Source organism: Plantibacter sp. lyk4-40-MEA-4, assembly GCF_030209415.1.
Classification (GTDB): Bacteria; Actinomycetota; Actinomycetes; order Actinomycetales; family Microbacteriaceae; genus Plantibacter; species Plantibacter flavus_A.
The window spans coordinates 574,600-631,378 of sequence record NZ_JARVSA010000005.1; the positions used below are offsets into that span (position 1 = coordinate 574,600).

53 protein-coding genes and 2 riboswitches (2 of these 55 running past the window's edge) are annotated in these 56,779 nt (G+C 69.1%); of the genes, 29 read left to right on the forward strand and 24 right to left on the reverse strand.

Going from position 1 to position 56,779, the window contains the following annotated elements; translation table 11 throughout:
* Window positions 1-548 carry the 3' portion of an O-methyltransferase gene (locus QRN44_RS12635; protein ID WP_064296167.1) on the forward strand. It extends 85 nt beyond the left edge of the window, so the window shows 548 of its 633 coding nt (coding positions 86-633); its start codon lies beyond the left edge, outside the window; the stop codon is at window positions 546-548.
* Between the two features lie 92 nt (window positions 549-640).
* Here QRN44_RS12635 and QRN44_RS12640 read toward each other — a convergent pair whose 3' ends face one another.
* From QRN44_RS12640 to dapE, 3 genes are all read right to left on the reverse strand, one after another.
* On the reverse strand, window positions 641-814 hold the full coding sequence (locus tag QRN44_RS12640; protein WP_079002123.1) for a DUF3117 domain-containing protein: 174 nt from the start codon (window positions 812-814) through the stop codon (window positions 641-643).
* A 103-nt stretch (window positions 815-917) separates the two neighbouring features.
* Window positions 918-2,141, reverse strand: a complete 1,224-nt coding sequence (locus tag QRN44_RS12645) for a hypothetical protein (RefSeq protein ID WP_285039287.1) — start codon at window positions 2,139-2,141, stop codon at window positions 918-920.
* On the reverse strand, window positions 2,131-3,228 hold the full coding sequence (gene dapE, locus QRN44_RS12650) for a succinyl-diaminopimelate desuccinylase (RefSeq protein WP_175116117.1): 1,098 nt from the start codon (window positions 3,226-3,228) through the stop codon (window positions 2,131-2,133). The genes QRN44_RS12645 and dapE overlap by 11 nt, the downstream gene beginning before the upstream one ends.
* Before the next feature lie 51 nt (window positions 3,229-3,279).
* On the opposite strand from dapE, the gene dapD reads away from it, so the two are divergent.
* A complete protein-coding gene (gene dapD, locus QRN44_RS12655; protein WP_175116118.1) occupies window positions 3,280-4,257 on the forward strand; it encodes a 2,3,4,5-tetrahydropyridine-2,6-dicarboxylate N-succinyltransferase in 978 nt (325 codons plus the stop codon).
* An 82-nt stretch (window positions 4,258-4,339) separates the two neighbouring features.
* Here the strand turns inward: dapD and QRN44_RS12660 are convergent, their stop codons facing one another.
* From QRN44_RS12660 to QRN44_RS12675, 4 genes are all read right to left on the reverse strand, one after another.
* On the reverse strand, window positions 4,340-5,599 hold the full coding sequence (locus QRN44_RS12660; protein ID WP_064296340.1) for a citrate synthase: 1,260 nt from the start codon (window positions 5,597-5,599) through the stop codon (window positions 4,340-4,342).
* Window positions 5,600-5,778: 179 nt separating this feature from the next.
* Window positions 5,779-6,900, reverse strand: coding sequence for a succinyldiaminopimelate transaminase (gene dapC / locus QRN44_RS12665; RefSeq protein ID WP_071261033.1), 1,122 nt, complete (start codon window positions 6,898-6,900; stop codon window positions 5,779-5,781).
* Between the two features lie 4 nt (window positions 6,901-6,904).
* Window positions 6,905-7,228, reverse strand: a complete 324-nt coding sequence (gene fdxA, locus QRN44_RS12670; protein ID WP_056007281.1) for a ferredoxin — start codon at window positions 7,226-7,228, stop codon at window positions 6,905-6,907.
* Between the two features lie 39 nt (window positions 7,229-7,267).
* Entirely contained in the window at window positions 7,268-7,801 is a 534-nt protein-coding gene (locus QRN44_RS12675; protein ID WP_082916169.1) for a hypothetical protein, read from the reverse strand.
* Window positions 7,802-8,004: 203 nt separating this feature from the next.
* Between QRN44_RS12675 and efeU the strand changes: the two genes are divergently transcribed.
* The 3 genes from efeU (at window position 8,005) to efeB (ending at window position 11,597) form a co-directional block, all read left to right on the forward strand.
* Window positions 8,005-8,853: an iron uptake transporter permease EfeU gene (efeU, locus tag QRN44_RS12680; protein WP_079002111.1), complete on the forward strand. Its 849-nt coding sequence runs from the start codon at window positions 8,005-8,007 to the stop codon at window positions 8,851-8,853.
* Between the two features lie 54 nt (window positions 8,854-8,907).
* Window positions 8,908-10,119 carry an iron uptake system protein EfeO gene (gene efeO, locus QRN44_RS12685; protein ID WP_285039289.1) on the forward strand — a complete coding sequence of 404 codons (1,212 nt, stop codon included), beginning with the start codon at window positions 8,908-8,910 and terminating at the stop codon, window positions 10,117-10,119.
* Window positions 10,120-10,232: 113 nt separating this feature from the next.
* Window positions 10,233-11,597, forward strand: a complete 1,365-nt coding sequence (efeB, locus tag QRN44_RS12690; protein WP_285039290.1) for an iron uptake transporter deferrochelatase/peroxidase subunit — start codon at window positions 10,233-10,235, stop codon at window positions 11,595-11,597.
* 229 nt (window positions 11,598-11,826) lie between these two features.
* Here efeB and QRN44_RS12695 read toward each other — a convergent pair whose 3' ends face one another.
* The 3 genes from QRN44_RS12695 to QRN44_RS12705 all read right to left on the reverse strand — a co-directional run bounded on the left by QRN44_RS12695 (window position 11,827) and on the right by QRN44_RS12705 (window position 16,121).
* Window positions 11,827-12,258 (reverse strand): hypothetical protein, encoded by a 432-nt coding sequence (locus tag QRN44_RS12695; RefSeq protein ID WP_285039291.1) that lies wholly within the window; start codon window positions 12,256-12,258, stop codon window positions 11,827-11,829.
* Window positions 12,259-12,328: 70 nt separating this feature from the next.
* Complete coding sequence (typA, locus tag QRN44_RS12700) at window positions 12,329-14,236, reverse strand: translational GTPase TypA (protein WP_064296411.1); 1,908 nt, start codon at window positions 14,234-14,236, stop codon at window positions 12,329-12,331.
* 160 nt (window positions 14,237-14,396) lie between these two features.
* Complete coding sequence (locus tag QRN44_RS12705; RefSeq protein WP_158596550.1) at window positions 14,397-16,121, reverse strand: ABC transporter family substrate-binding protein; 1,725 nt, start codon at window positions 16,119-16,121, stop codon at window positions 14,397-14,399.
* A 297-nt stretch (window positions 16,122-16,418) separates the two neighbouring features.
* Here QRN44_RS12705 and QRN44_RS12710 point away from each other — a divergent pair, with 297 nt between their 5' ends.
* Genes QRN44_RS12710 through QRN44_RS12725 form a run of 4 tightly spaced genes read left to right on the forward strand, consistent with a single transcriptional unit; the run spans window position 16,419 to window position 21,094 of the window.
* A complete protein-coding gene (locus QRN44_RS12710; protein ID WP_064296413.1) occupies window positions 16,419-17,402 on the forward strand; it encodes an ABC transporter permease in 984 nt (327 codons plus the stop codon).
* Window positions 17,403-17,406: 4 nt separating this feature from the next.
* Entirely contained in the window at window positions 17,407-18,330 is a 924-nt protein-coding gene (locus QRN44_RS12715; protein ID WP_121289996.1) for an ABC transporter permease, read from the forward strand.
* Window positions 18,323-20,428, forward strand: a complete 2,106-nt coding sequence (locus QRN44_RS12720) for an ABC transporter ATP-binding protein (RefSeq protein WP_285039292.1) — start codon at window positions 18,323-18,325, stop codon at window positions 20,426-20,428. Before QRN44_RS12715 ends, QRN44_RS12720 begins: the two co-directional genes overlap by 8 nt.
* A gap of 48 nt (window positions 20,429-20,476) precedes the next feature.
* Window positions 20,477-21,094, forward strand: a complete 618-nt coding sequence (locus QRN44_RS12725; RefSeq protein WP_285039293.1) for a hypothetical protein — start codon at window positions 20,477-20,479, stop codon at window positions 21,092-21,094.
* 80 nt (window positions 21,095-21,174) lie between these two features.
* Here the strand turns inward: QRN44_RS12725 and QRN44_RS12730 are convergent, their stop codons facing one another.
* The 4 genes from QRN44_RS12730 to QRN44_RS12745 all read right to left on the reverse strand — a co-directional run bounded on the left by QRN44_RS12730 (window position 21,175) and on the right by QRN44_RS12745 (window position 26,502).
* Window positions 21,175-22,926, reverse strand: a complete 1,752-nt coding sequence (locus QRN44_RS12730; protein WP_285039294.1) for a dipeptide ABC transporter ATP-binding protein — start codon at window positions 22,924-22,926, stop codon at window positions 21,175-21,177.
* Window positions 22,923-23,861: an ABC transporter permease gene (locus QRN44_RS12735; protein ID WP_285039295.1), complete on the reverse strand. Its 939-nt coding sequence runs from the start codon at window positions 23,859-23,861 to the stop codon at window positions 22,923-22,925. Before QRN44_RS12735 ends, QRN44_RS12730 begins: the two co-directional genes overlap by 4 nt.
* Before the next feature lie 13 nt (window positions 23,862-23,874).
* Window positions 23,875-24,807: an ABC transporter permease gene (locus QRN44_RS12740; protein ID WP_285039296.1), complete on the reverse strand. Its 933-nt coding sequence runs from the start codon at window positions 24,805-24,807 to the stop codon at window positions 23,875-23,877.
* 75 nt (window positions 24,808-24,882) lie between these two features.
* A complete protein-coding gene (locus QRN44_RS12745) occupies window positions 24,883-26,502 on the reverse strand; it encodes a peptide ABC transporter substrate-binding protein (RefSeq protein WP_285039297.1) in 1,620 nt (539 codons plus the stop codon).
* A 336-nt stretch (window positions 26,503-26,838) separates the two neighbouring features.
* Between QRN44_RS12745 and QRN44_RS12750 the strand changes: the two genes are divergently transcribed.
* The gene (locus QRN44_RS12750; protein WP_285039298.1) at window positions 26,839-27,651 is read left to right on the forward strand and encodes a CPBP family intramembrane glutamic endopeptidase; all 813 of its coding nucleotides are present in this window, start codon (window positions 26,839-26,841) and stop codon (window positions 27,649-27,651) included.
* Between the two features lie 75 nt (window positions 27,652-27,726).
* Here QRN44_RS12750 and gcvP read toward each other — a convergent pair whose 3' ends face one another.
* From gcvP to gcvT, 3 genes are read right to left on the reverse strand one after another with little or no spacing between them, the layout of a single operon-like run.
* Window positions 27,727-30,648, reverse strand: a complete 2,922-nt coding sequence (gcvP, locus tag QRN44_RS12755) for an aminomethyl-transferring glycine dehydrogenase (RefSeq protein ID WP_285039299.1) — start codon at window positions 30,646-30,648, stop codon at window positions 27,727-27,729.
* Complete coding sequence (gene gcvH, locus QRN44_RS12760; RefSeq protein ID WP_064296422.1) at window positions 30,648-31,022, reverse strand: glycine cleavage system protein GcvH; 375 nt, start codon at window positions 31,020-31,022, stop codon at window positions 30,648-30,650. The genes gcvP and gcvH overlap by 1 nt, the downstream gene beginning before the upstream one ends.
* A 3-nt stretch (window positions 31,023-31,025) precedes the next feature.
* Window positions 31,026-32,150 (reverse strand): glycine cleavage system aminomethyltransferase GcvT, encoded by a 1,125-nt coding sequence (gene gcvT, locus QRN44_RS12765; RefSeq protein WP_285039300.1) that lies wholly within the window; start codon window positions 32,148-32,150, stop codon window positions 31,026-31,028.
* A gap of 56 nt (window positions 32,151-32,206) precedes the next feature.
* Window positions 32,207-32,310, reverse strand: a riboswitch (glycine riboswitch).
* Between the two features lies 1 nt (window position 32,311).
* Window positions 32,312-32,397: riboswitch (glycine riboswitch) on the reverse strand.
* Between the two features lie 149 nt (window positions 32,398-32,546).
* On the opposite strand from gcvT, the gene QRN44_RS12770 reads away from it, so the two are divergent.
* The 7 genes from QRN44_RS12770 (at window position 32,547) to QRN44_RS12800 (ending at window position 38,894) form a co-directional block, all read left to right on the forward strand.
* Entirely contained in the window at window positions 32,547-33,332 is a 786-nt protein-coding gene (locus QRN44_RS12770; protein ID WP_079002083.1) for an NUDIX hydrolase, read from the forward strand.
* A complete protein-coding gene (gene nadA / locus QRN44_RS12775; protein ID WP_285039301.1) occupies window positions 33,329-34,636 on the forward strand; it encodes a quinolinate synthase NadA in 1,308 nt (435 codons plus the stop codon). Before QRN44_RS12770 ends, nadA begins: the two co-directional genes overlap by 4 nt.
* A 1-nt stretch (window position 34,637) precedes the next feature.
* Window positions 34,638-36,263: an L-aspartate oxidase gene (nadB, locus tag QRN44_RS12780; RefSeq protein ID WP_285039302.1), complete on the forward strand. Its 1,626-nt coding sequence runs from the start codon at window positions 34,638-34,640 to the stop codon at window positions 36,261-36,263.
* A complete protein-coding gene (gene nadC, locus QRN44_RS12785; protein ID WP_079002077.1) occupies window positions 36,257-37,108 on the forward strand; it encodes a carboxylating nicotinate-nucleotide diphosphorylase in 852 nt (283 codons plus the stop codon). Before nadB ends, nadC begins: the two co-directional genes overlap by 7 nt.
* 1 nt (window position 37,109) lies before the next feature.
* The gene (locus QRN44_RS12790) at window positions 37,110-38,252 is read left to right on the forward strand and encodes a cysteine desulfurase family protein (protein ID WP_285039304.1); all 1,143 of its coding nucleotides are present in this window, start codon (window positions 37,110-37,112) and stop codon (window positions 38,250-38,252) included.
* Between the two features lie 108 nt (window positions 38,253-38,360).
* Complete coding sequence (locus QRN44_RS12795) at window positions 38,361-38,561, forward strand: hypothetical protein (protein ID WP_064296429.1); 201 nt, start codon at window positions 38,361-38,363, stop codon at window positions 38,559-38,561.
* Between the two features lie 117 nt (window positions 38,562-38,678).
* Window positions 38,679-38,894, forward strand: a complete 216-nt coding sequence (locus QRN44_RS12800) for a hypothetical protein (RefSeq protein ID WP_064296430.1) — start codon at window positions 38,679-38,681, stop codon at window positions 38,892-38,894.
* A gap of 100 nt (window positions 38,895-38,994) precedes the next feature.
* Here the strand turns inward: QRN44_RS12800 and QRN44_RS12805 are convergent, their stop codons facing one another.
* The gene (locus QRN44_RS12805; RefSeq protein ID WP_285039305.1) at window positions 38,995-40,650 is read right to left on the reverse strand and encodes an ABC-F family ATP-binding cassette domain-containing protein; all 1,656 of its coding nucleotides are present in this window, start codon (window positions 40,648-40,650) and stop codon (window positions 38,995-38,997) included.
* 210 nt (window positions 40,651-40,860) lie between these two features.
* Here QRN44_RS12805 and QRN44_RS12810 point away from each other — a divergent pair, with 210 nt between their 5' ends.
* Both QRN44_RS12810 and QRN44_RS12815 read left to right on the forward strand, forming a co-directional pair.
* Complete coding sequence (locus QRN44_RS12810) at window positions 40,861-42,090, forward strand: ice-binding family protein (protein ID WP_285039306.1); 1,230 nt, start codon at window positions 40,861-40,863, stop codon at window positions 42,088-42,090.
* A 46-nt stretch (window positions 42,091-42,136) separates the two neighbouring features.
* A complete protein-coding gene (locus QRN44_RS12815; protein ID WP_071261055.1) occupies window positions 42,137-42,484 on the forward strand; it encodes a LysR family transcriptional regulator in 348 nt (115 codons plus the stop codon).
* A gap of 13 nt (window positions 42,485-42,497) precedes the next feature.
* On the opposite strand, the gene QRN44_RS12820 is transcribed toward QRN44_RS12815, so the two are convergent.
* Window positions 42,498-43,667: a hypothetical protein gene (locus QRN44_RS12820; protein WP_285039307.1), complete on the reverse strand. Its 1,170-nt coding sequence runs from the start codon at window positions 43,665-43,667 to the stop codon at window positions 42,498-42,500.
* Between the two features lie 136 nt (window positions 43,668-43,803).
* Here QRN44_RS12820 and QRN44_RS12825 point away from each other — a divergent pair, with 136 nt between their 5' ends.
* Both QRN44_RS12825 and QRN44_RS12830 read left to right on the forward strand, forming a co-directional pair.
* The gene (locus QRN44_RS12825; RefSeq protein ID WP_285039308.1) at window positions 43,804-44,322 is read left to right on the forward strand and encodes a hypothetical protein; all 519 of its coding nucleotides are present in this window, start codon (window positions 43,804-43,806) and stop codon (window positions 44,320-44,322) included.
* On the forward strand, window positions 44,319-44,657 hold the full coding sequence (locus tag QRN44_RS12830; protein WP_285039309.1) for a hypothetical protein: 339 nt from the start codon (window positions 44,319-44,321) through the stop codon (window positions 44,655-44,657). Before QRN44_RS12825 ends, QRN44_RS12830 begins: the two co-directional genes overlap by 4 nt.
* A gap of 69 nt (window positions 44,658-44,726) precedes the next feature.
* Here the strand turns inward: QRN44_RS12830 and ychF are convergent, their stop codons facing one another.
* Window positions 44,727-45,800: a redox-regulated ATPase YchF gene (gene ychF / locus QRN44_RS12835; RefSeq protein WP_064296436.1), complete on the reverse strand. Its 1,074-nt coding sequence runs from the start codon at window positions 45,798-45,800 to the stop codon at window positions 44,727-44,729.
* Window positions 45,801-45,932: 132 nt separating this feature from the next.
* Between ychF and QRN44_RS12840 the strand changes: the two genes are divergently transcribed.
* Both QRN44_RS12840 and QRN44_RS12845 read left to right on the forward strand, forming a co-directional pair.
* Window positions 45,933-46,514 carry an exonuclease domain-containing protein gene (locus QRN44_RS12840; RefSeq protein ID WP_064296572.1) on the forward strand — a complete coding sequence of 194 codons (582 nt, stop codon included), beginning with the start codon at window positions 45,933-45,935 and terminating at the stop codon, window positions 46,512-46,514.
* A gap of 58 nt (window positions 46,515-46,572) precedes the next feature.
* Entirely contained in the window at window positions 46,573-47,952 is a 1,380-nt protein-coding gene (locus QRN44_RS12845) for a DNA recombination protein RmuC (protein WP_285039310.1), read from the forward strand.
* A gap of 79 nt (window positions 47,953-48,031) precedes the next feature.
* Here QRN44_RS12845 and glpX read toward each other — a convergent pair whose 3' ends face one another.
* Both glpX and QRN44_RS12855 read right to left on the reverse strand, forming a co-directional pair.
* Window positions 48,032-49,030 carry a class II fructose-bisphosphatase gene (glpX, locus tag QRN44_RS12850; protein ID WP_064296437.1) on the reverse strand — a complete coding sequence of 333 codons (999 nt, stop codon included), beginning with the start codon at window positions 49,028-49,030 and terminating at the stop codon, window positions 48,032-48,034.
* A 50-nt stretch (window positions 49,031-49,080) separates the two neighbouring features.
* Window positions 49,081-50,076, reverse strand: coding sequence for a fructose-bisphosphatase class II (locus QRN44_RS12855; protein WP_285039311.1), 996 nt, complete (start codon window positions 50,074-50,076; stop codon window positions 49,081-49,083).
* Between the two features lie 76 nt (window positions 50,077-50,152).
* On the opposite strand from QRN44_RS12855, the gene fbaA reads away from it, so the two are divergent.
* Window positions 50,153-51,178, forward strand: a complete 1,026-nt coding sequence (gene fbaA / locus QRN44_RS12860) for a class II fructose-bisphosphate aldolase (RefSeq protein WP_064296439.1) — start codon at window positions 50,153-50,155, stop codon at window positions 51,176-51,178.
* A gap of 62 nt (window positions 51,179-51,240) precedes the next feature.
* Here fbaA and QRN44_RS12865 read toward each other — a convergent pair whose 3' ends face one another.
* Both QRN44_RS12865 and QRN44_RS12870 read right to left on the reverse strand, forming a co-directional pair.
* Window positions 51,241-51,849: a DUF6264 family protein gene (locus tag QRN44_RS12865; protein WP_285039312.1), complete on the reverse strand. Its 609-nt coding sequence runs from the start codon at window positions 51,847-51,849 to the stop codon at window positions 51,241-51,243.
* A complete protein-coding gene (locus tag QRN44_RS12870) occupies window positions 51,846-52,877 on the reverse strand; it encodes a 4-hydroxy-3-methylbut-2-enyl diphosphate reductase (RefSeq protein WP_064296574.1) in 1,032 nt (343 codons plus the stop codon). Before QRN44_RS12870 ends, QRN44_RS12865 begins: the two co-directional genes overlap by 4 nt.
* Window positions 52,878-53,012: 135 nt before the next feature.
* On the opposite strand from QRN44_RS12870, the gene xseA reads away from it, so the two are divergent.
* The 5 genes from xseA to QRN44_RS12895 form a co-directional block, all read left to right on the forward strand.
* Window positions 53,013-54,272, forward strand: a complete 1,260-nt coding sequence (gene xseA / locus QRN44_RS12875; RefSeq protein ID WP_285039313.1) for an exodeoxyribonuclease VII large subunit — start codon at window positions 53,013-53,015, stop codon at window positions 54,270-54,272.
* A gap of 9 nt (window positions 54,273-54,281) precedes the next feature.
* Window positions 54,282-54,518: an exodeoxyribonuclease VII small subunit gene (locus QRN44_RS12880; protein WP_079002054.1), complete on the forward strand. Its 237-nt coding sequence runs from the start codon at window positions 54,282-54,284 to the stop codon at window positions 54,516-54,518.
* Complete coding sequence (locus QRN44_RS12885; RefSeq protein WP_158596546.1) at window positions 54,515-55,210, forward strand: DUF4245 domain-containing protein; 696 nt, start codon at window positions 54,515-54,517, stop codon at window positions 55,208-55,210. Before QRN44_RS12880 ends, QRN44_RS12885 begins: the two co-directional genes overlap by 4 nt.
* Window positions 55,207-55,848 carry a carbonic anhydrase gene (locus QRN44_RS12890; RefSeq protein ID WP_064296442.1) on the forward strand — a complete coding sequence of 214 codons (642 nt, stop codon included), beginning with the start codon at window positions 55,207-55,209 and terminating at the stop codon, window positions 55,846-55,848. Before QRN44_RS12885 ends, QRN44_RS12890 begins: the two co-directional genes overlap by 4 nt.
* 67 nt (window positions 55,849-55,915) lie before the next feature.
* On the forward strand, window positions 55,916-56,779 hold the 5' portion of the coding sequence (locus QRN44_RS12895; protein ID WP_079002052.1) for a class II fumarate hydratase. The gene runs 540 nt beyond the window's last position; 864 of the gene's 1,404 nt are visible here — the first part of the coding sequence; its start codon is at window positions 55,916-55,918; the stop codon falls past the right edge of the window.

Below are 56,779 nucleotides of genomic sequence, written 5' to 3' on the forward strand. Positions count from 1 at the left end.
ACGAACTGGGTGTCGAACCGATCTCTCCCGCGATCGGCGCGCAGATCGCGGTGGTGGCCGCGGCCACCCGCGCGGAGTCCATCGTCGAGGTGGGGACCGGCACCGGCGTCTCCGGGCTCTGGCTGCTCCGCGGTGCCACGAGCGCGGTGCTGACGTCCATCGACACCGAGATCGTGCACCAGCAGCAGGCACGCGCGGCGTTCACGGAGGCCGGCATCACCACCAACCGCATCCGCCTCATCACCGGCAGCGCACTCGACGTCCTGCCGCGGATGAACGAGAACTCCTACGACCTCGTCCTCGTCGACGGCGACCCGGGATCGGTGATCGAGTACGTCGAGCACGGACTCCGTCTGGTGCGTCCCGGCGGCACCGTGCTCGTCCCGCATGCGCTCTGGCGAGGCCGCGTGGCCGATCCGGCTCAGCGGGACGAGACCACAGGACTGTTCCGCTCGCTCGTCCAGGAGATCTCCGCGTCCGACGCGGTCGTCAGCGCCCTGTCCCCCGCCGGCGACGGCCTCCTGCAGATCACCAAACCCAACCTCTGAGCGCTCCGCACGACGACGAACCGGCCGCCATCCTGACTCTGCGAGCAGTGATGACGGCCGGTTCTCAGCTCATGCGGCGTCGGTGACGGGGATCAGCCCGCGCTCACCACACCCGCGAGTGCATCATGCAGTTCTTGAGCCTCTGCGTCGTTGACCGACACGACGAGACGCCCTCCCCCTTCAAGAGGCACTCGCACGATGATGAGCCGACCCTCCTTCACGGCCTCCATTGGCCCGTCTCCGGTGCGTGGCTTCATTGCGGCCATGCGAGTCCCCTCTCGTTTTTCGACTGACCCCCATTATCTCGTATCACGGGGGCTCGTGATAATCCTGAGCGCGGCGAGGCGCAGGATGAAGCCGGATCGGCACTCAGGGAATGGTCCAATACGCGTTCGCGAGCCCGTACATGACGAAGATCCAACACCACTGCAGCGCCAGCGAGACGATGACGACGCCACCGCGGTACCAGCGGTTCCGTGGGACGGCGACGGCACCGAGGAGCGGGAAGACCGGGACGAGCAGCCGGAAGACACTCGTCTGTGGGAAGAACACCGCGAAGAGGTAGAGGAGGTAGGACCCCACCCACAACCGGAGGTCGGCACCGAGCCGGCGCACCGGCGGGAGGAACAGGAGCACGACGGAGCCGACGAAGACCGCTGCGACGACGGCGATGCCCGGACCATCCCCGAACCAGAACTGGCCGCCCTGGATCCAGGCGGAGAACGGGACGAGCGGTTGCTCCCCGATGAAGGCGGCCCGCCACGCCAGCTCCGTCTCGAGGTACGCGTCCGGCGTCCCGGTGACGAGGCCGGCGATGACCATCCACGCGAATCCGGCGACGGCGGCGAGTGCCCCGCCCGCGAGGATGAGGACGACCTCCCGGCGCGCCAGCGGGTCGCGGTGTCGCGTGACGATCCGCACGATGAGATGGAGGCCCAGCAGGAGCGAGAAGGCCAGGACTCCGGGGCGGGTGAACGCCATGACCGGGATGACCGCGAGGAGCCAGCCGTACCGGCGCGTCACGAGCAGGAGCAGCGCGAGCGTCAGCAGCAGCAGGAACATCGATTCGGCGTAGGCGACTTGGAACAGGGCGCTGAGCGGGGCGATGCAGAACAGCACGACGGCGAACATCGCCCGTTCATCGCCGAGGCGGATGCGCAGGAGCCGGTGGAACAGCAGGGCCGCCCCCAGGCCACAGCACAGCGAGACGATCACGGCCATGACCGGCCACGGCAGGAAGGTGACGACCGAGAGCGCCTTCACGACCCCCGGATAGACCGGCATGAACGCCCACGCGTTCTCCGCGACCCGGCCGGCGTCGTCGAGCGGCAGCTGGGTCGGGTAGCCGTACGTCGCGATCCACCAGTACCACTGCCCGTCCCAGCCGGCGGCGAGCGTCCCCAGCGAGGGGAACGCGCCGAACCGGGAGTCCGGCGCCTGCAGCAGACTCGCGACCGCGAACATCGCGGTCGTCACCAGGCGGGACAGCACGTACACGATGGTGATCCGCCCCCACCACGGCAGGCGGGCCCAGCGCCGGAGCATGGACGGCCGCTCCTCGACCTCGGTCGAGTGGGCCGTGTCAGCGACCATCGGGCCCGGTCAGCCAGGCCCGGAGCCCGCGCTCGCAGTCCTCGATGTGCGCGAGCGGGACGCGCTCGTCGTCGGCATGGGCGAGGAGCGGGTCACCCGGTCCGTAGTTGACGGCGGGGACGCCGAGTGCAGAGAAGCGTGCGACGTCCGTCCATCCGTACTTCGGAGCCGGTGTGCCGCCGACCGCGGCCAGGAAGTCCTGGGCGATCGGCGCGTCGAGCCCGGGACGAGCGCCCTCCGCGACGTCCGTCTGCACGACCTCGAAGCCGGAGAAGAGTTCCTCGAGGTGGGCGAGCGCCTCGGCACCCGTCCGGCTCGGAGCGAAGCGGTAGTTCACCTCGACGGTGACGAGGTCGGGGATCACGTTCCCGGCGACGCCGCCGGTGATCCCGACCGCGTTGACGCCCTCGCGATAGACGAGCCCGTCGACCTCGACCTCCCGTGGCGTGTACGAGGCGAGTGTCGCGAGGACCGGGGAGATCGCGTGGATCGCGTTGACGCCGACCCAGCTCCTGGCCGCGTGCGAGCGCCGGCCGTGGGCGCTCACGTGGACGCGCAGCGTTCCGTTGCAGCCACCCTCGACGCCGGCGTTGCTCGGCTCGCCGAGGATCGCGAAGTCACCGACGAAGAGGTCGGGACGGTTCCGCGCGAGACGCCCGAGGCCGTTGAGGTCGGATGCGACCTCCTCGTTGTCGTACCACATCCAGGTGATGTCGACGACGGGATCGGTGAGCTCAGCCGCGAGCTTCAGCTGGACCGCGACGCCGCCCTTCATGTCGACCGTCCCCCGACCCCAGAGCACCGCCTCGCCGTCGCGCTCCTCGAACCGGGTCGGGACGTTGCCGTTGATCGGGACGGTGTCGATGTGGCCGGCGATGATGACCCGCTGGGCACGTCCGAGCGAGGTGGAAGCGACGACCGTGTCGCCGTCGCGCACGATCGTCAGGTGCTCGAGCCCCTCGAGCGACGCCTCGATCGCGTCGGCGATGCGGGCCTCGTCCCCCGAGACGGAGGCGATGTCGCACAGCTGCTGGGTGAGTTCAACCGAGGAGACGGACAGGTCGAGTACGGGGACTTCGGCTGGCATGGCACCAGTGTATTGGCCGTCGGCCTGAGTGTTGGCCGGTACCCTGGAGCCATGACCGCTGCGCCTGCCGAGACCCCCGTTCCGACTCACGCCTGGGGCTCCGGCCTCGCGACCATCGCCGCCGACGGCACCGTGCTCGACACCTGGTTCCCCGAGCCCTCGCTCGGACGGATCCCCGAGGGCCGCGACCGCTGGATCGCCCCCGCAGACCTCGAGGCCCTCGCGACCGACGACGAGCGCCGGGCCGTCCGCATCGACATCGTCACCGTCGAGATCGAGCTGCAGGCCGCTCCGCAGAGCACCCCGGACGCCTACCTGCGGCTGCACCTGCTCAGCCACCTGCTCGTCCAGCCGAACACGATCTCGCTCGACGGTGTCTTCGCGCACCTCCCGATCGTCGTCTGGACCAACGCCGGCCCCGTGCACCCCGCGGACTTCGACCGTCTCCGGCCGTCGCTCCTCCGCTCCGGCATCCACGCGACCGGCATCGACAAGTTCCCGAGACTCCTCGACTACGTGACGCCCGACAAGGTCCGGATCGCCGACGCCTCGCGCGTCCGGCTCGGCGCCCACCTGGCACCGGGTACCACCGTCATGCACGAGGGCTTCGTCAACTTCAACGCCGGAACCCTCGGCGCGTCGATGGTCGAAGGACGCATCTCGCAGGGCGTCGTCGTCGGCGACGGCAGCGACATCGGGGGTGGTGCGTCGATCATGGGGACGCTCTCCGGCGGCGGGACGCAGCGGGTGGCGATCGGTCAGCGCGCCCTCCTCGGCGCCAACTCCGGCATCGGCATCTCGATCGGCGACGACTCGGTGGTCGAGGCGGGTCTCTACGTGACCGCGGGCACCAAGGTCGTCCTCGCGGGTGCTGCGGCCACGGCCGAGGGCGCGCCGCGCACGGTCAAGGCGGTCGAGCTGTCGGGTGTCCCGAACCTCCTGTTCCGTCGGAACTCGCTCACCGGGGCCGTCGAGGTGCTCCCCCGCTCGGGCTCGGGCGTCGAGCTGAACGCGGCACTGCACGCCTGACCCGGCGTCCCCGAACACAGAACGGCCCCGCATCCGAGGTGGATGCGGGGCCGCCCTTCGACAGGCTCAGGAACCTACGGGACTAGCGCGTCGGGAAGGGACGCTCGGGCGAACCCGTGTACAGCTGCTGCGGGCGCCCGATCTTGGTCTGCGGGTCGAGGTTCATCTCACGCCAGTGGGCGATCCATCCGGGCAGGCGTCCGATGGCGAAGAGCACCGTGAACATCCGCGTCGGGAAGCCCATCGCCTTGTAGATGACGCCGGTGTAGAAGTCGACGTTCGGGTAGAGCTTGCGCTCCTTGAAGTAGTCGTCCTCGAGGGCGATCTGCTCGAGCTCCTGAGCCAGGTCGAGCAGCGGGTCGTTGATACCGAGCGCCCGGAGCACCTCGCCGGCGCTCTCCTTGACGAGCTTGGCGCGCGGGTCGTAGTTCTTGTAGACGCGGTGCCCGAAGCCCATGAGCTTCACGCCGTCTTCCTTGTTCTTCACGCGGTCGACGAAGCGCTGCACGCCCTCGCCGGACTCCTGGATCCGGCCGAGCATCTGCAGGACGGCCTCGTTCGCGCCACCGTGCAGCGGACCCGACAGGGCGTTGATGCCGGCGGACACCGAGGCGTAGAGGTTCGCTCCGGTGGAGCCCACGAGGCGGACCGTGGAGGTCGAGGCGTTCTGCTCGTGGTCCTCGTGCAGGATGAGCAGGAGGTCGAGCGCCTTCGACAGGACGGGATCGATCTCGTAGGGCTCGGCAAGGTTCCCGAAGTTCAGCTTGAGGAAGTTGTCGACGAAGCTCAGCGAGTTGTCGGGGTAGAGGAACGCCTGCCCGACCGACTTCTTGTGTGCGTAGGCGGCGATCACCGGGAGCTTCGCGAGCATGCGGACCGTCGTGAGCTCGACGTGGTCGGGATCGTGCGGGTTGGCGTCCGACTCGTAGTAGGTCGACATGGCCTGCAGGGCGCTCGACAGGACGGCCATCGGGTGCGCCGTGTGCGGGAGCGCTGAGAAGAACCGCTTGAGGTCCTCGTGGAGGAGCGTGTGGCGCCGGATCTTCTCGTCGAACCCGCCGAGTTCGTCGGCCGTCGGGAGCTCCCCGTGGATGAGCAGCCAGGCGACCTCGAGGAAGGTCGACTGCTTGGCGAGCTGCTCGATCGGGTAGCCGCGGTAGCGCAGGATGCCCTGGTCGCCGTCGATGTACGTGATCGCCGACTTGGTCGCCGCCGTGTTGACGAACCCGTAGTCGAGTGTGGTCAGGCCGGTCTGCCGCGTGAGCGAGGAGATGTCGATACTCGACGCGCCCTGGGCTGACTGGTGGATCGGGAATTCGGCCGTTCCGCCGGGGTAGTTCAGGGTGACCTGATGCGTCTCGGTGGAAGCCTGTTTCTCGACGTCGCCCACGGCGCCTCCTCATATCTTCGTGCGATAGGGACTCGACATCGCCCTCCGATACGACGGCGTGTCACATACAGCCTAATCGGCTTCCGACCCAACTGTTGTTTCCCACAGTGATCCGGCGACTTCCTTGGAGTTCACCCCGAAATCGGGCGGAGGCCCCGAAGTCTGGCCGCGGCGGCCGCGATGCGCTCGTCGGTGGCGGTCAGGGAGAGCCGCACGTGCTGCGGCCCGGCCTCGCCGTAGAACACCCCCGGGCCAGCAAGGACACCGATCGACGCCAAGCGGTCGATACTCACCCAGGCGTCCTGGCCCTCGGTGATCCACAGGTACAGTCCCGCCTCGCTGCGATCGACCCGGAACCCGGCCTCGCGGACGGCCGGGAGCAGCACCTCACGGCGGGCGCGGTACCGGGCCTTCTGCTCCGCGACGTGGGCGTCGTCGCCGAGCGCCGCGACCATGGCGGCCTGCAGCGGGGCCGGCAGCATGAGACCCGCGTGCTTCCGGACGGTGACCAGCCGACGCACCAGGCGCTCGTCGCCCGCGAGGAACGCGGCACGGTAGCCGGCGAGGTTGGACTGCTTGCTCAGGGAGTAGATCGCGAGGACGCCCTCGGTGTCGCCGTCGGTCACGCGTGGATCGAGCACGGACGGGGTCGGCGTGTCGGACCACTCCCCCTCCCAGCCGAGTTCCGCGTAGCATTCATCGCCCACGAGGACGGCGCCCAGTTCGCGGGCTCTGGCTCGGGCTGCCCGCAGCTCGTCGACCGACAGGACACGACCGTCGGGGTTGCCGGGGGAATTCAGCCAGACCAGCCGGGTGCTCTCCGGCCATTCGGCGGGGTCGTCGGACGCGAACGCCTCGGCTCCGGCGATCGCCGCGCCGACCGCGTAGCTCGGGTAGGCGGCCACGGGGTGGACCACGGTGTCGCCGGCGCCCAGGCCGAGGAGGAAGGCGAGCAGCGCGACGAGTTCCTTCGAGCCGATCGTCGGGAGGACGGCGTCGAGGGTGAGCCCCTCGACACCACGACGGCGCGCGAACCAGTCGACGATCGCCTGCCGGAGTTCGGGCGTGCCGACCGTGGTCGGGTACGCGTGCGCGTCCGTGGCCGCGCGGAGCGCATCCCGGATGAGGCCGGGAGTCGGATCGACCGGCGAACCGATCGAGAGGTCGACGATGCCGTCGGGATGCCGACGGGCCTGCTCCGCATACGGGACCATGAGGTCCCAGGGGTAGTCGGGCAGCGGCTGCAGTGCCACGCGACTACTCGTGGGCTTGGGGCGGCAGGGCGGCGATGAGCGGGTGGTCCGAGGGGATCACGCCGACCTTCGCGGCCCCGCCCGGGGAACCGACCTCGTCGAAGAACTCGACATTGGCCTTGTAGTAGTCCGCCCACTCCTCGGGGAGGTCGTCCTCGTAGTAGATGGCCTCCACCGGGCAGACCGGCTCGCACGCGCCGCAGTCGACGCATTCGTCGGGGTGGATGTAGAGCGACCGTTCACCCTCGTAGATGCAGTCGACGGGGCATTCGTCGATGCAGGCGCGGTCCTTGACATCGACGCACGGCAGGGCGATCACGTAGGTCACGGGCGGGTGGCTCCCTTCACGAGCACTGAGTTGTCCAGTCTACGCCTGCGGCGAGACGGGGAGCGGTTCGGGCGTCGGTCCCGCAGGACGGTCGTCGCGCTTGCGGGCGCGCTCCGGGAGCTTCGGCCACGCCACGACGAGGACGGCGATGAGGCCGGGGGCGATGGTCCAGACGAGGCCCGAGACGCTCTGCGGGATGAGGACGGAGCCACCGGTGCTCTCGAGCAGCAGGATCCCGATCATGAGGATGACCCCGAGCGCCGCTGCCGACGCTGCGAGCCGGTCTCCCAGGACGATCCGGAGTCCGACCAGGAGCATGGCCACACCGAGGATGCCGAGCACCAGCCCGACCGGGAGCGCGACACCGAGGACGGAGGGCGCCCAGGCGTGAGCGACCGTGCCGATGGCGCCGTACGCCAGACCGACGAGGAATGCGAGGACGATCCCGATCACCCGCGACGCCGTGGACGGCTCGTGTGGTGCGTCCGGCTGCGGCGGTGTCGGCGGGAACCAGCGGTCGTCGCCGACCGTGCGGCCGTCTGGGAGGCTGGGGTCGGGGGCCGGATCGGTCATCCGCCGATTGTATCTGGACACCCTCGGTGTCAGGCGCTATGGTCGACGTCGGATAAGGTTAGCCTTACCCAACCGCGTTCCGAAGTCGCAGCGCCCCGCCCGGACCACGGTCCCCGCCCGGCGCGCCCTCGGATGCATCCCCACCCCGCAGACGACGGCCTCCCCCGGGCGACCGCCTGCTCGACGCCCGAAAGTCCGGTCACGTGCTCGCGAACTACCTCATCGGCCTCCGAGAAGGCCTCGAAGCCGGCCTCATCGTCGGCATCCTCGTCGCCTACCTGAACAAGCTCGGCCGCCGGGACGTCCTCCCCAGGTTGTGGCTCGGCGTCGCCGTCGCGATCGTCGTCTCGCTCGGCGTCGGTGCCATCCTCACCTGGGGACCGTACGGGCTGAGCTTCCAGGCGCAGGAGATCCTCGGCGGCGGACTGTCCATCCTGGCCGTCGGGCTCGTCACCTGGATGATCTTCTGGATGGGGCGCAACGCCCGAGAGCTCAAGCACGACCTCGAGTCACGACTCGACGCCGCCGTCGCCGGGTCGGCGATCGGGATCATCGTGCTCGGTTTCATCAGCGTCGGCCGCGAGGGGATCGAGACCGCCCTGTTCATCTGGGCGAGCGTCAACTCCGGCGAGAACGCCGTCGTCGGCTCGATCGGCGCGCTCCTCGGCATCCTCACCTCCGTCGTCATCGCCTATCTCATCTACCGCGGATTCGTCCGCATCAACCTCGGGACCTTCTTCACGTGGACCGGCCTCTTCCTCGTCGTCGTGGCCGCCGGCGTCCTCGCCTACGGCGTCGGCGACCTCCAGGAGGCGGGTGTCATCCCCGGCTGGGGGCAGGCCGCGTTCGACCTGAGCGCCGTCGTCCCGCCGACGAGCTGGTACGGCACCGTCCTCGGCGGACTCTTCAACTTCACCCCCGCCCCGACGTGGGCACAGTTCGGTGCGTGGCTGCTGTACCTGATCGTCACGCTCGTCTGCTTCATCCGGGTCTCAGGACTCGGCCGTCGGCGCCCGACCTCGGTCACGAAACCGGTCACGACGAACGCCTGACCGGTCCCCGACCCACCACGAACCAAGCACCAGCACCTTCCGACAGGAGTCTCCATGCAGCACCGCATCATCGCCGGCCTCGCCGGCGCGGGCGTCCTCGCCCTCGCCCTCACGGGATGCGTCCCGAACAAGACGGGAAGCGACGCACTCACCGTCGCCATCACCGACGACTCGTGCTCGGTGTCCGTGGCGAAGGCGACGGCCGGTGCCGTGACCTTCTCGATCACCAACAACGGCACCGACGTCAACGAGTTCGAGATCCTCGCCTCGGACAAGCTGCGCATCGTCGGCGAGAAGGAGAACGTGACGCCGGGCCAGACGGTGTCCTACGTCGCACAGCTGAACCCCGGCACGTACTACACGGCCTGCAAGTTCCAGCTCGTCGGTGCACCGGTCGGCCTCGCCGAGTTCACCGTGACGGGCGAGAACGCCGCCGTCTCGAAGGACGAGCAGGCGCTCACCGACCAGGCCGTGACGAACTACGTCGCCTACATCAAGTCGCAGGTGGCCGAACTCGTGCCGCAGGTGAAGGCCTTCACCGACGCGTACGTCGCCGGCGACGACGAGACCGCCCGTCAGCTCTTCGCGACGACGCGCGTCTCGTACGAACGCATCGAGCCGACGGCCGAGGCCTTCGGCGACCTCGACCCGAAGATCGACTACCGCGAGGTCGACGCCGTGGCTGAAGGACTCGACTGGACCGGCTTCCACCGGATCGAGAAGGACCTCTGGCCACCGGCAGCCGACGCACTGAATTCCGACGGCACGAGCGCGCTGCTGGACTGGACGCCGTCGACGCCGGAGCAGCGTCAGCAGTTCGCCACCGGTCTCGTCGACGACGTGCAGCAGCTGTTCGACCTCGTCTCCGAGAAGGACTTCACCGTGAGCCTCGGCGACATCTCGAACGGCGCCATCGGTCTCCTCGACGAGGTCGCCGTCGGCAAGATCTCCGGCGAGGAGGACTGGTGGTCCCACACCGACCTCTACGACTTCGCGGCCAACGTGCAGGGAGCCGAGGTCGCGTTCGGCAACGTCAAGGACATCGCCGCGAGCAAGGGCGAGGCGGGCACGAAGCTCGTCGGCCAGATCGAGACCGAGTTCACGGCGCTGCAGGACCTGCTCGCGAAGTACGGCAGCCTCGACAACGGTTTCGTGAGCTACGACACCGTCACCGAGGAGCAGCGCAAGGAGCTATCCGACCAGGTGAACGCCCTCTCCGAGCCGCTGTCGCAGCTCACCCACACGGTGCTCGGCGTCGCCGAGTAACACCGACCGGATCCACCGCCGCCTCCGCGGCGCGCCGGGCCGGAACCGCTCAGAGCATTCTGGGGGTTCCGGCCCTGCGGCCTTCCAGCCATCCCTGAATAGCATGAGGTCCGATGACCGAGCACACTCCCCCCACAACCCCTGCACCCGAGGCAGGATCGGCGCCCACCGAACCTGGACCCGGCACCGCGTCCGCACCGCCGAGCGACACCCCACGGCGCGGGCTGTCGCGACGGGCGCTGTTCGGCCTCGCCGGAGCAGGCGCCGCGGGGCTGGCGGCCGGAGCCGGGGCGACCGCTGCCATCACCGCAGCCGTGAGCGCCTCGGCGAGTGCCTCGGGCGTCACGACGGTCTACCCCTTCAGCGGGGCGCACCAGAGCGGGATCACCACGCCGGCGCAGGACCGCCTGCACTTCGCCGCGTACGACGTGTCGGCGGGGACCACCAGGGAGGAGCTCGTCGAGCTGCTCCAGGACTGGAGTGTCGCCGCGGCACGCATGACGCAGGGCCAGGAGGTCGCCGACGGTGGCGCCGTGGACGGCTCCCCGCTCGCTCCCCCGGTCGACACCGGCGAGGCGCTCGGACTGCCCGCCAGCGGGCTCACGATCACCTTCGGGTTCGGACCCACACTCTTCACTGCCGAGGACGGCACGGACCGGTTCGGCATCGCCGACCGGCGCCCTGCCGAGTTGGAGAAGCTCCCCCGCTTCACGGGCGACAACCTGCAGGCGGGCCTCACCGGCGGCGACCTCTGCATCCAGGCCTGCGCCGACGACCCACAGGTCGCCGTGCACGCGATCCGCAATCTGAGCCGCATAGCGTTCGGACGTGCCTCCATCCGCTGGTCGCAGCTCGGCTTCGGTCGCACCTCGTCGACCTCCACCAGCCAGGTCACCCCGCGCAACCTGTTCGGCTTCAAAGACGGCACTGCGAACGTCAAGTCCGAGGAGACGAAGACGGTCGAAGAGCAGGTGTGGGTCCAGGACGGGGACAGCGCCGCCTGGCTGAGCGGTGGTTCCTACCTCGTGGTCCGCAAGATCCGCATGATCATCGAGACCTGGGACCGCGCGCAGCTCCAGGAGCAGGAGCGGGTCATCGGTCGGAGCAAGGGCGAGGGCGCACCGCTGTCGGGCGGCAAGGAGTTCACCGAGCCCGACTTCGAAGCGGTCGGGGCTACGGATCAGCCGCTCATCGACAAGCACTCACACGTGCGCCTGGCGCACCCGACCCAGCTCAAGGGCACGAAGCTCCTGCGACGCGGATACAACTTCGTCGACGGCAACGACGACCTCGGGCGGTTGAACGCCGGACTGTTCTTCATGTCGTACCAGCGATCGCCGAAGCAGTTCATCGACGTGCAGCGCGCGCTGGCCACCGATGCGCTCAACGAGTACATCAAGCACGTCGGGTCGGCGATCTTCGCGGTGCCGCCGGGCGCGAGCCAGGACGGCTGGGTCGGCGAGACGCTCTTCGCGTAGGACCTGCTCGGTCGCTGAGCCTCCCCGGCCCGGTCGCTGAGCCCTCCCTGCCCGGTCACTGAGCCCTCCCTGCCCGGTCACTGAGCCCTCCCTTCCCGGTCACTGAGCCTGTCGAAGTGCGCCCTTCGACAAGCTCAGGGACCGGAAGGGCGCTCGGGGACCGGAAGAGCGCTCAGGGACCGGAAGAGCGCTCAGGGACCGGAAGAGCGCTCAGGGACCGGAGGGGCGGCTACTTGACCGTCACCGTGTAGAGGATGCTGTCCGCCGAGGCGACGAGCTTCACGTCGTAGGCCGTCGTCGACAGCGTCACGATCGAACCGTCGCCGTTCGCGATCTCCCCGTCGACCGCGAAGCCTGCCGCGACGAGCGCATCCTTGGCTGCGGTGGCCGCATCGGTCGCCTGCACCGTGACGACGAAGGTGTCCTTGCCGTCGACCGTCCCACGTCCACCGTTGACCGTGCCGTCGACCACCGGGACCGCGTCGACGGGGTAGCCGTCCGGCAGCCCCTCGTCGAGGTTCACATCGAAGTCGCCTCCGGTGGCGTCGCGGATGCCCTGCTCGACGGAGTCCTTGACGGTCGACTCGATGACGCTGCACCCGGCGAGCGTCGGAGCGAGGACGAGGGCGGCCAGCAGGGCGAGGGAGGCGGGTCGGCGCATGCGATCAGCTTAACGACCGGATGCCCGGTCTTCCTGAGAGGACCGGGCATCGGGTTGGAGCGGCTACCGCCTACTCGGACTGCTTCTTGAGACGCGAGTAGCTGCGCTGACGGGCCTGAGCGTCGAGCTCGACCTTGCGGATGCGCACGTGCTCGGGCGTGACCTCGACGCACTCGTCCTCGCGGGCGAACTCGAGGCTCTCCTCGAGCGTGAGGACGCGCGGCGGCGTCATCGACTCGAAGTTGTCGGCCGAAGACTGACGCATGTTGGTCAGCTTCTTCTCCTTGGTGATGTTGACGTCCATGTCGTCGTTGCGCGAGTTCTCGCCGATGACCATGCCCTCGTAGACCTCTTCGGTCGGCTGCACGAAGAACGACATGCGCTCCTGCAGCGCGATGATCGCGAAGGGGGTGACGACGCCGGAGCGGTCGGCGACGATCGAGCCGTTGTTGCGCGTCGTGATCGCGCCGGCCCACTCGCCGTAGCCGTGCGCGAGCGCGTTGGCGATGCCGGTACCGCGCGTGGCGGTGAGGAACTCGGAGCGGAAGCCGATGAGGCCGCGCGACGGGACGATGAACTCCATGCGGACCCAGCCGGTGCCGTGGTTCGACATGTTCTCCATGCGACCCTTGCGAGCGGCGAGGAGCTGGGTGATCGCGCCGAGGTGCTCCTCGGGAGCGTCGATGGTCAGGTGCTCGTAGGGCTCGTGGACCTTGCCGTCGATACGCTTCGTGACCACCTGCGGCTTGCCGACGGTGAGCTCGTAGCCTTCGCGACGCATCTGCTCGACGAGGATGGCGAGCGCGAGCTCTCCACGGCCCTGGACCTCCCACGCGTCGGGTCGACCGATGTCGAGGACCTTGAGTGAGACGTTACCGATGAGCTCGCGGTCGAGACGGTCCTTGACCATGCGGGCGGTGAGCTTGTGGCCCTTGACCTTGCCCATGAGCGGCGAGGTGTTGGTACCGATCGTCATCGAGATGGCCGGGTCGTCGACCGTGATGGCCGGCAGCGCGCGGACGTCCTCGGGGTCGGCCAGGGTGTCGCCGATCATGATGTCGGCGAAACCGGCGACGGCGACGATGTCGCCGGGGCCGGCGCTCTCGGCCGGGTAGCGGTCGAGCGCCTTCGTGATCATGAGCTCGGTGACGCGGACGTTGTGGACGTCGCCGTCGTGGCGGACCCAGGCGACCGTCTGGCCCTTCTTCAACGTGCCGTTGAAGATGCGCAAGAGCGCGAGGCGGCCGAGGAACGGCGAGGCGTCGAGGTTCGTGACGTGCGCCTGGAGCGGGTGCTCGTCGTCGTACTGCGGAGCCGGGATGTGCTCGAGGATGGCCTCGAAGAGTGGCTCGAGGTTCTCGCTGTCGGGCAGTTCGCCGTTGGCGGGCTTGGTGGACGACGCACGGCCGGCCTTACCCGAGGCGTACACGACCGGGACGTCGAGGATGGCGTCGAGGTCGAGGTCGGGGACGTCGTCGGCCATGTCGCTGGCGAGTCCGATGAGGAGGTCCTGGCTCTCGACGACGACCTCGTCGATGCGCGCATCGGGACGGTCGGTCTTGTTGACCAGGAGGATGACGGGCAGCTTGGCCTCGAGCGCCTTGCGGAGCACGAAGCGGGTCTGCGGGAGGGGGCCCTCGGACGCGTCGACGAGGAGGACGACGCCGTCGACCATGGACAGGCCGCGCTCGACCTCTCCACCGAAGTCGGCGTGACCCGGGGTGTCGATGACGTTGATCGTGATCGGGCCGTCGGTGGCGTGTTCGCCCTTGTACGAGATCGCCGTGTTCTTGGCGAGGATGGTGATGCCCTTTTCGCGCTCGAGCTCATTCGAGTCCATGGCGCGTTCTTCGAGGTGGGCGTGTTCGGCGAAAGAGTTGGTCTGTCGCAGCATGGCGTCGACGAGGGTCGTCTTGCCGTGGTCAACGTGGGCCACGATCGCGACATTGCGCAGATCGGAACGAGTGGCGAGCGCCATAAAAGGGTGGCTTCCTTCAAGTGGATGGGATTCGGGCACGATGGTGCCGACGGACCATCATACCGCAGGAGTCCTGGCCGGGGGCTGAACGGCGACGGGCACCGGCGGTTTCCCGCCGATGCCCGTCGAGGCTGCGTTCAGATCGAACGCGTGCTGATGCTTACTTCTTCCAGCCCACGTTCTTCCAGTCGATGGTCTCGAACTGGGTCGGCCCGTAGTTCACGAGGCCGGTCTTGACGCCGTAGGTGTACGGCACCGGGAACAGCGGCAGCGTGGTCGCGAGGGCGACGATCTTCTTGTCGATCTCCTTCGCGATCTCGAGGCGCTTGTCGGGGTCGAGCTCCGCGTTGGCGCTCGCCCAGAGCTCGCCGAGCGAGTCGTCGGTGACGCCGGGGAAGTTCTGCCCGGAGTCGGCCGGGTAGAAGATCGACTCGGTGCTCGAGATCGGGAACGCGGTACCCTGCCACGCGAAGCTCACGGCGTCGAAGTCGCGGGTCTCGGTGGTGACGTACTTCGTGAAGAAGTCGTCGGACGGGACGGTGTCGATCTGGAGGTCGAAGCCGGACTCCTTCACCATGGCCTGGACCTGCTGCGACGTCTCTGCCGAGACCGGGTTGTCGGAGTCGATGACGTAGCGGACGGTCAGCTTCTTGCCGTCCTTCTCGCGGATGCCACCGCTGCCTTCCTTCCAACCGGCGTCGTCGAGCTGCTTCTTGGCGGCGTCGATGTCGTAGCCGAGCACCTTGGAGGCGTCGTCCTCGTAGCCGTCCTGGCCGGGGAGGAAGATGAGGTTGTTCAGCAGGTCGGTCGGTGCGTCGATCGCTGCGAGGCGGGCCTCGGCGATGGTCTGACGGTTGATCGACTTGGCGAACGCCTGGCGGACCTCGGGGTCGCTCAGGACCTCGGACGTGCCGTTCAGGGTGATGTGGTTGTACGTCGTTCCACGCGAACGCTGGATCTCGGCGTCACTGCGCTTCTTGGCCGTCTCGTAGTTGTCGGCGTTCGAGCCGATGCTGAAGACGTCGATCTCACTGTTCGAGAACGCCTGCGCGAGACCCGAGCGGGACACCTGCTTGAAGATGATGTTGTCGAGCTTCGGCTTGTCGCCCCACCACTTCGGGTTGGGCTCGAAGGTCACGACCGCGCCGGTCTGGTCGATCTTGCTGACGATGTACGGACCGCCGGAGACGTAGGTCGTGCCGTCGGCCGCATAGGGTCCGGTCGCCCAGAGGGTGTTGAAGGACTCCGGCGTCGCGCCGAGCCACTTCGGCCAGATGTTGCCGAGGATCGACGGCCAGTCCGCGTTCTTGTTCTTGAACGTGATGAGGACGTCCTGCGGGCTGTCGCCGGCGGTGACGGACTCGATGTCCTTCCACACGTTCGTGGCGGTGGGCGCGTAGGCGGGGTCGACGCCGTTCAGCGACTTCCAGGTCGCGGCGAAATCGTCGACGCTCATGGCGGTGCCGTCCGACCAGACGGCGTCCGGGTTGATCTTGATCTCGACGACCTGCGGGTCCTCGGTCTTCAGCTCGACGGAGGTCGCGAAGTCGGGGTTCGCCTCCCAGGTGCCGTCCTCCTTGATGTTGATGAACGACGGTGTGTACAGGTTGCTGAGGAACTGGTCGTCGACGGTGCCGCTGTCGAGGTTGTAGAGGTTCCAGTTCGCGGGGATCGCGTCGACGGCGAGGTTGAGCGAACCGCCCTGGGCGATCTGGTCGGCGTCGGCGCGCTCCCAGCCGGTGCCGGACAGCTCGGCGGGCTTCGACGTCGAGCCGCCACCGCCTGAACCGCCTCCGGTGCAAGCCGTCAATGCGAGGGCGACGATCGAGACGCCGGCGAGGATCATCCCGCCGCGCCGCTTCGATCCCTGTGTTCTGGAACTCATCGAGATCCACCTTTCGTGACGTGTAACTGCGCAAGGCCGCACCGATGCGGAGCGGAAGGCGCGCAGGCCAATGTGGACCATCTTGCACCCGCTCCGGGGATCCCCCACAAGTGGGGATGAATTGTTACCGTTTCGATTTATCGGCAACACGTGCCGGAAACATACGTTTCGTTTCCTGAGAACACGCGTCGTTTTCTGATTCCAGACACTTGGGGGTTACAGTGTCTCCACCCCCACGAGGGGAGCACAGCTGACGGGACGACGCGGTCCCGCACAACGACTTCGCAAGGCTGGTACATGATCGGGTTCATTGCACGGCGGTTGGTCAACTACCTGTTCCTCTCCGCGATCGCCACCATGCTGGGCTACGTGCTCGTGAGCATGACGCTCCAGCCGTCGGCCCGGTTCCTCGGGAAGAACCCGCCCATCCCCCAGGCGTCCATCGATGCGGCGCTGGACAAGATGGGCGTGAACCCGAAGGTCCCGCTGCTCGAACGTCTGTGGGACTGGGTCACGCAACTGGTGACCACCGGCTCCCTCGGGATCAGCACGCGCGGCACCCAGGTCACCGCCGACATCTTCGAGCGCTCGGGCACGAGCCTCCGCCTCCTCGTCATCGGCACCATCCTCGGCGCGGTCATCGGCGTCGCCCTCGGCGTGTGGGGCGCGGTCCGCCAGTACCGTGCCAGCGACCAGATCATCACCTACGCCTCGTTCACGATCCTCGCGATGCCCGTCTTCGTCATCGGCGTCGTGCTCATGATCCTCGCGACGTCACTCAACCAGGCGGTCGGCACGAACGTCATCAACTTCACCGGCGAGTACACCGCCGGCCTCCAGGGCGGGTTCTGGACACAGTTCGGCGACCGGGCGATGCATCTGCTGTTGCCCACCATCACCCTCACCGTCGGCGCCGTCGCCTCGTACTCGCGGTACCAGCGCAGCGCCATGCTCGACGTGATGAGCGCCGACTACATCCGGACCGCGCGCTCGAAGGGCCGGACCCGCGGTTCCGCAATCATCCGGCACGGTGTCCGCGTCGCGCTCATCCCGATGTCGACGTTCTTCGCCTACTCCTTCGGGCTCATCCTCACCGGCGCGAGTGTGACGGAGAACGTCTTCAGCTGGCACGGCATGGGCGAGTACCTCCTCACGAGCGTCTCGAACTCGGACATCAACGCCGCCGCCGGGACCATCCTCTTCACCTCCATCCTCGTCCTGATCGCCGGAACGCTCTCCGACGTGATCTATGCGGCGCTCGACCCGAGAGTGCGGGTGTAACGACATGGCACTGACCGACCCCTCGACCCTCACCGTCGGCGAACCGGAGAAGATGGCGGACGCCCCCAAGCGTCCGCAGTCCCGCGGGCGCACGATCCTGCGGAAGGTGCTCGCCACGAAGCGCGCCCGCATCGGTGGCGGCGTCCTCCTCTTCATCATCCTCTGGGCGTTCATCGGCCCGCTGCTCTCCCCCTGGTCGTTCACCGACCAGGACGGCCTCGCCTTCAGCCAGCCGCCCTCGCTCGACCACTGGTTCGGCACCAACAACATCGGCCAGGACGTGTACGCACAGACGCTCGTCGGGCTGCAGAAGTCCATCGTCATCGGTCTGATCGTCGGCCCGGGCGCTGCGATCATCGCCGGACTCGTCGGGGCCATCGCCGGCTACGTCGGAGGCGTCTGGGACAAGGCGATCGTGTGGCTCATCGACCTCCTCCTCGTCATCCCCGGCTTCTTCCTCCTCGTGCTCCTGAGCCCGGCGTTCAAGTCGCTGTCCTGGCTCGCCCTCGTCGTCTTCCTCGTCCTGTTCGGCTGGATGGTGCTCGCGCGCGTCATCCGCGGGCAGACGATGTCGCTCCGCGAACGCGAATACGTCAAGGCGGCCCGGTTCATGGGCGTCCCCGGGTTCACGATCATCCGTCGCCACATCATCCCGAACGTCGCGAGCCTGCTCATCATCGACGCGACGCTCGGCATCGGCGCGGCGATCCTGTCGGAGACGACGCTGAGCTTCTTCGGCTTCGGCGTGCAGGCGCCCGACGTCTCGCTCGGCACCCTGCTCGCCGCCGGTGCGAGTGCGGCCGTGACGCGGCCCTGGCTGTTCGTCTTCCCCGCAGCGATCCTCGTCATCACCGTGCTCGCCTCCAGCCTCCTCGGCGACGCCCTGCGCGACGCCATCGACCCGACCTCAGGAGCCAACCGTGACTGACCCCCAGGCGACCGCGCCGCTCCTCAAGGTCGACGACCTCACCGTCACCTTCCCCAACGCCGGCACGCCCGTGCATGCCGTCCGCGGTGTCTCCTACGAGGTGCGGCGTGGTGAGTTCCTCGGCATCGTCGGCGAGTCGGGCTCCGGCAAGAGCGTCTCCTCGATGGCCGTCATGGGGCTCCTCCCGACCAATGCGCAGGTGAGCGGCAGCATCCGCTACGACGGCGTCGAGCTGCTCGGCCAATCGGACAAGGAGCTGTCGAAGATCCGCGGGCGGGACATCGCCATGATCTTCCAGGACCCGCTCTCGGCGCTCACGCCCGTCTACACGATCGGTCAGCAGATCGCCGAAGGCCTTCGCCTCCACGACTCCGCGCTCTCGCAGCGCGCCGCAGAGACCCGGGCCGTCGAACTCTTGAAGATCGTCGGCATCCCGAACGCGGAGCGACGTGCGAGGTCGTTCCCGCACGAGTTCTCCGGTGGCATGCGTCAGCGGGCCATGATCGCGATCGCCATCGCCAACGACCCGCAGCTGATCATCGCCGACGAGCCGACCACCGCGCTCGACGTCACCATCCAGGCGCAGATCCTCGAGGTACTCCAGAAGGCGAAGGACATCACCGGCGCCGCCGTGGTGCTCATCACGCACGACCTCGGTGTCGTCGCCGGCAACGCCGACCGGGTGGCCGTGATGTACGCGGGCCGGATCGTCGAGACGGCGCCCGTGGTCCCGCTGTTCCGCGAACCGCTCATGCCGTACACGATCGGGCTGTTGCGCTCCATGCCGAACATGGCGGCGAACCAGCAAGAGCGACTCGTCCCGCTCGAAGGACGCCCACCGCTGTTGACGACCGTGCCGACCGGCTGCCCCTTCGCCCCGCGCTGCCCGATCGCCGTGGCCGCGTGCCTCGAGGGCGAACCGGCGTTGCTCCCCGTCCTCGACGGGCCGGTCGAGGACCCGACGACCTCTGTCGACCACACCGCAGCATGCATCCGCGCCGGCGAGATCGCTGACGGGTCGCTGCGCCGCCCGGAGATCTTCCCTCGGCCGGACGAGGTGCCGGAGGAGCTCGTCGCCGAGGTCGCTCCGGAGACCGTCCTCGACGTCCGCGATCTGACCCGCGCCTTCCCGCTCACGAAGGGCGTCGTCTTCCGGCGCAACATCGGCACCGTCCGCGCGGTCGACGGGGTCTCGTTCAGCGTGCAGCGCGGGCGCACCCTCGGCCTGGTCGGCGAGTCCGGTTGCGGGAAGACGACGACGATCATGGAGATCCTCGAACTCGCCAGGACGCAGGGCGGCAGCATCCACGTGAACGGGGTCGACACCGCGACGCTGTCGAAGCCCGACCGCAGGAAGCTGCGCAGCGACATCCAGGTGGTGTTCCAGGACCCGATGGCCTCACTCGATCCGCGCATGACGATCGAGGACATCATCGGGGAGCCGTTGACCGTCCACGGGGTCTCCGCCACCGAGATCCGCTCCCGCGTCGGGGCCATGCTCGAACTCGTCGGCTTGGAGCCGTCCTTCGCCGGCCGATACCCGCACGAGTTCTCGGGTGGACAGCGACAGCGCATCGGCATCGCTCGGGCGCTCGTCGTCGAACCGAAGATCCTCGTGCTCGACGAGCCGGTCTCCGCGCTCGACGTCTCCGTCCAGGCCGGCGTCATCAATCTGCTCGAAGACCTCAAGCAGCGGCTCGGACTCTCGTACCTCTTCGTCGCCCACGACCTCGCCGTCGTCCGGCACATCGCCGACGACGTGGCGGTCATGTACCTCGGACGCATCGTCGAGTACGGACCGAGCGCCACGATCTTCGACGACCCGAAGCACCCGTACACGCAGGCGCTCCTGTCCGCGGTGCCGGTCCCGGACCCCGAGATCGAACGCAGCCGGCGGCGCATCCTGCTGAACGGCGACCTCCCCTCCCCCAGCGACGACCGGGTCGGCTGCAGTTTCCGGAGCCGGTGCCCGTTGTTCCAGCTGCTGCCGGCCGACAAGCAGGCGGTCTGCGAACGCGACGATCCACGAGAGCGCCCGGTCGACGGACGGCTCGTCGCGTGCCACCATGCGGAGAGCGACCGGCTCGTCACCGCCTGATCGAGCCGAGCGGCGCCCGAGGGTCGGCGGCCTGGAAGGATGGTGGACGTGAACGAAGCGACGAACGCCGGCAATCGGACCGCCCTGCGGAGCACGAGCGGCTTCTGGATCCTCGGGGTCACCGCCATCCTCATGGTCTTCTTCATCATCGACGCCGTGAGCCGTGGAGCCTGGGGCTTCGCGGTCCAGGCGCTCCCGTGGGAGGTCCTCGTCGTGTGGCTGGTTTACCTCGTCCTCGTCCGTCCGTGCATCATCATCGAACCGTCGCAGCTGACCGTCGTGAACGTCGGGCGTCTCCACGACATCCCCTGGTCGCGCATGGAGGAGGCGACGAGCCGCTACCAGCTCACGGTGCTCCTGCGGGACGGGCGGAAGATCACCAGCTGGGGCGCACCGAGCGCTGGGCTCGACCGCCCGTCGCTGATCGGCGGACGTGCCGGACGAAGCGGGGTCGACCATCAGGACCGCGCTGCAGGCGTCCGCCGACCCGGTCGTGCCGGAAACGAGGGTCCGACGGCCGTCGACCTCATCGACCGTGCCCACGAACGCTGGGGTCGGATCGACCCGAAGGACGACCGCCTCGCCACCTCGCGCTGGGACGTCGTCGCCCTGGGCGTCACGGCGGGACTCCTCGCCTGGGGCGTCGCCTCGGCGCTCCTCGGCTAGCGGCCGGCGGACCCCCTGAAACGCCGAAGGGCGGTGCCCCGGATCGCTCTGTGGCACCGCCCTTCGGCGTTCTGCGCGGGTTACAGCGCGAGCTCGATCCCGGCGCCGGGGATGGCGTCGAGGAGTTCGCGCGTGTACTGCTGCTTCGGGTTCTCGAAGACGTCGTCCGTGGTCGACGCCTCCACGATCTTCCCCTTCTGCATGACCGCGACGTTGTCGGCGATCACGCGCACGACCGCGAGGTCGTGGGTGATGAAGAGGTACGTCAGCTGCAGCTCCGACTGGAGGTCGGCGAGCAACTGCAGGATCTGCGCCTGGACGAGGACGTCGAGCGCGGACACCGCCTCGTCGAGGACGACGATCTCCGGCTTCAACGCGAGTGCGCGAGCGATCGCGATGCGCTGACGCTGTCCACCGGAGAGCTCGTTCGGGTACCGGGTCGCGACCGCCTGCGGCAGCGAGACCTGATCGAGGAGCTCCAGCACGCGCGCACGGCGGGAGGCCTTGTCGCCCACCTTGTGCGTGACGAGCGGTTCAGCGATCGTGTTGCCGATGTTCCGCAGCGGGTCGAGGGAGCCGTAGGGGTCCTGGAAGACCGGCTGCATCTTGCGGCGCAGCGCGAGGAGGCCCTTGCGATCGAGCCCCTCCATCGCCTTGCCACCGATGCGGATCTGGCCGGACGTCGGCGTCTCCAGCTGCAGGAGCAGCTTCGCGACCGTGGACTTGCCCGAACCGGACTCGCCGACGAGCGCCATGGTGGTGCCCTTCGGAATCTGGAACGAGACACCGTCGACAGCTTTCAGCTCGCTCGCCTGACCCTTCTGTCCACGGATCTTGTACACCTTCTCCAGGTCGTCGACGACGATCGCCGGCTCGACCTTCGCGAGGTCGAGCTGCGCCGCGGCGCGGTGCTCCGCCGCGACGATGAGGTCGATGCCCTCGGAACCGGCCGGGGCCTCGTGCTCGAGCGTCTCCAGCGACCCGGTCGCGGACTGGATACGGCGGGATGCGAGGCTCGGCGCCGCAGCGACAAGACGCTGCGTGTACGGGTGCACCGGGTTCTGCAGGATCTCGACCGAGGGACCGGCCTCGACGATCTGCCCCTTATACATGACGATGAGCTTCTCAGCGCGCTCGGCCGCGAGGCCGAGGTCGTGCGTGATGAAGAGCAGCGCCGTGCCGCTGTCGCGGGTCAGGCTCTCAAGGTGGTCGAGGATCTTCCGCTGGACCGTGACGTCGAGCGCCGAGGTCGGCTCGTCCGCGATGAGCAGCTTCGGGCTCGAGGACAGACCGATACCGATGAGCACACGCTGACGCATACCGCCGGAGAACTGGTGCGGGAACTGCTTCAGGCGGCGGTCGGCGTCGGAGAGACCGGCCTGCTGGAGGACCTCGATCGCCTTGGCACGCACGGCCTGCTTGCCCTGCGCGATGCCGTTGGCACGGATGGCCTCCTCGACCTGGAAGCCGATGTTCCACACCGGGTTCAGGTTGGACATCGGGTCCTGCGGCACGAAGCCGATCAGACGTCCGCGGACGTCCTCGATCTCCTTGCGGGAGAGCTTGGAGAGGTCGCGACCCTCGAAGAGGATCTCGCCGCCCGTGATCTCGCCGGTGCCCGGAAGCAGGTTGATGATGGCGTGCGCCGTCGTCGACTTCCCGGAACCGGATTCACCGACGATCGCGACCGTCTCGCCGGGCATCATGGTGAAGTTCGTCTTGCGGATGGCCTGGACGGTGCCGCTCTGCGTCCGGAAGCCGACCTCGAGGTCCTTGACCTCGAGGAGCGGCTGCCCGGTACGTGCGCCGGCCGATGGGGTGTGGCTGCTCAACGGAGTGCCCTCGCCTTCGGGTCGAGTGCATCGCGCAGGACCTCACCGAGCATGATGAAGCTGAGCACGGTGAGCGAGAGCGCGATGGACGGGTAGATGAGCACCTGCGGAGCGGTCCGGAGGTCACGCTGGGCCTGCGAGATGTCTGCACCCCATGAGATCGACTCGGATCCGAGTCCGACGCCGAGGAAGGACAGGGTCGCCTCCGCGACAATGGCTGATGCGAGCGACAGCGTGATGACGACGATGACCGGAGCGATCGAGTTCGGCAGCACGTGGCGCAGCAGGATCCGGAACCGGGAGACACCCAGGGCGATGGAGGCTTGGACGTAGTCCGCGTTCTTCACCCGGAGGATCTCGGCCCGCAGGATTCTCGCGACGCTCGGCCAGACGAAGAGTCCGACCGCGAGGGAGATGGTCCAGACGCTCCGGTACGCGGCGAGGGCCGACATGACGACGACCGCGGCCAGGATGTACGGGATCGAGAAGAAGATGTCGCCGATACGCGAGAGCACGGAATCGACCCAACCGCCGTAGAACCCCGACAGTGCACCGAAGCTGATGCCGAGCACGCAGACGATCGCGGTCACGATGAGTCCGACCGCGAGCGAGGTCGGCGCGCCGAAGATGATGCGCGCGTAGATGTCGCAGCCCTGCTTCGTGAAGCCGAGCGGGTGGGCGAGCGACGGGTCTCCGAGGCTGTTGTCGAGGTTGCAGCTCCGCGGGTCGACCTGTGCGAACAGGCCCGGCAGCAGCGACACGACGACGACGAGGACGATGAGTACCGCGGAGATCCAGAACATCGGCTGACGACGCATGTACGCCCAGGCGTCGGTCCAGAGGTTGCTGGGCTTCTCGTCCACCTTGACAGCGTCGATCACCGCAAGCGGTGTCTCCTCCAGCGGCGCGACGAAGTGGTTCGACGAACGCTTCATCGTTGGTTCTCCATCATGACTTGACATAGCGGATCCTCGGGTCGAGCACGGCGTACAACAAGTCGACGAGCAAATTGACGAGCAGGTAGACGAGCACCATCACGGTGACGAAGGACACGACGGTGGGCCCTTCCCCGCGGATGATCGCCTGGTAGAGCGTGCGACCGACGCCGGGCACGTTGAAGATGCCCTCGGTGACCGTCGCTCCGACGATAAGCACACCGAAGTCGACAGCCAGGTACGTGACCACGGGGATCAGCGAGTTGCGGAGGATGTGCACCGGGATGATGCGACGCCGACTGAGACCCTTCGAGGCCGCGGTACGCACGAAGTCGAGCGACTGGGTCTCGATGACGGCGCTCCGCGTGAGCCGGGTGATCTGGGCGAAGCTGATCGTCGCCAACACCAGCGCCGGCAGTAGGAGGTCTTGTATCGGAGCCCCTGGACCGACCGTCACCCGGAACCAGCCGAGTTGGATACCGAACACGAATTGCGCGATGAAAGCGACGACGAAAACGGGGAGGGAGATGAGGATGAGGCTCACAACGAGGAACGACGCGTCGAAGATGCCGCCCTTGCGGAGTCCCGATACGAGCCCGATCGTGATGCCGGCGATCATCTCGAAGAAGACCGCGAGGACAGCGAGTCGAAGCGTGACCGGGAAGGTCTGCGCCAGGATCTCGGAGACCGGCTGGCCCGAGAACGAGGTGCCGAGGTCGCCCGTGAGGATGCCGCCGAGGTACAGGAAGTACTGCACGATGAACGGCTTGTCGAGATTGTACTGCGCGCGCAGCTGGTCGAGGACGGCCGGACTCGGCGTCTTGTCGCCGAAGAGCGCGAGGATGGGGTCGCCCGGGAGCGCGAACACCATGAAGTAGATGAGGAACGTCGTGCCGAGCAGGACCGGGATGGCCTGCAGTACACGGCGAAGTATGTAATTGCCCAAAGCGGGACTCCTGAACTCGTGAAAACTGGGTGGGCCCGGAAGAACCGGACCCACCCAGTTGTGCCGTCTACAAGATTACTTGGTGATCTCGTAGTAGAGGGGCACGGAGTTCCATCCGAACTCGACGTTCTGCACGCCTTCGCCGAAACCACCGCTCACGTTCTGGTACCAGAGCGGGATGACGGGCAGGTCCTTGAAGAGGACCTCCTGGGCTTCCTGGAACTTCTTGTTCGCAGCGTCCAAGTCGGACTCGCTCGCGCCCTCGCTCAGCAGCTTGTCGAACTCGGGGCTCGAGTAGTCGCCGTCGTTGGACGAAGCACCGGTCGCGTACAGCGGGCCGAGGAAGTTGTACAGACCCGGGTAGTCGGCCTGCCATCCGCTGCGGAACGCGGTCTGGATCTGACGACTCGTGATGCTCTCACGGAAGTCACCGAAGACGGCGACCGGAACACCGGAGGACTCGATACCGAGCGTGTTCTTGATGTTGTTCGTCACCGCGTCGACCCAGGCCTGGTGCGGACCGTCGGCGTTGTAGGCGATCTGGAAGGAGCCGTCCCACGGGGAGATGGCGTCAGCCTGTGCCCAGAGTTCCTTTGCCTTCTTGTCGTCGTTGGTCAGCACCTCGTTGCCGGGGATGTCCTCGGAGTAGCCGTCGATGACCGGCGACGTGAAGTCGGTCGCAGGCGTACGGGTGCCCTCGAAGATGACGTCGGTGATCTGCTTGCGGTTGATCGCGTACGAGATCGCCTCGCGACGCAGCTGGCCTTCCTCGCCGCTGAAGTGCGGGAGGCGGGACGGGATCGTGAAGGACTGGAAGATCGCGGCCGGCTGGTTCACCGCGCGGTCACCGAGGTCGTCCTGGAACGTCGAGATCGCCGAGTCCGGGATCTGGTCGAGCACGTCGAGGTTGCCACCGAGCAGGTCGGCGTATGCCGCGTCGAAGCTGGCGTAGAAGTTGATGGTCACGCCGCCGTTCTTCGGCTTGCGACCACCGTTGTACTCGTCGTTGGTGACGAGCGCGATGGACTCGTTGTGCTTCCAGGCCTTCTCACCGTCGAGCTTGTACGGTCCGTTGCCGACGGGGTTCTGACCGAACTCGGCCGTAACCTTGCCGGACTCGTCGAACGCCGACTTCGGCAGCGGGTAGAAGGAGGAGTACCCGAGGCGGAGCGGGAAGTCCGAACGTGCTTCGTTGAGCTCGACCGTGAACGTGGTGTCGTCGACGACGTTCAGACCGGTCAGGTCGCTGTCAGCCTCGGCGTTGAAGCCCTTGATGTCCTCGAAGAAGTAGCTGTTCTTACGAGCGTTGGAGAACTTCGCAGCGTCCTTCCAAGCGTTCACGAACGACTCGGCGTCGACCGGGTCACCGTTGGTGAACTTCTGGTCCGGCTTGATCTTGATCGTGAAGGTGATCGAGTCGTCGGTCTCGATCGACTCAGCCAGGTCGTTGACCGGCTTGCCCTTGGCGTCGTAGTAGACGAGGCCCGCGAAGATCTCGTCGAGGATCTTTCCGCCACCGACCTCGTTGGTGTCGCTGGGGATGAGGCCCGACTCCGGCTCGGAGCCGTTGGTCGTGATGATGGATGATGCGCTGCTGGTGCTCTCGCTGCTGGAACCGCCACCGGAACATCCGGTGAGGACGAGAGCCCCGGCTGCGATGATGGCGGCGGCAGAGCCGAACCGACTGAACTTCACAGTTCCTCCTTGGGGAAAGGGCAAGCGAAACCAGCGCATCGTGTGCGCTGGATCGCTCTTTGAATACTCTGACGATAAGCAGAAGCAGGACGGCGAGCAAACTGGGACGCCAAACGTTACACAGCGGTAACCCAATTGACGGATTGTTGCTCCGGAGTGCTTTTTCGTGCACGGATCCCGCCTGCCACGCACGAGAACGGTCGTGATCGCAAAACTCGTGCGGTCGCATCCACCTTCTGGATACGAATCGTAAGCCGTTTTGCTCCCGACATCAGCCGAGTGGACGCGCAGATGCTATGCGGCGCGCTCGGAGCCACCAGCCAGCAGAATGGACCGGTGAGCGAACAGAACACCACCGAGCGGGGACCAAACCTCCCCGAGGGCGTCGGAGACAGCCGTCGGTGGTGGGAGATCGGCATCGTGCTCGCGCTGAGCCTCGGGGCGTCTGCGGTGTACTCGATCATCTCGCTCATCGCGAAGCTCACCGCGGGGCCACCGCTCTCCGATCAGTCGGCGGCGATCAACACCACGCAGGCCACCCGGGAATGGCTCGACTTCAGCTACCAGTTCCTCGGGCTCTTCTTCCAGCTCGCGCCGGTCGCCCTCGTCATCTACCTGCTCTGGCAGCCCGGACGGAGCGGGTTCGCGCGGATGGGACTCGACCTCCGCTCCCCCGGACGCGACCTCGGCCGCGGGCTGCTCCTCGTCGCCGCGATCGGCGTCCCCGGCATCGGCGTCTACGCGTTGGGACGCGCCCTCGGTGTCACGGTCGCGGTCTCGACGTTCCCCGACACCATGTACTGGTGGACGATCCCGATGCTCGTCTTCTCAGCCCTCCGCGCCGGCCTCCAGGAGGAGGTCATCATCATCGGTTACCTGTACACCAGGCTCCGCGAGATCGGGTGGGGGTGGTGGACGATCATCCTGTCGACCGCCGTCCTCCGCGGGAGCTATCACCTGTACCAGGGCATCGGGCCCTTCTTCGGCAACGTCGCCATGGGGATCGCGTTCGGCTGGTGCTACAAGCGCTGGGGTCGGGTGATGCCGTTGGTCGTGGCACACACGGTCATCGACATCATCTCGTTCGCGGGCTTCCCGCTCGCCGTGGCCTGGTGGCCGGAGATCTTCGCGGCGACGCCGTCGACCTGAGCACCCGTTCGCCGATCTGTGGGCGAATGAGCACTCCCTCGCCCACGAATGGGCGAGGGAGTGCTCATGGACCTGCTAGGCGAAGGCCTCGGGCGGCGGGCAGGCGCACACGAGGTTGCGGTCGCCGTACGCCTGGTCGATGCGACGCACCGGCGGCCAGTACTTCGTGCGCACGAGCGTGTGCACGGGGTAGACGGCGAGCTCGCGCGAATACGCGTGCGTCCACTCCCCCTCGATGACCGACTGGGCCGTGTGCGGCGCCCCGACGAGCGGGTTGTCGTCGGCAGGCCACTCGCCCGCGGCGACGGCGTCCGCTTCCGCCTTGATCGCGATCATCGCGTCGACGAAGCGGTCGACCTCCGTGAGGTCCTCGCTCTCGGTCGGCTCGACCATGAGCGTCCCCGCGACGGGGAACGACATCGTCGGCGCGTGGAAGCCGTAGTCGACGAGGCGCTTCGCCACGTCGTCGACGGAGATCCCGGTCGCCTCCTTGAGCGGACGGAGGTCGAGGATGCACTCGTGCGCCACGAGGTCGCTGTCGCCCGTGTACAGGACGGGATAGTGGTCGCGCAGTCGCGCAGCGATGTAGTTCGCCGCGAGCACCGCGGCCCCGGTCGCCTCGCGGAGCCCCTCCGAACCCATCATGCGGACGTAGGCCCACGAGATCGGGAGGATGCTGGGGCTGCCGTAGGGAGCCGCCGAGATCGGACCGCCGGCGTGCACGACCGTCCCGCCGCCGAGCAGCGGGTGCTCGGCGCGCTGCGCCAGCGGGTGACCGGGCAGGAACGGCGCGAGGTGCGCCTTCGCCGCGACCGGCCCGACACCGGGGCCGCCACCGCCGTGCGGGATGCAGAACGTCTTGTGCAGGTTCAAGTGCGAGACGTCGCCGCCGAACTCCCCGAACCGCGCGTACCCGAGCAACGCGTTGAGGTTCGCACCGTCGACGTAGACCTGGCCGCCGGCGTCGTGCACGGCCTGGGTGATCGTCTTCACCTCGTGCTCGTACACGCCGTGGGTGGACGGGTAGGTGATCATGAGCGCGGCGAGGGACTCGGCGTTGGCCTCGATCTTCGCCCGGAGGTCGTCGAGGTCGACGTTGCCCTGCTCGTCGCACGCCACGACGACGACCCGCATGCCGGCGAGGACGGCCGAGGCCGCGTTCGTGCCGTGCGCGCTCGACGGGATGAGGCAGACCGTCCGCTGCTCGTCGCCGTTCGCGCGGTGGTAGCCGCGGATGGCGAGGAGACCGGCGAGCTCACCCTGGCTGCCGGCGTTCGGCTGGAGCGACACGGAGTCGTAACCGGTGACCTCGGCCAGCCAGGTCTCGAGCTGGTCGACGAGTTCGAGCGAGCCTGCGACATCCTCGCGCGGGGCGAACGGGTGCAGCCCGGCGAACTCGGGCCAGGTGACGGCCTCCATCTCGGTGGCGGCGTTGAGCTTCATCGTGCACGAACCGAGCGGGATCATCCCGCGGTCGAGCGCGTAGTCGCGGTCGGCCAGCTGCTTGAGGTACCGCATCATGGCGGTCTCCGAGTGGTGCGTGTTGAACACCGGGTGCGTGAGGTACTCGGTCTCGCGGGCGAGCGCGGCCGGGTACTCCGACACGGCGCTCGGCCCGAACGCCGAGGCGGACGACCCTTCGTCGAAGACGTATGCCGACGGCTCTCCGACGGTGGCGGTCCCAGCGGTCGTGAGCACCTCGACGAGCGTCGGGACGACGCTCTCGACCGCGCTCACCTCGTCGAAGCTCATCGAGACGGTCGTCTCGTCGACGGCCCACAGCAGGAGGCCGCGGTCGTGCGCGCCCGCCACCACCGCCGCGCTGTCGGCGACCCGCACCTGCAGGGTGTCGAAGTAGTGCTCCGTGAGCACCTCGACACCCGCCGACTCCAGCAGACGGGCTGCACTCGCGGTGGTCGCGTGCACCGACTGTGCGATCCGCTTGAGCCCGCCGGGCCCGTGGTACACGGCGTACATCGCTGCCATGACGGCCAAGAGGACCTGGGCCGTGCAGATGTTGCTCGTGGCCTTCTCACGGCGGATGTGCTGCTCGCGCGTCTGCAGCGTGAGCCGGTACGCGGGGTGACCCGCCGCGTCCTGGCTGACGCCGACGAGGCGACCGGGCATCTGGCGTTCGAGGCCCTTGCGGACCGCGAGGTACCCTGCGTGCGGCCCGCCGAAGCCCATCGGCACACCGAAGCGCTGGCTCGTCCCGACCGCGATGTCCGCGCCGAGGGAACCGGGCGAGGAGATGAGCGCGAGGGCGAGGAGGTCGGCCGCGACGACCGACACGCCGCCGGCCGCCTTGACCGCCGCGAGGACCGCCGACGGATCCCAAACGAGCCCGGAGGCGCCGGGGTACTGCACGAAGACGCCGAACGCCGCCGGAAGGTCCTCGGGCGAGGTGGACGACAACGGCAGTTCGACGAGGTCGATGCCGACCGCTTCGGCGCGACTCCGGAGGAGCGCCTTCGTCTGCGGGTACGCGTCGGCGTCGACGATGAACGTCGCGTCGGCGAGCTTCGAGGCCCGGCGCGCGAGGAGCATGCCTTCGACCACCGCGGTGCTCTCGTCGAGCATCGAGGCGTTGGCCGTGTCGAGACCGGTGAGGTCCGCGACCATCGTCTGGAAGTTGATGAGCGCCTCGAGGCGGCCCTGCGAGATCTCGGGCTGGTACGGCGTGTAGGCCGTGTACCAGGAGGGGTTCTCGAGCACGTTCCGCTTGATGACCGCCGGCGTGATCGTGTCGAAGTAGCCGAGACCGATGAGGCTCCGGTTCACCGTGTTGCGGCCGGCGAGCTCTCGGAGTTCGGCGAGCGCCGCCCGCTCGGTCGCGGCGTCGGGGATGCTCGACGAGGCGAGTTCGGCGGCAGTGATCGCGGACGGGACGGCCGCGGCGAGCAGGGCGTCGACGCTGTCGTATCCGACGGCGGCGAGCATCGTCGCCTGGGCTGCGGTGTCGGTTCCGATATGCCGTTCTGCGAAGCGGTCCGCCATCACTCGCCCACCAGCGCGGCGTAGTCGTCCCAGCTGAGGAGCGTGTCGGGCAGCGCGTCGTACCGGACGGAGACGAGCCAGCCGGCACCGAACGGGTCGCTGTTGACGAGCGACGGGTCGTCGACGACGGCGTCGTTGGCCTCGACGACCTCGCCGTCGAGCGGGGCGAAGAGCTCGCCGACGGACTTCGTGGACTCGATCTCGCCGACCACGGTGCTGGCCGAGAGCGCCGCGCCGACGGCGGGGAGATCCACGAAGACGACGTCACCGAGCTTCTCGGCGGCGTAGTCGGTGATCCCGATGACGGCGAGATCGCCCTCGACGCGGATCCACTCGTGCTCGGCGGTGTACTTGAGGGTGGTCTTGTCGGCCATGGGTTACTTCTCTCTCGAATAGAAGGGGAGCGTGGTGACGGTCGCGGGGATCCGCGTGCCGCGGACGTCGATGTCGAGCACGGTGCCCGGCTCGGCGTGGTCGGGGTGTACGTAGGCCATGGCGATCGGGTGCCCGAGGGTGGGCGACAGTGCCCCGCTCGTCACCTCGCCGACCGTCGTGTCGCCGGCGAGGACGCGGTAACCGGCACGACCGGCGCGACGCCCATCGGAGACGAGGGCGACGAGGACCGGTGCGCCGTCCGCCGGGCCTGCCTCGACGGCGTCGCGTCCGACGAACGTGCCGTGCTTCCCGAGCGCGACGACCCGGCCGAGTCCGGCCTGGACCGGCAGCATGTCCGGACCGAGTTCGTGGCCGTAGAGCGGCATGCCGGCTTCGAGGCGGAGCGTGTCGCGACTGGCGAGGCCGGCGGGGACCAGTCCGAGCGGTGTCCCGGCGGCGACGATGGCGTTCCACAGCTCGACGGAGTCGGCGGCGTCGACGTACAGCTCGAACCCGTCCTCGCCGGTGTAGCCGGTGCGCCCGATGAAGACCGTGCCGTTCTCGAAGGAGGCACCGGTCGCGCGGTAGTACTTCACCTCGTCGAGGGAGGGCAGCTCGTCCAGGATGTGGAGCCCCTCGGTCGCCTGGAGGATGGCGCGGGAGGCGGGCCCCTGGACGGCGATGAGCGCGATCTCGTCGCTGCGGTCCATGACGACCACGTGCTCGAACGCCGCGGCGCGCTCGGTGAGCGCTGCGACGACGGCGTCGTGGTTGCCCGCGTTCGCGACGACGAGGTACTCGTGCTCGCCGTTGCGGTAGACGACGAGGTCGTCGATGATGCCGCCGGCCTCGTTCAGCAGCAGGGAGTACTTGGCCTGGAGCAGGTCGATGGCGGACAGCTTGCCCGCGAGCGCCTGGTCGAGGAAGTCGGCTGCGTCGTCGCCCACGACCTGGATCTCGGCCATGTGGGAGATGTCGAAGATGCCGGCGGCGGTGCGGACGGCATGGTGCTCGGCGAGATCGCTCGAGTACCGCACGGGCATCTGCCATCCGGCGAAGTCCGTGAAACTCGCGCCGGCGGCTTCGTGGACGGCATGGAGCGGGCTGGTTCGTTCGAGGTCGGTCACGAGTTCTCCGGGGTCGCGTGGTGCGCTGCGGACACCTGACGGTGCCCGTTGGGAACTCCCCCTCTGTCATTGGCCTGAGAGCTTCACGAGTGCCGCTGCTGCGGACACTGCTTTCACCGTCGGCGAGCGCACCACGAACGTGCGCTGCTTTCCAGAGTGGCCAGTCCGATGCGGTACAGGACCTGAGAGATTGGCGGGGAGGCTTGCTCCTTCGGTGCCGGCGTACCGGCTCTCCCGCATCGTGTTTGCGGCCCGATGTTCGATTGAGCCGCCAGCATATCGCGAGTGGTCGCCTCGGCGCAGGACCTTGTTCGAGTCAGGTGTACACTAAGCCTGTAGCGAGTACAGGTCATTTCCACCTGAAGTGCCGCCCGTGCTCCGGAACCCGGAGACCCCATGCAGCGATCGACGACTCCCGTGGAGCAGACGGACCCGCAGGTCGGCCTCGCGGTCTCGACCGTCATCTTCACGCTCCGGGCAGACGACGGGTTCGGCGCGACCGATCCGGCACCCGGTATCTGGCTCCCGCTCGTCCGACGCATCCGTGAGCCCTACGACGGCCTCTGGGCACTGCCGGGTGGCCCGCTCGGTGCCGCGGAATCCCTCGCGGACGCGGCCTCGTCGACCCTGGAGACGACCACCTCCCTCCGTCCGCGGTACCTCGAGCAGCTCTACGCGTTCGGCGACCTCGACCGCTCTCCCGCCGAGCGGGTCGTCTCGATCGTCTACTGGGCGCTCGTCGGGTCCGACGAGGCGAAGCGCACGCGGCTCGGCCAGAACGTCCGCTGGTTCCCGGCCGACGCACTCCCCCCGTTGGCGTTCGACCACCGCGACATCGTCGAGTACGCCCTGTGGCGGCTCCGCAACAAGCTGGAGTACAGCCACATCGCGCACGCCTTCCTCGGGGAGACCTTCACCCTCTCCGAACTCCGGGAGGTGCACGAGGCGGTGTTGCAGAAGCAACTCGACCCCGCCAACTTCCGACGCCAGGTCGAGTCCTCCGGTCTCGTCCTGCAGACCGACGAACTCCGTACCGGTGGGCGCCACCGCCCGGCGCGGCTCTACCGGTGGACCCAGCCCGTCAACCGACCGGAGACCCCGTCGCCCGGCCGGTCGACGAGCCGCAGGCCCACGACGTCCACCCCGACCACCACCCGTCAGCAGTCCGAGGAGCCAGCATGACCATCACCGCGTCCGTCGACGATACCATCCAGCAGATCACCGAGGGTGCGTCCGACGGCGCGACCTGTGCGCCCGAACTCGCGGCCGGGCCCTGGGTGTTCGACCTGCAACCGCCGAGCTACGGCCCTGGAGCGTCGATGGGCGACGTCATCCCGACCGGTTCGCCTCGGCAAGGCCAGCTCCCGGCCGCCTACCGCGAGGCCTCGAACGATGAGCTCCACCGCCGCATCGTGGCCGCGAAGCAGACGCTCGGAGACCGTGTCGTGATCCTCGGACACTTCTACCAGCGCGACGAGGTGGTCCAGCACGCCGACTACATCGGCGACTCCTTCCAGCTCGCGAACGCGGCCAAGGCCCGCACCGAGGCCGAGGCGATCGTGTTCTGCGGCGTGCACTTCATGGCCGAGACCGCCGACCTGCTGTCCGGTCCCGAGCAGGCCGTGATCCTCCCGAACCTCGCCGCCGGATGCTCGATGGCCGACATGGCGGACATCGACCAGGTCGAGGAGGCGTGGGAGGCCCTCGAGGCGCTCTACGGGACCGAACCGGACGCCGACGGCCGGGTACCGGTCGTCCCCGTCACCTACATGAACTCCTCGGCGGCGCTCAAGGGCTTCTGCGGTCGGCACGGCGGGATCGTCTGCACGTCCAGCAACGCGGAGACGGTCCTGCGGTGGGCCTTCGAGCGGGGACAGCGGGTGCTGTTCTTCCCGGACCAGCACCTGGGTCGGAACACCGCCAAGAAGCTGGGGGTGCCACTCGAGCACATGCCGATGTGGAACCCGAACCGCCCGCTCGGCGGCAACGAGGCGACCGACCTGGAGCAGGCCGAGGTCATCCTGTGGCACGGCTTCTGCTCGGTGCACAAGCGGTTCACCGTCGATCAGATCGACCGCGCCCGGGCGCAGCACCCCGGCGTCCGGGTCATCGTGCACCCCGAGTGCCCGATGGCGGTCGTCGACGCGGCAGACGAAGCGGGGTCGACGGACTACATCCAGAAGGCCATCGCGGCGGCGCCGGACGGCACCACGTTCGCGATCGGCACCGAGATCAACATGGTGCAGCGCCTCGCCGCGCAGTACCCGCAGCACACGATCTTCTGCCTCGACGACGTGATCTGCCCCTGCTCGACGATGTACCGCATCCACCCCGGCTACCTGGCCTGGGTGCTCGAGGGACTCGTCGCGGGCGAGGTGCTCAACCGCATCACCGTGTCCGACGACGTGGCCGTCCCGGCGCGGCTGTCGCTCGAGCGCATGCTCGCCGCGAAGCCGCCGGTCGCCACCGGAACCCAGGCCGGCTGACATGGCGACGGTGCTCGTGGTCGGGAGCGGGATCGCCGGTCTCGTGGCCGCGATCCACGCGAGCGAACGGCACGACGTGGTGGTCGTCACCAAGGACGTCCTCGGCCAGAGCAATACGCGCTATGCCCAGGGCGGGATCGCCGGGGTCATGTTCGACGACGACCGCGTCGAGGACCACGTCCGGGACACGCTGCTGGCCGGCGCGGGGCTGTGCGACGAGGAGGCCGTGCGGGTGCTCTGCACCGAGGGGCCCGAACGGATCCGCGAGCTCATCGACTTCGGTGTGGCGTTCGACCGCGACGGCGACGCCTTCGCGAAGGGCCTCGAAGCGGCCCACTCCTACCCCCGGGTGCTCCACGCCGGCGGCGATGCGACCGGCGCGGCGATCGAGACGGCGCTCGTCGAGACGCTCGCAGCCCGGCGGGTCACCGTGCTGGAGCACACCGTTCTCGTCGACCTGGTGGTCACCGCCGGGACGGTGACCGGTGCGCACCTCCGGTCCTCCGAGCGCGGTGCGTTCACCGTCGACGCCGACCAGGTGATCCTCGCCACCGGCGGTGTCGGACAGCTCTACCCGTTCACGACCAACCCGGCGGTAGCGACGGGTGACGGCGCCGCTGCAGCACTCCGTGCCGGGGCGGTGCTGGCCGACGTGGAGTTCGTCCAGTTCCACCCGACCGCGCTCGCCGCACCCGGCAGTTTCCTCGTCTCCGAGGCCGTCCGCGGCGAGGGGGCCGTCCTCCGTGACGCGAACGGTGAACGCTTCATGCGGGCGCTCCACCCCGACGCCGAGCTGGCGCCCCGCGACGTGGTCGCCCGCGGGATCGCGCGGACCATGGCTGCGCAGGGTGGCGCGCCGGTGACGCTCGACGCGACCGCGCTCGGTGCGGACCGCCTCGCCGCACGCTTCCCGGGGATCGACGAGCATCTCAGAGCCTCCGGCGTGGACTGGTCGCGCACACCGGTCGCCGTCGCCCCTGCCGCACATTATTGGATGGGCGGCATCGCCACGGACCTCGACGGCCGGACCACCCTGCCCGGGCTCCTCGCCGTGGGCGAGGTCGCACGCACAGGCGTCCATGGTGCTAACCGCCTCGCCTCCAACTCGCTCCTCGAGGGTGCCGTCTTCGCGGCCCGCGCCGTCGCGGCGATCGATGCGGCACCGGGTCCGATCGCCGGTCGCCCGAGGCTCGGCGGTCAGCGGGTCGTCCTGGATCCCCGCGCGGCCGAAGGCGACCCCGGGCTTCCGGCGGATCCCGTCGAGCCCTTCAGCCGATCGGCGCTCCACACCGTGATGTGGCGGGACGCCGGGCTGGTCCGCGACACGTGTGGTCTCGAGCTCGCGCGCCGGACCCTGGACCGGTGGTCGACCGAACGCGACGAGGTCGTCACCGCACCGCGGTCGGTCGCGGCCGCCGAGGACCGCAACCTCCTGCTGCTCGCCCGGGCCGTGGTCGCCGCTGCCCTCGCCCGCACCGAGTCGCGCGGTGCCCACGCCAGGGACGACCATCCCGGTGTCGATCCCGATCAGGCGTCGCCGATCGCGATCGTCCTCGCCACCTCGGCCGCCGCGTCCCAGCCCACCACCCACCCATCCGTGAACGGAACCGTGCTCGCACCATGCTGACCCCACACCTCATCGACACCACCGTCACCGCGGCCCTCGTCGAGGACGCCCCGTGGGGTGACCTCACAGCGGCGACCCTCATCCCGGAGGACGCCACGGCCTCGGCCTCCCTGGCCGCTCGAGAGGCGGGCGTCTTCAGCGGCTCGGCCGTGTTCGAAGCGGCGTTCCGACTGACCGACCCACGCATCACGGTCGCGTTCCTCGTCGCCGACGGCGAACGGTTCGCCGCGGGCGACACCATCGCCATGGTGTCGGGTCCGGCGCGTGCCGTCCTGACCGCCGAGCGCGTCGCCCTGAACTTCGTCCAGCGGATGAGCGGCATCGCGACCATCACCGCGGCTTACGTCGACGCCGTGTCGGACACCCGCGCCCGCATCGTCGACACCCGGAAGACGACCCCGGGCCTGCGCGTCTTCGAGCGCCATGCGGTGCGATCGGGCGGCGGACACAACCACCGCCATTCGCTCTCCGACGCCGTCATGGTCAAGGACAACCACCTGGCGGTCCTCCTCGAGCGTGGGCTGACGGTCACCGAGGCGCTGCTGCGGGCCCGCGAGGAGCTCCCGCACACGACGACCATCGAGGTCGAGGTCGACCGCCTGGACCAGATCGAGGCGGTACTCGCGGCGGGCGTCGACACGATCATGCTCGACAACTTCACCGTCGACGAGCTCCGCGAGGGCGTCGCGCTGATCGCCGGCCGCGCCATCGTGGAGGCGAGCGGGAACGTGACGCTGTCGACGGTGCGAGCCATCGCGGAGACCGGTGTGGACGTCATCTCCTCCGGTGCCCTCACGCACAGTGTCCGCTCCCTCGACCTCGGACTCGACGTCTCGGTCGACTGAGATGCTCTACCTCGACAACGCGGCGACGACGCCGGTGCGCCCCGAGGTGCTCGAGGCGATGTGGCCGTACCTGACGAGCACCTTCGGCAACCCGTCGAGCCATCACACCGTCGGCGAGGCGGCGGCCGGAGCGTTACGGGACGCCCGGCGACGCGTCGCGACCGTGCTGGGCGTCCGACCTGGCGACGTGGTGTTCACCTCGGGTGGCACCGAAGCGGACAACCTCGCGGTCAAGGGCATCACTCTGGCGGCCCTCGAACGCGGACGCCATGTCGTCACCTCGCCGATCGAGCACGAGGCGGTCGCGGAATCGGTCGCATACCTCACGCGGTTCCACGGGGTCGAGGCGACCATCCTCCCGGTGGACGGGACCGGCCTGGTCGACCCGGCCGAACTCGCCGCGGCACTCCGGCCGGACACGGTGCTCGTCTCGGTGATGGCGGCCAACAACGAGATCGGCTCGGTCCAGGACCTGTCGGCGCTCGGAGCCGTCACGCGCGCCGCAGGCGTCCCGTTCCACACCGACGCCGTGCAGGCGGCAGGGTGGCTCCCCCTCGGACTCGACCGCCTCGGCGTGGACGCGCTGAGCCTCGCCGGTCACAAGCTCGGGGCGCCGAAGGGGGTCGGACTGCTCGCCGTTCGCGGGTCGCTGCCCCTGGAACCGCTCCTGCACGGTGGGGGGCAGGAACGCGGGCGCCGGAGCGGGACCGAACAGGTGGCCGCCGCCGTCGGGCTCGCGACGGCGCTGGAGCTCGCCGAGCGTGATCGGGTGGAAGCGGTCGACCGTGTCAGTGGATTGCGTGACGAGTTCATCGCGAGGGTCCTGAACGAGGTCCCGCGCGCTCGGTTGACGGGCCACCCCGAACGACGGCTGCCAGGTATCGCGTCGTTCGTGTTCCCCGGGACCTCGGGCGAGGCGGTCCTCCTCGAACTCGAACGGCGCGGCGTCGTCTCCTCGAGCGGCTCCGCGTGCGCCGCCGGCAGCGACGAGCCGTCGCCGGTCCTCCTCGCGATCGGCATCGGTCCGGAGGTCGCGCAGACCGCTGTGCGCTTCAGTTGGACCGCCGCCGTCACCGCGGCCGATCTGGACCGGACGGCGAGCGCCGTCGTCGCCTCGGTGGAGGCAGTCGCGGGTCTCCGCTGAACCCCACGACGACCGACCGGACGGATCCGGCCGCGCGCTCGGTGCCGGGTGTCCGATGCCGGGTGTCTGGCGGTGCCCGCCGACGGAGGCTGGGCTACGGTGGGATCCATGAGCACCGAGCAGGACGCGGCAGACCGCGCACGACGTCGACACGACAATGAGGACGCTGACGCCGTCACCCGGTTCCTCGCCGAGCGAGACCCGGAGTACGACCTCCACACGGAGCGTCTGGTCGACCCCGAGGAGGTCATCCTCAAGGACTGGCTGCCGCACGCGACCCCGACCGACGGTGGCGCCCCAGCCCCCTGAACGGGCCGTCGCACGCTCTAGCCGCCGATGCAGCGGAACACAAGTGGTTGCCGCGCAGGCATCGGTCCGTGAGGCTGGAATCGTGACCGACAGTCGGGATCAGAGACGGAGTTGACGATGGGATTCCTGGACAACGCCAAGGACGCTGCTGAGGCGACGGGCAAGAAGATCGGCGAGGCCGTCGACGACACCAAGGAGCGCATCAGCGACAAGCTGGACGAGGCCAAGGCCGACGCCAAGGTGAAGCAGGCGGAGGCCGACGTGAAGAAGGCCGAGGCCGAGCGCGACACCACCGAGGCGAAGAACGACTACAAGGAGCAGCTGCGCGACTGACGCGCCCTCTGAACGACGAGGACCCCGCCTGGCGAACGCCGCGGGGTCCTCGCTCATGTCCGGCGAGGGTCTCCACCGACGGCCCGGATGACGATCGCCGCTAGCGCTCGGTGACCTGGCCGGCCTCGACGACCCACCGCCGTTCGATCCGGACGGTGTCGAGCATGCGGCGGTCGTGGGTGACGAGCAGGAGTGTCCCGTCGTAGCTCTCGAGCGCCTCCTCGAGCTGTTCGATGGCGGCGAGGTCGAGGTGGTTCGTCGGCTCGTCCAAGACCAGCAGGTTGATCCCGGTGGCTTGGAGCACCGCGAGCCCGGCGCGGGTGCGCTCCCCCGGCGACAACTCGTCGACGGGCCGGTTCACGTGGTCGGCCTTCAACCCGAACTTCGCCAGCAGCGTCCTGACCTCTCCCGGACTGAGGTCGGGCACGATCGCCTCGAAGCGGTCGGCGAGCGGCTCCGGGCCGACGAGCAGTGAGCGGGCCTGGTCGATCTCGCCGATCCGCACACTGGAGCCGAGACTCGCGCTGCCCGCATCAGGTTCGCGGCGACCGAGCAGCGTCGCGAGCAGGGTGGACTTGCCGGCGCCGTTGGGCCCCGTGATGCCGATGCGATCGCCCACGTTCACCTGGAGGGACAGGGGGCCGAGCTGGAAGTCGCCCTGCCGGACGACGGCCTCGGAGAGCGTGGCGACGACCGTGCTCGAGCGCGGTGCGCTGCCGATCGTGAACTGCAGCTGCCACTCCTTGCGCGGTTCCTCCACCTCGTCCAGCCGGGCGATGCGGCTCTCCATCTGCCGGACCTTCTGAGCCTGCTTCTCCGAGGACTCCGCCGAGGCCTTCCGCCGGATCTTGTCGTTGTCGGGCGCCTTCTTCATCGCGTTCCGCACGCCCTGGCTGGACCACTCCCGCTGCACCCGGGCACGACCGATGAGGTCGGCCTTCTTGTCGGCGAACTCGTCGTAGGCGTCGCGGGCGTGCCGCCTGGCGACCTCGCGCTCCTCGAGGTAGGCCTCGTACCCGCCCCCGAAGACGCGGTTGCTCTGCTGCGCGAGGTCGAGTTCGAGGACGCGCGTGACGCAGCGGGCGAGGAACTCACGGTCGTGGCTGACGAGCACCACACCCCCGCGCAATCCCTGCACGAAGCGTTCGAGCCGCTCCAGACCGTCGAGGTCGAGGTCGTTGGTCGGTTCGTCGAGGAGGACGATGTCGAATCGCGACAGCAGCAGCGCCGCCAGTCCGACGCGAGCGGCCTGCCCGCCCGACAGTGAGGTCATCATCGTGGTCGTGACATCCGCGTCGAGGTCCAGCCCGAGGTCGGCGAGGACCGCGGGGATCCGCTCCTCGAGATCGGCCGCCCCGCTCGCCAACCAGCGGTCGAGGGCGGCGGAGTAGACGTCCGCGGGGTCCGTGCCCGCCTGCGGGGGTTCGGCGAGCGCCGCGGCGGCCGCATCCATCGCCTCGGTCGCCGCCGCACAGCCGGTGCGCCGGGCGATGTAGGCGGCGACGCTCTCGCCGACGACGCGCTCGTGTTCCTGCGGGAGCGCGCCCACGAAGGCGTCGGAGGGCGACAGCGTGATCGTGCCGGCCTGCGGTTCGAGCGAGCCGCCGAGGAGGTGCAGCAGCGTCGACTTCCCCGCGCCGTTCATCCCGACGACCCCGATGACGTCCCCCGGCGCCACCGTCAGGTCGAGGCCGTCGAAGAGCGTGCGGTGGCCGTGTCCTCCGGCCAGGCCCTGGGCCACGAGCGTTGCAGTCATGCTGCAATCGTCTCATTCGGAGCAGGCTTCGCCGAACGTTCATTCCGCGCCACGAGTCGGCGGAGTAGCGTATCGCACCGAGATAACGATTGGCTACGACAGGAGCGCTAGCTGACCGCGCGACCCCCGAAGGTGGTACACAGGGAACAGTTGCGGTTGATGTCGCCATTCTCGTTGGCTTCGCGCCCCTCCCACATGGAAGGGGCCCTGATGCGCCTCGAACTCTCCCCACTCGACCACAGCGCCAGACCCGGTCGCACTCGCCCACGGCTCTTCGCCGCAGCGGCAGTCGTGACCGTCGGACTCCTGACCATCGGTGCCGGACCGGCGAACGCCGCGACCACGATCGACGGCCCGATCAACCTGGGCACGGCAGCCAAGTACGGCGTGCTCGCAGGGTCGACCGTCACCAACACCGACTCCCCGACCACGATCAACGGCGACCTCGGGCTGAGCCCGGGGAGCGCCGTGACCAATTTCCCGCCAGGCATCGTCAACGGCGTCCAGGATGTGACCAACGAGGTCGCCGCCACCGCCAAGAACGATCTCCTCATCGCGATGGGTACCGCCTCCAGTCTCACTCCTGCCCCGCAGCAGGTCGGTGACCTCACCGGCCTGAACCTCGAGCCCGGCGTCTATGCAGGCGGGGAGATCTCCCTCACCGGCAACGTGACGCTCACCGGCACTGCAGAGTCCGTCTGGGTCTTCCAGGCCGCGAGCACGCTGGACACCGCCGTCGGCTCCTCGGTCACCCTCGTCGGCGGCGCGAGTGCTTGCAACGTGTTCTGGCGCGTGGGCAGCTCGGCCACGCTCCGCGGAGGCGCGCCCTTCGTCGGCACGATCCTCGCCGACGCGTCCATCTCCACACAATCGGGCACGGTCGTCGAGGGTCGCCTGCTCGCATCCACGGGTGCTGTGACGCTCGACAACACGGTCATCACCCGTCCTGCAGGTTGCGACGACGGCAGCGGCTCCGTCGTGACGACGAGCCCGGAGATCACCTCCGCTCCGCTCCCCGGCGGCACCGTCGGCACGACGTACGACAGCACGGTCACCTCGACCGGCAGCCCCGACGCGACGTACACCGTCACCTCAGGTGCCCTGCCCCCGGGACTCGTCCTCGACGGCGTGACCGGTGGCGTGACCGGTACGCCGACGACGCCCGGGACCTACACGGTGACCATCACCGCGAGTAACGGCACCGCACCCGACGACTCCATCGAATCGACGATCGTCATCACGGAGGCCGTCCCGCCGGGCACTCCGCAGGTCCCCGGTCAGCCGGCGGTTCCGGCCGGAGACATCACGAGGCTCCCCGACACCGGGTTCCAGGGATCCACGCTCGCGATCGTGGCCGGCTCCCTGCTCGGCCTCGGCCTGCTCGCGGGTGTCGCCTCGGTGATCGTGCGACGTCGTCGACGCGACCAGCTGGGTGGCTGACGCGACACTGGTCGGCAGCCTGACGCCGTGACCGTAGGCTGAGGGCATGGACCACAAGCAGCTGCGCTCCTTCGTCGCCTCCGCGGAGACCCTCCACTTCGCGAAGGCGGCCAAGGCGCTCGGTGTGCCGAGGAGCACCGTCGTCGCCGACGTCCGGAGGCTCGAGGAGAGCGTCGGAGCGGAACTGTTCGCCCGTGACGTGGAGTCCACGCAGCTGACGGACGCCGGCTACGCGTTCCTCATCGAGGCGCGTCGCCAGCTCGACGCCTCTGCGGCAGCGGCAGCGAAGTCGGCTCCCGCGCCGGGTGGCAAGGCCAAGGCGAACAAGGGCAAGGGTCGCGCGCCCAAGGTCAAGGGCGAGCCGCTCCCGTACAAGAAGCGCCAGGGTCGCTGAGCCGCACGCGCCGTCAGCGGTCCTGCGTCTCCGACGCGGACTCGACGACCCGCACCGACTCGCCTCGCCGCTCTGCCTCGGCCCTGGCCGTCCGCGCGATCGACACGAGCGTCTCGGCGGGGGTCGGCGCAGCCGAATCCACCGCGACGCCGACGTCGGCAGCGCCGGCGAAGCCGTCGAGCTGCTGCGTCACGGCCTCCCGGTAGCCGGCGGCGATCGGCGCCGCGAGGTCGTGCAGACCGGAGAGGCCGGTCGGCCCCGGTTCGACCGACGTGGCCACGAGGATCGTCCCGCTCCACACGCGGGTGCAGACGGACCCGGCCGGCAGCGCACGGAAGACCGCGGCGGCGAGCAGCGCCTCCAGCTCCCCCGCCGTCGCCATCCCGTAGGCTCGGCGGAGGTCGCCGTAGCCGTCGATGGCCACGACGAGGATCGCGAGACGACGATCGGACTGTTGCCCGTCGCGGAGTCGGGTCGCCTCGGCGATGAACGCGCGGCGCCCCACCGCGCGGACGCCCACCCGCTCCGAGGAGAGGCGCTGCTTGCGCTCCCAGGAGCGCAGGAGGACGAGGCCGACGGCGACCGCGACGACGAACACGAGGTTCATGTAGGTCACGATGGGCGTGCTGAACAGCCGCTCGAAGATCTCCGAGTGAGGACCCGCCGCGAGGTAGACCGCGAGGCGCACGGCGGTGAACACCGCGTGCAGGAGCATGACGACGACGAGCACCAGCGACGCCGGCGCCGTTCGCATGCGCCCCCGCCGTGCCTCGTACGCGACAAGCAGCGACAGCATGATGAGCGAGATGAGCCGGGCGATGGTACCGGCCCACTCCGGGTCGTCGGTGGGGTCGAGGACGGCGGAGATCGCCGTCACCCCGACGAAGAGGGTGCCGAGCAGCACGAGGCTGCGTCGACCGTTGAACAGCCGGCACCCGACCCAGAGAGCGGCGATCGAGGCGACCATGGCGGCGTTGGCGACGGCGACGATCCACACCGAGTCGCCGTTGAGCGTGGCGGCGAGATAGCTGACCGCCGAGAGCAGGGTGGTGGCGAATCCCGACATCCATGCTGCCAGGTGGCGTCCGGCTAGGGTTCGCGCGCTGTCGAGTCCGTAGAAGATACCGCACGCGGCGCAGACGATCACCGCCACCACCAGCATGCTCGCCAGATCGATCGTCACCCGTGGCCTCCCCCAGGCGCCCGTTCGGGTGGCGCCTCATCGAGCGTACCGCCGGAGCACGACCCCGCTGGCGGCTGGGGGCGTCGGAACCACCGGGGTGCTGAACGACGGTGACCCACTGTGCCACCATCGACCCATGCGTGAATCGCCCGATCGACCCGTCGCCGTCCGCGCGACGGCGTTCCGTGGCACGTCGAGATGGCGCCGACGGCCGCTGCGGTTCGTCGGCTACGACGCCCTCCTGCCGGACGGTTCCGTCTGGTTCGACGTGGATCTCGCCGCAGCCATGCCTGCCCACCCGGCGGATACCTCGACCCGCGAGACGAACGTGCACGACCGCTGCCCCGAGGTCGGTGCCGGTCCGTGGGTCGACGGGTTCGGGCGTGCCGTCGACGGGCCAGACGACGGCGGACCATCGCTGAGTGCGCGGCGCCGGGCGCGCCCGCGACCCGCCGGGCCATCCCGCCGCCGCCCATCGGCGAAGGTCGGCCGACGCTGGCGCACCGGGTTCGGCGTGGCAGCGCTCGGCCTCGGCGCCCTGCTCGTCATCGGCCCGCTCCGCGACACCCCTCTGGGCTTCCTCGGGGCGGTCAGCGCCCTCGCCGGGGTCGCCGCCCTCGCGGGCTTGGTCTCTCGCGCCAGACGGTGGTGGTGACGGTGCGCTACGTCGACCATGAACCGGGAATGTGGTTCCTCGTCGAGCAGGAGGGTTCGCTCTACCTCCACGCGAGATACAGCTACAGCGCCCTCATCGACGATTCCGCGCTCATCCGACTGAACGACACCGAGCTCGCCGCCTACCTCGCGGGCGACCACGATGTCCTGTCGGATCTCGCGACGCGTGTCCACAACAGCGCGCCCTATCGAGCTGAGTCGAAGTTCTTCAGCAGGGATCTGTACCGCAGCGCAGACGGCCCGCAGTATCGTGAAGCCGTCTCAGCGGCGATCGCCGATCACACGTGGATCGCGGAACAGCGGCGGAAGCGGTGACCACCACCGAGAACGCTCATTCCGTCGACTGGAGCGCCTGTCGACGACGGAACGTGCGCTTTCGACGAGCTAGACGTTGAACCTGAACTCCACGACGTCGCCGTCCTGCATGACGTAGTCCTTGCCCTCCATGCGGGCCTTGCCCTTGGAGCGGGCCTCGGCGACGGAGCCGGTCTCGACGAGGTCGTCGAAGGAGATGACCTCGGCCTTGATGAAGCCCTTCTCGAAGTCCGTGTGGATGACGCCGGCCGCCTGGGGCGCCTTGGCACCCTGCGGGATCGTCCACGCGCGCGACTCCTTCGGGCCCGCCGTGAGGTAGGTCTGCAGGCCGAGCGTCGCGAAACCGATGCGTGCGAGCTGGTCGAGGCCGGACTCGGTCTGGCCGGTCGACTCGAGCATCTCGCGGGCGTCGTCCTCGTCGAGGTCGACGAGCTCCGACTCGAGCTTCGCATCGAGGAAGACGGCCTTCGCCGGCGCCACGAGCGCGGCCAGCTCGTCGAGCTTCGCCTGGTCCTGGAGGACCTCCTCGTCGACGTTGAAGACGTAGATGAACGGCTTGGCCGTGAGGAGACCGAGCTCCTTGATGGGCGCGAGGTCGATCTTCGTCGCCGAGAGCGGGGTGCCAGCGTTCAGCGCGTCCTGCGCCTCCTTCGCCGCCGCGAGGACGGAGGGGTCGAGCTTCTTGCCCTTGACCTCCTTCTCGAACCGGGTTACCGCCTTCTCGAGCGTCTCGAGGTCGGCGAGGATGAGCTCGGTGTTGATGGTCTCCATGTCGGAGGCCGGGTTCACGTCGCCGTCGACGTGCACGACGTCGGGGTCGGCGAAGCCGCGCACGACCTGCGCGATGGCGTCGGCCTCGCGGATGTTCGCGAGGAACTTGTTGCCGAGCCCCTCCCCCTCGCTCGCGCCCTTGACGATGCCGGCGATGTCGACGAAGGACACCGCGGCGGGCAGGATGCGCTCGCTGCCGAAGATCTCCGCGAGCTTGCCGAGCCGGGCGTCGGGCAATTCGACCACGCCGACGTTCGGCTCGATCGTCGCGAACGGATAGTTCGCTGCGAGCACGTTGTTGCGCGTGAGCGCGTTGAACAGGGTGGACTTGCCGACGTTGGGCAGGCCGACGATGCCGAGAGTAAGAGCCACGAGGGTCTATCGTACTTGGCCGCGCGTCCCCGTGGGTCGCGCCTCCGCTCCGGGCACGGATCGGCACGGTCGATCGAGCGGCGTGCGGCGTGCCACCCGGGCGGTGTCGGACGCTGGTGCGAGGGTGAGGACGTGCCACTGGATTTCACCGCCATCGACTTCGAGACCGCGAACTCGTCATCCGCCTCCGCCTGCAGCGTGGGCCTCGTCAGGGTCCGAGACGGCATCGTCGTCGACCGCGCGGGCTGGCTCATCCAGCCCCCTGCCGGACACGACGCGTTCCTCGAGTGGAACACGCGCATCCACGGGATCGTCGCGACCGACGTCCTCGGTGCGCCCGGTTGGGCGGACCAGCTCGACACCCTCCTCGACTTCGCCCAGGGTGACGCGCTCGTCGCACACAACGCCGGCTTCGACATGGGCGTCATCCGCGGTGGTTGCGCCGCCACGGGCCTCGACTGCCCCGACCTCAGCTACCTGTGCAGCCTCAACGTCGCCCGCAAGACGTATCAGCTCGACTCCTACCGACTTCCGGTGGCCGCTCTCGCCGCCGGGTTCGACGACTTCCAGCACCACGACGCCACCGGCGACGCCGAGGCCTCCGCGCACATCATCATCCACGCTGCCGCCCGCCACGGCGCCTCCTCGATCGCCGAACTCGCGCAGCTCACGAGCGTGAAGATCGGCCGGATCGGGACGGCCGTCGCCGCCTGAGCCCGCGGTCGCCGCGCGGCCTCCGAGCGATGTCGGCGGCCCGCGACACACTGAGGGCATGGACAGCGCACTCGCCCTCGGGATCGGCCTCCTCATCGGACTCGTCATCGGCGCAGCCGTGGCAGTCCTCCTGCTGCAGCGGCGCACCGGCACGGGATCGGTCGACCCGGCGCTGCTCGAGGCCAGGCACACCGCCCAGCTCGCCGACCTCCGTGGCCAGCAGGCGCAGCTCCTCGCCGACGCCTCCGCGAAGGAGGCGGAACTCCGCGCCGCACTGCGCGCCGAACTCGCCGCCCTCGACGCCACAGCCGACGGTCTCGGGCGTGAGCTGAACGCCCAGCGCGAGCAGTACCGCGAGCTCGCCGAACGCCACCGCGCCGACGCCGAACGACGATTGCGCCAGGAACACGAGGAGAGTCAGGTCCTGCAGGCCCTCGCGCCCGTGCAGCACAGCCTCGAACACATGCAGGCGAAGGTCGCGGAACTCGAGCAGCAGCGCAGCCGACAGCACGGCGAGCTCGCACAACAACTGAAGACGGCTTCGGAGTCCGAGGAACGCCTGCGGTCCACGACGGAGTCGCTCGCCTCGGCGCTCCGGAACAACGCGACCCGCGGCGTCTGGGGTGAGACCCAGCTCCGCAACGTCGTCGAAGCCGCGGGCCTCACACAACGCGTCGACTTCGACCTGCAGTCGAGCATCACCTCCGACAACGGCGTCGGCCGACCCGACATGGTCGTGCGGCTCCCCGGCGGCAAGTCGATCGCGGTCGACGCGAAGGTGCCGTTCGCGCAGTACCTCGAAGCCAGCACCATCCCCGTCACCGCGACGGGCGAGGAGGCCGCGCGACGCACCGCCCTCCTCGCGCAGCACGTGAAGGCCGTGCGGTCGCATGTCGACGCCCTCGCGGCGAAGGGGTACTGGCGCGGCCTCGAGTCGAGCCCGGAGTTCGTCATCTGCTTCATCCCGAGCGAGTCGCTCCTCGCCGCAGCGCTCGAGGCCGACGCGAGCCTGCTCGACTACGCCTTCGGCAAACGGGTCGCCCTCACCTCCCCCGTCAACCTGTGGGCGGTCCTCAAGACGGTCGCGTTCACCTGGCAGCAGGACGTCCTCACCGAGGACGCGAAGCGACTGTTCGACCTCGGCAAGGAGCTCTACCAGCGGCTCTCGACGCTGTCGGACCACGCCGACCGCCTGCGCCGTTCGATCGAGAGCACGGTCACCAACTACAACCAGTTCGCCTCGTCGTTCGAGACCCGCGTGCTCGTCACGGCGCGCAAGCTCGACGCCCTCGACGAGGCGACGGTCATCGGTCAGGTGAGCCAGAGCGACGCCTCACCGAAGCGCCTCACCGCACCGGAGGCGCAGCCCTCGCCGGAGCCGTCCGATGCCGAGCCGAGCGAGCTGGAGGCCCGGCTCGCGCACCGGCTCCAGGACTGACCGGCACGAACGCCGCACGACGAAGCGCCCGGCACCACCGTGAGGTGGAACCGGGCGCTTCGCGCTGATGGAGGCGCGGCTAGAGCCACTTCGCAGCGAGGTGGTCCGCCTCGACACGACGGATGGTGCCGGAACGCGACCGCAGCACGAGGCTCTCGGTGCGGATGATCGGACCCTTGCGCTGCACGCCGTCGACGAGTTCACCGTGGGTGACGCCCGTCGCGACGAAGTACGTGTTGTCGCCGCGGACGAGGTCGTTCGCGCCGAGGACACGGTCGAGGTCGTGACCGGCCGCGAGCGCACGCTCGCGTTCGGCGTCGTCCTTCGGCATGAGCTTGCCCTGGATGAGACCACCGAGCGCCTTAACGGCACACGCGGTGATGATGCCCTCGGGCGTGCCGCCGATGCCGACGCACATGTCGATCCGTGAGTCGTAGCGCGCGGCGTTGATGCCACCCGCGACGTCGCCGTCGAGCAACAGCCGCGTCCCGGCACCGGCCGCGCGGATCTCCTCGATGAGCTGCGCGTGGCGCGGTCGGTCGAGGACGGCGACGCGGATGTCCTCGGGCTGCTTGCCCTTGGCCTTCGCGAGCTCGCGGATGTTGTCGCCGATGGACTGGCTGATGTCGACGACACCGATGCCGTCGGCGCCGGTGACGATCTTGTCCATGTAGAACACCGCGGACGGGTCGAACATGCTGCCGCGGTCGGACACGGCGATGACGGAGAGGGCGTTCTGCCGGCCGGCGGCGGTGAGGCTCGTGCCGTCGATCGGGTCGACCGCGATGTCGCAGGACGGGCCGCGGCCGTTGCCGACGTGCTCGCCGTTGAAGAGCATGGGCGCTTCGTCCTTCTCGCCCTCGCCGATGACGACCACGCCGTCGAAGTTGACGGTGCCGAGGAAGGCGCGCATGGCGTCGACCGCCGCACCGTCGGCGGCGTTCTTGTCGCCTCGCCCGATGAACGGCGCCGCCCGGATCGCGGCGGCCTCCGTCGCTCTCACGAGCTCCATGGCGAGGTTGCGGTCGGGCTGCAGATAGTGGGAGCCGGTTTCAGGCTGGGTCACTGGATCCTCCATGGATCGCTCGCCTCGTGGGACACGACGCTTCGGTGGATGAGGGTTTCAGCCTATCGAACCGGGCCGGGAAGGCCGGTGGATGCGTCTCGATCGAGGCGCTTCCGTGACCTCGTCAGCGGGCTCCCGGGACCGACGACGACGGACTCGACCGTGACACCGTCGTCAGCGCCGGCCCGGACTCCGGCGAGTTCGGCTCCGGCGGCGAGCGCGGTCGACGTGACGGCGCTGAGCAGCAGCCAGGCGTCGTCGCGGCAGAGTTCGTCGAGCGGGACCTCGCGTTCGAGATCGGTCCCTGCCTCGATGAGCCGCGCCCGTTCCTCCGGCGACTGCGGTGCGAAGCGCGCCGTCATCCAGCCATCGAGGGCCCGGACCGCGGCAGCCGTGAGGATGCCCTCCGGGGCCCCGCCCACGCCGAGGAGCAGATCGAGGTCGCCGTCGGCGGCCGCGGCCCGCAGTGACAGGGCGACGTCGCCATCCGTGAAGCTCACGAGCTCGGCACCGGCGGCGGTCACGGCCTGAGCGGTCGCCGCGTTCCGAGGACGGTCCTGGACCGCGACGCGCAGCTGCTCGACCGGCCGCCCCAGCCGCGCGGCGAGCCGGTCGAGGGTCACCGCGATCGGGTCGCCGAGCGACAGCTCGCGTCCCCCACCGGCCGCGACGAGCTTCTCGAGGTAGTACGCCGGGCCGATGTCGAACATCGCACCGCGCGGGGCGATGGCGATCACGGCGACGGAGTCCGGCTTCCCGGCGGCCGCGAGCTTGGTGCCGTCCACGGGGTCGACGGCGAGGTCGATCGCCGGCCCCGCACCCGTGCCGAAGCGTTCGCCCACGAAGAGCATGGGCGCCTGGTCCTTCTCGCCCTCCCCCACGACGACGCGCCCGTCGACCGGGAGCGATTCGAGCGCCCGGCGGAGCGCGTCGACGGCGACCCCGTCGATCCGCATGCCGTCGCCGCCACCCACGAGACCGGCGACGGCGGCAGCGGCGGCCCGCGTGGCGTCGAGGAAGCCGTCGAGGAGGTCGGTGTCCGGAGTGCGCTCGATCATGTCCCCATCGTGCCGTATGCCTCGGAGCCCGAGTCACTAGACTTCAAGGCGAATCGTCCCCACGCAAGGAGAAGACATGCCCGTCGCCACCCCGGAACAGTACGCAGCGATGCTCGACAAGGCGAAGTCGAACGGGTTCGCGTACCCGGCGTTCAACGTCTCGAGCAGCCAGACCATCAACTCCGTCCTCCAGGGCCTCACCGAGGCCGGTTCCGACGGCATCATCCAGGTCACCACGGGCGGCGCCGACTACTTCGCCGGCCACACCGTGAAGAACCGCGCCGCCGGCGCGATCGCCTTCGCGAAGTTCGCCACCGAGGTCGCCAAGAACTACCCCGTCACCGTCGCGCTCCACACCGACCACTGCCCGAAGGACGCGCTCGACGGCTTCGTCATGCCGCTCATCGCCGCCTCCGAAGAAGAAGTCAAGGCCGGTCGCAACCCGATCTTCCAGTCCCACATGTGGGACGGCTCGGCGGTCCCGCTCACGGAGAACCTCGAGATCGCGACCGAGATGCTGAAGCGCACCAAGGCCATCAACGCCATCCTCGAGGTCGAGATCGGCGTCGTCGGCGGCGAAGAGGACGGCGTCAGCCACGACATCAACGAGCACCTGTACACCACCCTCGACGACGCCATCGCGACCGTCGAGGCGCTCGGCCTCGGCGAGCAGGGTCGCTACATGGCCGCCCTCACCTTCGGCAACGTGCACGGCGTCTACAAGCCCGGTAACGTCAAGCTCCAGCCCGAGCTGCTGAAGACCATCCAGGACGGCCTCACCGCCAAGTACGGCCACGGCCCCAAGCCGCTCGACCTCGTGTTCCACGGCGGGTCGGGTTCCACCGACGCCGAGATCGCCGAGGCCGTCGCGAACGGTGTCGTCAAGATGAACATCGACACCGACACGCAGTACGCGTTCACCCGCTCGATCGCCGGCTACATGCTCTCGAACTACGAGGGCGTGCTGAAGCTCGACGGCGAAGTCGGCAACAAGAAGCTCTACGACCCCCGTGCCTGGGGCAAGGTCGCCGAGTCGGCGATGGCCGCTCGCGTCGTGGAGTCGACGAAGCAGCTCGGCTCGTACGGCACCAGCACCTCCTAGTCACCTGCACGAACAGAACGGGCCCGGCATCGCTGCCGGGCCCGTTCTTCGTGTGTGGATGACTACGGCTGCTGCGAGCGGACGTACTCGAAGACGGCGGGGTCGGCCCCGAGTGCCACCGAGAGGCAGAGAATGAAGACCACGTTCGCCACGACGCCGGCGACGATCGGGATCCAGAAGGTGATGCGGCCGGCGCGGAGCGAGCGGCGGGACAGGATGACGGCACCCATCCAGAGCGCGATCTGAATACCGAGCGCCAGGATGCCCATGGCACTCGCGAGGCCGTCGGAAGAGTACCCCGACACTCCCATCTGCACGAGGAACGGCCGAATCTGCCCGGGAAGGTCCAGCATGCCCGGCATCGTGTAGATCAGGCCGACGAGGCCGAGTCCGAGCAGGATCGACGTCGCGATGCGGTCTCCGGCGACGGGACGTCTAGCGGCCACGGTCGCAGCGCCCGGCTGCATCACCCCAGGCTCATGCGCCTGCTCGCGCGTCTGCTCGCGGAGGGTCGGCTCCTGCTGCTGCCGTGGCTGCCGTCCGACGGGGACGACCGGCGCGATGCCGAGCTCCTCCGCCCGCTGCTCGTCGATGGGCTCGGCGATCCGGGCACGCTGCTCCTCGGGGGACGCGTACTCACCGAACTGCGGACGGGGGCGGGATTCGCTCATGGTCGACGCCCTCCCAGGGCGCGCGGATCGGTCGTGCCGGCAAGGTCTTTGCGCAGCTCCTTCGGCAGGGAGAACATGAGGTCCTCCTCGGCCGTCTTGACTTCCTGCACCGCGCCGTAGCCGGCACCGGAGAGCTCTTCGAGGACCTCGTCGACGAGGACCTCCGGCACGGAGGCGCCGCTCGTGACACCGACCGTGACGACGCCGTCGAGCCAGGCCTGCTGGATCTCGTTCGCGTAGTCGACGCGGTAGGCGGCCTTCGCGCCGTACTCGAGCGCGACCTCCACGAGACGCACCGAGTTCGAGGAGTTCGCCGACCCGACCACGATCACGAGGTCAGCGTCCTGGGCAACTTTCTTGATGGCCACCTGACGGTTCTGGGTCGCGTAGCAGATGTCGTCGCTCGGCGGATCCTGGAGCTTCGGGAACCGCTCGCGCAGGCGGCGGACCGTCTCCATGGTCTCGTCCACCGACAGCGTGGTCTGCGAGAGCCACACGACCTTGTCGGGGTCGGCGACGACGAGGTCGTCGACGGCTTCCGGGCTCGTCACGAGCGTGACGTGGTCGGGCGCCTCACCGGCCGTGCCCTCGACCTCCTCGTGCCCCTCGTGTCCGATGAGCAGGATCTCGTAGTCGTCGCGGGCGAAGCGCACGGCCTCGCGGTGGACCTTCGTGACGAGCGGGCAGGTGGCGTCGATCGCGAGCAGCCCGCGGTCGGCGGCGGCATCGACCACGGCGGGCGAGACGCCATGCGCACTGAAGACGATGTGCGCGCCGGACGGCACCTCGTCGACCTCTTCCACGAACACGGCGCCCTGGGCCTCGAGCTGATCGACGACGTGCACGTTGTGGACGATCTGCTTCCGGACGTACACCGGCGCGCCGTAGTGCTCGAGCGCCTTCTCGACGGCGACGACCGCGCGGTCCACGCCGGCGCAGTAACCGCGCGGGGCTGCCAGCAGGACGCGCTTCTCCCCGGCGACGGGAAGGTCTGCGAGGCGTCCGGCGATACGTCGGAGCCTCGGCATGCCGAGGCCGATGGCTGGGGCGTCGCGGAGATCGGTCACGTGTGGATTCTACGCGGCAGCGCTCGGGAGTCGGCCGTGAACGGCCGGGTGGTCCGCGACCGGCGCGCCGTCGGTGCTCGCGGCTAGGCTTGAGGGATGAGCGATGCACCGGCCACCATGGAAGCCCCCTGGCCGGTCGCGCTCCTCGGCACGAAGCTCCGCGACTACATCGACCGCCTCGGCACGGTCTGGGTCGAGGGCGAGATCACGCAGTGGGGCGCCTCGGGCGGCAACGTCTACGGCAAGCTCAAAGACCTCGAGATCGATGCGACGGTCGGGTTCACCATCTGGTCGTCCGTCCGCGCGAAGATCCCCGCCGACCTCAAACAGGGCGACCACGTGGTCGCGTTGGTCAAGCCGAACTACTGGCTCAAGGGCGGCACGCTCACCATGCAGGTCATGGCGATGAAGCACGTCGGCATCGGCGACCTCCTCGAGCGACTCGAGCGACTCCGTCGGCAGCTCGCCGAGGAGGGGCTCTTCGACGCGTCGCGCAAGCGGCCGCTCCCGTTCCTCCCGCAGTGCATCGGGCTGGTCACCGGCAAGGACTCCGACGCCGAGAAGGACGTCCTGCGCAACGCGGAACTGCGCTGGCCCTCGGTCCGGTTCCGCGTCGTCCACGCCGCCGTCCAGGGCGACCGCACCCCCGGCGACGTCGTGAGCGCTCTGCAGACGCTCGACGCCGACCCCGAGGTCGACGTCATCATCGTCGCGCGCGGCGGTGGCGACTTCCAGAACCTCCTCGGGTTCAGCGACGAACGCGTGGTCCGTGCCGCGGCCGCCTGCACCACACCCCTCGTGAGCGCCATCGGCCACGAGGCGGACCGCCCGTTGCTCGACGACGTCGCCGACCTCCGTGCCTCCACACCGACCGATGCCGCCAAGCGGGTCGTCCCCGACGTCGCGGAGGAGTTCGCTCGGGTGCAGCAGGCCCGCGTCCGGTTGTCCTCCCGGGTGACCTCGTTGCTCGGTCACGAGATCGACCGACTCGCGACGCTCCGCACCCGTCCCGCGCTCGCCGACCCGTCCTGGATCGTCGACTCACGGGCGGACGAGCTGACCCGAACGGTCGCCAGGGGTGCCGAGCTCATCGACCGCGCCGTCGAGCGCTCCCAGCGCGAGGTGACGGAACTCCGCGCACACCTCCGCGCCCTGTCGCCGCAGCGCACGCTCGACCGCGGCTACGCCATCGTCCAACGAGCGGACCCGGAGGCCGGCGTCCCGCGTGGCGTGGTCATCCGTGCGGAGGGCGACGCCCCCGCCGGGACGGAGCTCCTGGTCACCCTCGCCTCCGGCGCGATCGGCGCCTCCAGTACCGGCCCGGCCACGGCTGCCGCTCGGACCGACGACGAATAGGATAGAAGCATGCCAACCCCCTCCGATGTCCAGGAGCTCAGCTATGAGCAGGCACGCGACGAGCTCGTGCGTGTCGTGTCCGAGCTGGAGCAGGGCTCGGCGTCGCTCGAGGACTCCCTCCGGCTCTGGGAGCGCGGCGAACAGCTCGCCCAGCGCTGCGAGGAGTGGCTGATCGGCGCGAAGGCACGGCTGGACGCGGCGCGCGCCGCCCAGCTCGGATCCGGCACTCCGGACGCACCGCGGTGAAGGGCACGAAGCCGCCGCGCGTCGTTGCCGAGCTCGGCCGCCCCGAGACGCCGCAGGAGACCGCCGACCGCAAGGCGGAGAACTCCCGCCTGTACCGCTCCCGCAAGACCGTCAACAACCTCGTCCTGTCGCTCCTGGCCACGGTCGGCCTCGTGGTAGTGATCGTGCTCGCCGTGCCCCGAGGCGAGGCCCCGGAACGCCCGACCGTCGACTACGCGCAACTCGCCGGCCAGGCGCAGCCCGACCTCCCCGTCCCACTCCTCACCCCCGAGCTCGGCGACGACTGGGGCAGCAACTACGCCGACGTCCGCACCGCAGCCTCACCGGTCGCCGGCACGCCCGACATCCGCTCCTGGAACGTCGGACTCATCTCCCCCGACGACGAGTTCGTCGGCCTCGTGCAAGGCGTGGACGCCAACGACACCTGGCTCCTCGCCGAGCTCGACGAAGCACGCCCCACCGGAACCGTCACGATCGACGGCGTCGAGTGGGTCGAATACGCGAACGGCAGCGGCTCCGACGACGGTAACGTCGCGTACGCCCTGTCGACCGTCGCCGGTCGGAGCACGGTCGCCGTGTTCGGCACGGCGAAGCCCGAGTACGTCCTCGATGTCGCACGCTCCGTGCGCACCGGGGTCACCGCCAACCTCGACGCCCCGCCGGGCGCCCCTGCAGAAACGGACTCAGAATGACCCAGAAGCGCCCCGGTGCCGTCTGGCGCGAGATGCAGCGCGGGAACGCGCGGTTCGTCGCTGGTCAGCCCGCCCACCCCCGCCAGGACGTCGAACGCCGCGCCACCCTCGCGCACTCCCAGGCCCCGGAGGCGGTCATCTTCGGCTGCTCCGACTCCCGCCTCGCGGCCGAGATCATCTTCGACAAAGGGCTCGGCGACCTCTTCGTCGTCCGCAACGCCGGCCAGATCGTCTCCGACTCGGTGCTCGGCACCCTGGAGTACGCCGTCGGCGTCCTGCAGGTCCCACTCATCCTCGTGCTCGCGCACGACGAGTGCGGCGCCGTCCGCGCGGCGATCGACTCGCAGATCGAGGACGCCACCCCGCTCCCCCCGTACATCGACCAGCTGATCCAGCAGATCGTCCCCGCCGTGAGCGCGGTCGCCGGCCCCGCACCGATCGACGCGGCCTCCGTCGACACCTCCGAGGTAGGACGACGCCACCTCCGCCGCACCGTCATGGAGGTCGTCTCGCGCTCCGAGCTCATCAGCGACGCCGTGGCGGCCGGGACGGTCGCCATCATCGGCGCGAACTACAAGCTCCTCGAGGGCACCGCCGTCGCCGACATCGTGATCGGCGACGTCACCGTCCCCGAATGACCTCCACCCCGCTCACCGACCGGTCGAGCGCAGCACCACCGCAATCGCACGAAGGAGAACGAACAGCGTGGTAGACACCTCAGCAACCGAGTACCGCATCGAACACGACACCATGGGTGAGGTGCGGGTCCCCGCGAACGCGCTCTACGGCGCGCAGACGCAGCGGGCGGTCGAGAACTTCCCGATCTCGGGCAGCGGGCTCGAGTCGGCGCAGATCGCCTCACTGGCCCGGATCAAGAAGTCCGCGGCACTCGCCAACGCCAAGCTCGGCGTCCTCGACCAGGGTGTCGCCGACGCGATCGCCGCAGCGGCCGACGAGGTCATCACCGGCGCGCACGACGCGCAGTTCCCGGTCGACACCTACCAGACCGGCAGCGGCACCTCGTCGAACATGAACATGAACGAGGTTCTGGCGACGCTCGCGAGCGCGCGCCTCGGCAGCCCGGTGCACCCCAACGACCACGTCAACGCCTCGCAGTCCTCGAACGACGTCTTCCCGACCTCCGTGCACATCGCCGTCACGAGCGCTCTCATCGACGACCTCATCCCGGCCCTCGACCACCTGGCCGTCTCGCTGGAGCGCAAGGCCGAGCTGTGGAAGACCGCGGTGAAGCCGGGCCGGACGCACCTCATGGACGCCACGCCGGTCACCCTCGGCCAGGAGTTCGGTGGCTACGCGCGCCAGATGCGTCTCGGCATCGAGCGTGTGCGCACGGCGCTCCCCCGCGTCGCGGAGGTCCCGCTCGGCGGAACCGCGACGGGCACCGGCATCAACACGCCGAAGGGCTTCCCCCAGCTCGTCATCGAGCTGCTCGCGCAGGAGACCGAGCTGCCCATCACCGAGGCGCAGGACCACTTCGAGGCCCAGGGCGCACGCGACGGACTCGTCGACGCCTCGGGAGCCCTTCGGGTCATCGCGGTCAGCCTCACG

Excerpts from the sequence above, each read along its gene's own strand:
- QRN44_RS12675 (WP_082916169.1), bottom strand. The coding sequence starts at position 7,801 with ATGACCGATCCGGCCCCCGACCCCAGCCTCCCAGACGGCCGCACGGTC.
- QRN44_RS12770 (WP_079002083.1), top strand. The coding sequence starts at position 32,547 with ATGCAGCGATCGACGACTCCCGTGGAGCAGACGGACCCGCAGGTCGGC.
- QRN44_RS12800 (WP_064296430.1), top strand. The coding sequence starts at position 38,679 with ATGGGATTCCTGGACAACGCCAAGGACGCTGCTGAGGCGACGGGCAAG.
- QRN44_RS12855 (WP_285039311.1), bottom strand. The coding sequence starts at position 50,076 with ATGATCGAGCGCACTCCGGACACCGACCTCCTCGACGGCTTCCTCGAC.
- nadC (WP_079002077.1), top strand. The coding sequence starts at position 36,257 with ATGCTGACCCCACACCTCATCGACACCACCGTCACCGCGGCCCTCGTC.
- QRN44_RS12880 (WP_079002054.1), top strand. The coding sequence starts at position 54,282 with ATGCCAACCCCCTCCGATGTCCAGGAGCTCAGCTATGAGCAGGCACGC.
- QRN44_RS12795 (WP_064296429.1), top strand. The coding sequence starts at position 38,361 with ATGAGCACCGAGCAGGACGCGGCAGACCGCGCACGACGTCGACACGAC.
- QRN44_RS12870 (WP_064296574.1), bottom strand. The coding sequence starts at position 52,877 with ATGCCGAGGCTCCGACGTATCGCCGGACGCCTCGCAGACCTTCCCGTC.
- QRN44_RS12705 (WP_158596550.1), bottom strand. The coding sequence starts at position 16,121 with ATGAGTTCCAGAACACAGGGATCGAAGCGGCGCGGCGGGATGATCCTC.
- QRN44_RS12735 (WP_285039295.1), bottom strand. The coding sequence starts at position 23,861 with ATGAAGCGTTCGTCGAACCACTTCGTCGCGCCGCTGGAGGAGACACCG.
- QRN44_RS12865 (WP_285039312.1), bottom strand. The coding sequence starts at position 51,849 with ATGAGCGAATCCCGCCCCCGTCCGCAGTTCGGTGAGTACGCGTCCCCC.
- QRN44_RS12640 (WP_079002123.1), bottom strand. The coding sequence starts at position 814 with ATGGCCGCAATGAAGCCACGCACCGGAGACGGGCCAATGGAGGCCGTG.
- dapE (WP_175116117.1), bottom strand. The coding sequence starts at position 3,228 with ATGCCAGCCGAAGTCCCCGTACTCGACCTGTCCGTCTCCTCGGTTGAA.
- efeO (WP_285039289.1), top strand. The coding sequence starts at position 8,908 with ATGCAGCACCGCATCATCGCCGGCCTCGCCGGCGCGGGCGTCCTCGCC.
- QRN44_RS12805 (WP_285039305.1), bottom strand. The coding sequence starts at position 40,650 with ATGACTGCAACGCTCGTGGCCCAGGGCCTGGCCGGAGGACACGGCCAC.
- QRN44_RS12845 (WP_285039310.1), top strand. The coding sequence starts at position 46,573 with ATGGACAGCGCACTCGCCCTCGGGATCGGCCTCCTCATCGGACTCGTC.
- nadA (WP_285039301.1), top strand. The coding sequence starts at position 33,329 with ATGACCATCACCGCGTCCGTCGACGATACCATCCAGCAGATCACCGAG.
- QRN44_RS12790 (WP_285039304.1), top strand. The coding sequence starts at position 37,110 with ATGCTCTACCTCGACAACGCGGCGACGACGCCGGTGCGCCCCGAGGTG.
- QRN44_RS12810 (WP_285039306.1), top strand. The coding sequence starts at position 40,861 with ATGCGCCTCGAACTCTCCCCACTCGACCACAGCGCCAGACCCGGTCGC.
- xseA (WP_285039313.1), top strand. The coding sequence starts at position 53,013 with ATGAGCGATGCACCGGCCACCATGGAAGCCCCCTGGCCGGTCGCGCTC.
- QRN44_RS12715 (WP_121289996.1), top strand. The coding sequence starts at position 17,407 with ATGGCACTGACCGACCCCTCGACCCTCACCGTCGGCGAACCGGAGAAG.
- gcvP (WP_285039299.1), bottom strand. The coding sequence starts at position 30,648 with ATGGCGGACCGCTTCGCAGAACGGCATATCGGAACCGACACCGCAGCC.
- QRN44_RS12695 (WP_285039291.1), bottom strand. The coding sequence starts at position 12,258 with ATGCGCCGACCCGCCTCCCTCGCCCTGCTGGCCGCCCTCGTCCTCGCT.
- glpX (WP_064296437.1), bottom strand. The coding sequence starts at position 49,030 with ATGGAGGATCCAGTGACCCAGCCTGAAACCGGCTCCCACTATCTGCAG.
- dapD (WP_175116118.1), top strand. The coding sequence starts at position 3,280 with ATGACCGCTGCGCCTGCCGAGACCCCCGTTCCGACTCACGCCTGGGGC.
- nadB (WP_285039302.1), top strand. The coding sequence starts at position 34,638 with ATGGCGACGGTGCTCGTGGTCGGGAGCGGGATCGCCGGTCTCGTGGCC.
- typA (WP_064296411.1), bottom strand. The coding sequence starts at position 14,236 with ATGGCGCTCGCCACTCGTTCCGATCTGCGCAATGTCGCGATCGTGGCC.
- QRN44_RS12825 (WP_285039308.1), top strand. The coding sequence starts at position 43,804 with ATGCGTGAATCGCCCGATCGACCCGTCGCCGTCCGCGCGACGGCGTTC.
- QRN44_RS12815 (WP_071261055.1), top strand. The coding sequence starts at position 42,137 with ATGGACCACAAGCAGCTGCGCTCCTTCGTCGCCTCCGCGGAGACCCTC.
- gcvH (WP_064296422.1), bottom strand. The coding sequence starts at position 31,022 with ATGGCCGACAAGACCACCCTCAAGTACACCGCCGAGCACGAGTGGATC.
- fbaA (WP_064296439.1), top strand. The coding sequence starts at position 50,153 with ATGCCCGTCGCCACCCCGGAACAGTACGCAGCGATGCTCGACAAGGCG.
- QRN44_RS12645 (WP_285039287.1), bottom strand. The coding sequence starts at position 2,141 with ATGGTCGCTGACACGGCCCACTCGACCGAGGTCGAGGAGCGGCCGTCC.
- efeB (WP_285039290.1), top strand. The coding sequence starts at position 10,233 with ATGACCGAGCACACTCCCCCCACAACCCCTGCACCCGAGGCAGGATCG.
- QRN44_RS12710 (WP_064296413.1), top strand. The coding sequence starts at position 16,419 with ATGATCGGGTTCATTGCACGGCGGTTGGTCAACTACCTGTTCCTCTCC.
- QRN44_RS12890 (WP_064296442.1), top strand. The coding sequence starts at position 55,207 with ATGACCCAGAAGCGCCCCGGTGCCGTCTGGCGCGAGATGCAGCGCGGG.